Source organism: Marinobacterium sp. xm-g-48 (assembly GCF_013282925.1).
Taxonomy (GTDB): Bacteria; Pseudomonadota; Gammaproteobacteria; order Pseudomonadales; family Balneatricaceae; genus Marinobacterium_E.
The window spans coordinates 57,672-115,342 of the sequence record NZ_WBYQ01000004.1 but is presented as its reverse complement, the minus strand read 5'-3'; the positions used below and the strand labels follow the sequence as shown (position 1 = coordinate 115,342).

General features: G+C 48.7%; 51 protein-coding genes (2 of these 51 cut by a window edge). 27 read left to right on the top strand and 24 right to left on the bottom strand.

Annotation, left to right across the window (positions count from 1 at the left end; genetic code table 11):
- Positions 1 to 1,694, top strand: partial view of a propionyl-CoA synthetase gene (locus XMG48_RS08215; protein WP_173481581.1) — the 3' portion only. Its footprint begins 199 nt before the window's first position; 1,694 of the gene's 1,893 nt are visible here — the last part of the coding sequence; the start codon falls outside the window, past its left edge; the stop codon is at positions 1,692 to 1,694.
- A gap of 249 nt (positions 1,695 to 1,943) precedes the next feature.
- Positions 1,944 to 2,177, top strand: a complete 234-nt coding sequence (locus tag XMG48_RS08210) for a hypothetical protein (RefSeq protein ID WP_173481580.1) — start codon at positions 1,944 to 1,946, stop codon at positions 2,175 to 2,177.
- Positions 2,178 to 2,246: 69 nt separating this feature from the next.
- Here the strand turns inward: XMG48_RS08210 and gltA are convergent, their stop codons facing one another.
- Positions 2,247 to 3,527, bottom strand: a complete 1,281-nt coding sequence (gene gltA / locus XMG48_RS08205) for a citrate synthase (protein ID WP_173481579.1) — start codon at positions 3,525 to 3,527, stop codon at positions 2,247 to 2,249.
- A 455-nt stretch (positions 3,528 to 3,982) separates the two neighbouring features.
- On the opposite strand from gltA, the gene sdhC reads away from it, so the two are divergent.
- From sdhC to XMG48_RS08155, 10 genes are all read left to right on the top strand, one after another.
- The gene (gene sdhC, locus XMG48_RS08200) at positions 3,983 to 4,360 is read left to right on the top strand and encodes a succinate dehydrogenase, cytochrome b556 subunit (protein ID WP_173481578.1); all 378 of its coding nucleotides are present in this window, start codon (positions 3,983 to 3,985) and stop codon (positions 4,358 to 4,360) included.
- Complete coding sequence (gene sdhD, locus XMG48_RS08195) at positions 4,354 to 4,701, top strand: succinate dehydrogenase, hydrophobic membrane anchor protein (RefSeq protein ID WP_173481577.1); 348 nt, start codon at positions 4,354 to 4,356, stop codon at positions 4,699 to 4,701. Before sdhC ends, sdhD begins: the two co-directional genes overlap by 7 nt.
- Before the next feature lie 3 nt (positions 4,702 to 4,704).
- A complete protein-coding gene (gene sdhA / locus XMG48_RS08190; protein WP_173481576.1) occupies positions 4,705 to 6,480 on the top strand; it encodes a succinate dehydrogenase flavoprotein subunit in 1,776 nt (591 codons plus the stop codon).
- Positions 6,481 to 6,492: 12 nt separating this feature from the next.
- A complete protein-coding gene (locus tag XMG48_RS08185) occupies positions 6,493 to 7,197 on the top strand; it encodes a succinate dehydrogenase iron-sulfur subunit (protein WP_173481575.1) in 705 nt (234 codons plus the stop codon).
- A 516-nt stretch (positions 7,198 to 7,713) separates the two neighbouring features.
- Positions 7,714 to 10,545, top strand: a complete 2,832-nt coding sequence (locus tag XMG48_RS08180; RefSeq protein WP_173481574.1) for a 2-oxoglutarate dehydrogenase E1 component — start codon at positions 7,714 to 7,716, stop codon at positions 10,543 to 10,545.
- A 47-nt stretch (positions 10,546 to 10,592) separates the two neighbouring features.
- Positions 10,593 to 11,807 (top strand): 2-oxoglutarate dehydrogenase complex dihydrolipoyllysine-residue succinyltransferase, encoded by a 1,215-nt coding sequence (gene odhB, locus XMG48_RS08175; protein WP_173481573.1) that lies wholly within the window; start codon positions 10,593 to 10,595, stop codon positions 11,805 to 11,807.
- A gap of 52 nt (positions 11,808 to 11,859) precedes the next feature.
- Positions 11,860 to 13,299, top strand: coding sequence for a dihydrolipoyl dehydrogenase (gene lpdA, locus XMG48_RS08170; RefSeq protein WP_173481572.1), 1,440 nt, complete (start codon positions 11,860 to 11,862; stop codon positions 13,297 to 13,299).
- 108 nt (positions 13,300 to 13,407) lie between these two features.
- The gene (gene sucC / locus XMG48_RS08165; RefSeq protein ID WP_173481571.1) at positions 13,408 to 14,574 is read left to right on the top strand and encodes an ADP-forming succinate--CoA ligase subunit beta; all 1,167 of its coding nucleotides are present in this window, start codon (positions 13,408 to 13,410) and stop codon (positions 14,572 to 14,574) included.
- A 2-nt stretch (positions 14,575 to 14,576) separates the two neighbouring features.
- Complete coding sequence (sucD, locus tag XMG48_RS08160; protein ID WP_173481570.1) at positions 14,577 to 15,458, top strand: succinate--CoA ligase subunit alpha; 882 nt, start codon at positions 14,577 to 14,579, stop codon at positions 15,456 to 15,458.
- 205 nt (positions 15,459 to 15,663) lie between these two features.
- A complete protein-coding gene (locus XMG48_RS08155) occupies positions 15,664 to 16,107 on the top strand; it encodes a transposase (protein ID WP_173481569.1) in 444 nt (147 codons plus the stop codon).
- A gap of 295 nt (positions 16,108 to 16,402) precedes the next feature.
- On the opposite strand, the gene XMG48_RS08150 is transcribed toward XMG48_RS08155, so the two are convergent.
- Positions 16,403 to 17,203: an alpha/beta hydrolase gene (locus tag XMG48_RS08150; RefSeq protein ID WP_173481568.1), complete on the bottom strand. Its 801-nt coding sequence runs from the start codon at positions 17,201 to 17,203 to the stop codon at positions 16,403 to 16,405.
- A gap of 370 nt (positions 17,204 to 17,573) precedes the next feature.
- Here XMG48_RS08150 and XMG48_RS08145 point away from each other — a divergent pair, with 370 nt between their 5' ends.
- Positions 17,574 to 19,289: a long-chain fatty acid--CoA ligase gene (locus XMG48_RS08145; RefSeq protein ID WP_173481567.1), complete on the top strand. Its 1,716-nt coding sequence runs from the start codon at positions 17,574 to 17,576 to the stop codon at positions 19,287 to 19,289.
- Positions 19,290 to 19,425: 136 nt separating this feature from the next.
- On the opposite strand, the gene pgi is transcribed toward XMG48_RS08145, so the two are convergent.
- On the bottom strand, positions 19,426 to 21,012 hold the full coding sequence (pgi, locus tag XMG48_RS08140; RefSeq protein WP_173481566.1) for a glucose-6-phosphate isomerase: 1,587 nt from the start codon (positions 21,010 to 21,012) through the stop codon (positions 19,426 to 19,428).
- Positions 21,013 to 21,816: 804 nt separating this feature from the next.
- Here pgi and XMG48_RS08135 point away from each other — a divergent pair.
- Positions 21,817 to 22,707, top strand: a complete 891-nt coding sequence (locus XMG48_RS08135) for a porin (RefSeq protein WP_173481565.1) — start codon at positions 21,817 to 21,819, stop codon at positions 22,705 to 22,707.
- Positions 22,708 to 23,033: 326 nt separating this feature from the next.
- Here XMG48_RS08135 and XMG48_RS08130 read toward each other — a convergent pair whose 3' ends face one another.
- The 9 genes from XMG48_RS08130 to gap form a co-directional block, all read right to left on the bottom strand.
- Positions 23,034 to 24,074 (bottom strand): LacI family DNA-binding transcriptional regulator, encoded by a 1,041-nt coding sequence (locus XMG48_RS08130; RefSeq protein WP_254443610.1) that lies wholly within the window; start codon positions 24,072 to 24,074, stop codon positions 23,034 to 23,036.
- A gap of 139 nt (positions 24,075 to 24,213) precedes the next feature.
- Positions 24,214 to 25,830: an alpha-glucosidase gene (locus tag XMG48_RS08125; protein ID WP_173481563.1), complete on the bottom strand. Its 1,617-nt coding sequence runs from the start codon at positions 25,828 to 25,830 to the stop codon at positions 24,214 to 24,216.
- A gap of 191 nt (positions 25,831 to 26,021) precedes the next feature.
- Complete coding sequence (locus XMG48_RS08120; RefSeq protein WP_173481562.1) at positions 26,022 to 27,350, bottom strand: glycoside hydrolase family 32 protein; 1,329 nt, start codon at positions 27,348 to 27,350, stop codon at positions 26,022 to 26,024.
- 235 nt (positions 27,351 to 27,585) lie between these two features.
- Positions 27,586 to 28,737 (bottom strand): carbohydrate ABC transporter permease, encoded by a 1,152-nt coding sequence (locus XMG48_RS08115; protein WP_173481561.1) that lies wholly within the window; start codon positions 28,735 to 28,737, stop codon positions 27,586 to 27,588.
- Complete coding sequence (locus tag XMG48_RS08110; protein ID WP_173481560.1) at positions 28,737 to 29,735, bottom strand: carbohydrate ABC transporter permease; 999 nt, start codon at positions 29,733 to 29,735, stop codon at positions 28,737 to 28,739. The genes XMG48_RS08115 and XMG48_RS08110 overlap by 1 nt, the downstream gene beginning before the upstream one ends.
- A gap of 136 nt (positions 29,736 to 29,871) precedes the next feature.
- Positions 29,872 to 31,230 carry an ABC transporter substrate-binding protein gene (locus XMG48_RS08105; protein WP_173481559.1) on the bottom strand — a complete coding sequence of 453 codons (1,359 nt, stop codon included), beginning with the start codon at positions 31,228 to 31,230 and terminating at the stop codon, positions 29,872 to 29,874.
- Between the two features lie 99 nt (positions 31,231 to 31,329).
- Entirely contained in the window at positions 31,330 to 32,433 is a 1,104-nt protein-coding gene (locus XMG48_RS08100) for a sn-glycerol-3-phosphate ABC transporter ATP-binding protein UgpC (RefSeq protein WP_173481558.1), read from the bottom strand.
- Between the two features lie 391 nt (positions 32,434 to 32,824).
- Positions 32,825 to 34,273: a pyruvate kinase gene (gene pyk, locus XMG48_RS08095; RefSeq protein ID WP_173481557.1), complete on the bottom strand. Its 1,449-nt coding sequence runs from the start codon at positions 34,271 to 34,273 to the stop codon at positions 32,825 to 32,827.
- A gap of 127 nt (positions 34,274 to 34,400) precedes the next feature.
- Positions 34,401 to 35,405, bottom strand: a complete 1,005-nt coding sequence (gene gap / locus XMG48_RS08090) for a type I glyceraldehyde-3-phosphate dehydrogenase (protein ID WP_173481556.1) — start codon at positions 35,403 to 35,405, stop codon at positions 34,401 to 34,403.
- Between the two features lie 294 nt (positions 35,406 to 35,699).
- On the opposite strand from gap, the gene XMG48_RS08085 reads away from it, so the two are divergent.
- Positions 35,700 to 36,551 (top strand): MurR/RpiR family transcriptional regulator, encoded by an 852-nt coding sequence (locus tag XMG48_RS08085; RefSeq protein WP_173481555.1) that lies wholly within the window; start codon positions 35,700 to 35,702, stop codon positions 36,549 to 36,551.
- Positions 36,552 to 36,553: 2 nt separating this feature from the next.
- Positions 36,554 to 37,507: a glucokinase gene (gene glk / locus XMG48_RS08080; RefSeq protein WP_173481554.1), complete on the top strand. Its 954-nt coding sequence runs from the start codon at positions 36,554 to 36,556 to the stop codon at positions 37,505 to 37,507.
- Between the two features lie 98 nt (positions 37,508 to 37,605).
- On the opposite strand, the gene XMG48_RS08075 is transcribed toward glk, so the two are convergent.
- Complete coding sequence (locus XMG48_RS08075; RefSeq protein WP_173481553.1) at positions 37,606 to 38,478, bottom strand: helix-turn-helix domain-containing protein; 873 nt, start codon at positions 38,476 to 38,478, stop codon at positions 37,606 to 37,608.
- A 143-nt stretch (positions 38,479 to 38,621) separates the two neighbouring features.
- Here XMG48_RS08075 and XMG48_RS08070 point away from each other — a divergent pair, with 143 nt between their 5' ends.
- Genes XMG48_RS08070 through XMG48_RS08060 form a run of 3 tightly spaced genes read left to right on the top strand, consistent with a single transcriptional unit; the run spans position 38,622 to position 41,360 of the window.
- Positions 38,622 to 39,662: an aromatic ring-hydroxylating dioxygenase subunit alpha gene (locus tag XMG48_RS08070; protein WP_173481552.1), complete on the top strand. Its 1,041-nt coding sequence runs from the start codon at positions 38,622 to 38,624 to the stop codon at positions 39,660 to 39,662.
- Positions 39,655 to 40,596 carry a PDR/VanB family oxidoreductase gene (locus XMG48_RS08065; RefSeq protein WP_173481551.1) on the top strand — a complete coding sequence of 314 codons (942 nt, stop codon included), beginning with the start codon at positions 39,655 to 39,657 and terminating at the stop codon, positions 40,594 to 40,596. Before XMG48_RS08070 ends, XMG48_RS08065 begins: the two co-directional genes overlap by 8 nt.
- Positions 40,597 to 40,601: 5 nt before the next feature.
- A complete protein-coding gene (locus XMG48_RS08060) occupies positions 40,602 to 41,360 on the top strand; it encodes a CLCA_X family protein (RefSeq protein WP_173481550.1) in 759 nt (252 codons plus the stop codon).
- Positions 41,361 to 41,501: 141 nt separating this feature from the next.
- Here XMG48_RS08060 and XMG48_RS08055 read toward each other — a convergent pair whose 3' ends face one another.
- The 8 genes from XMG48_RS08055 to purM all read right to left on the bottom strand — a co-directional run bounded on the left by XMG48_RS08055 (position 41,502) and on the right by purM (position 48,930).
- Positions 41,502 to 42,959, bottom strand: coding sequence for a deoxyribodipyrimidine photo-lyase (locus XMG48_RS08055; RefSeq protein WP_173481549.1), 1,458 nt, complete (start codon positions 42,957 to 42,959; stop codon positions 41,502 to 41,504).
- A 96-nt stretch (positions 42,960 to 43,055) separates the two neighbouring features.
- On the bottom strand, positions 43,056 to 44,813 hold the full coding sequence (locus XMG48_RS08050; protein WP_173481655.1) for a sulfate permease: 1,758 nt from the start codon (positions 44,811 to 44,813) through the stop codon (positions 43,056 to 43,058).
- A 23-nt stretch (positions 44,814 to 44,836) separates the two neighbouring features.
- Complete coding sequence (locus XMG48_RS08045) at positions 44,837 to 45,259, bottom strand: TIGR01244 family sulfur transferase (RefSeq protein ID WP_173481548.1); 423 nt, start codon at positions 45,257 to 45,259, stop codon at positions 44,837 to 44,839.
- 15 nt (positions 45,260 to 45,274) lie between these two features.
- A complete protein-coding gene (locus XMG48_RS08040; protein ID WP_173481547.1) occupies positions 45,275 to 46,138 on the bottom strand; it encodes an MBL fold metallo-hydrolase in 864 nt (287 codons plus the stop codon).
- Between the two features lie 158 nt (positions 46,139 to 46,296).
- A complete protein-coding gene (locus XMG48_RS08035; protein WP_173481546.1) occupies positions 46,297 to 46,533 on the bottom strand; it encodes a YfcL family protein in 237 nt (78 codons plus the stop codon).
- On the bottom strand, positions 46,526 to 47,212 hold the full coding sequence (locus XMG48_RS08030) for a DUF3108 domain-containing protein (RefSeq protein WP_173481545.1): 687 nt from the start codon (positions 47,210 to 47,212) through the stop codon (positions 46,526 to 46,528). The genes XMG48_RS08035 and XMG48_RS08030 overlap by 8 nt, the downstream gene beginning before the upstream one ends.
- 18 nt (positions 47,213 to 47,230) lie before the next feature.
- Complete coding sequence (gene purN, locus XMG48_RS08025; protein ID WP_173481544.1) at positions 47,231 to 47,869, bottom strand: phosphoribosylglycinamide formyltransferase; 639 nt, start codon at positions 47,867 to 47,869, stop codon at positions 47,231 to 47,233.
- Between the two features lie 2 nt (positions 47,870 to 47,871).
- Entirely contained in the window at positions 47,872 to 48,930 is a 1,059-nt protein-coding gene (gene purM / locus XMG48_RS08020) for a phosphoribosylformylglycinamidine cyclo-ligase (protein WP_173481543.1), read from the bottom strand.
- 127 nt (positions 48,931 to 49,057) lie between these two features.
- Between purM and XMG48_RS08015 the strand changes: the two genes are divergently transcribed.
- From XMG48_RS08015 to tcdA, 6 genes are read left to right on the top strand one after another with little or no spacing between them, the layout of a single operon-like run.
- Positions 49,058 to 50,071, top strand: a complete 1,014-nt coding sequence (locus XMG48_RS08015) for a hypothetical protein (protein WP_173481542.1) — start codon at positions 49,058 to 49,060, stop codon at positions 50,069 to 50,071.
- Positions 50,071 to 51,144 carry an AI-2E family transporter gene (locus XMG48_RS08010; RefSeq protein ID WP_173481541.1) on the top strand — a complete coding sequence of 358 codons (1,074 nt, stop codon included), beginning with the start codon at positions 50,071 to 50,073 and terminating at the stop codon, positions 51,142 to 51,144. Before XMG48_RS08015 ends, XMG48_RS08010 begins: the two co-directional genes overlap by 1 nt.
- A complete protein-coding gene (hda, locus tag XMG48_RS08005; protein WP_173481540.1) occupies positions 51,144 to 51,872 on the top strand; it encodes a DnaA regulatory inactivator Hda in 729 nt (242 codons plus the stop codon). The genes XMG48_RS08010 and hda overlap by 1 nt, the downstream gene beginning before the upstream one ends.
- A complete protein-coding gene (locus XMG48_RS08000) occupies positions 51,869 to 52,552 on the top strand; it encodes a TIGR01621 family pseudouridine synthase (RefSeq protein ID WP_173481539.1) in 684 nt (227 codons plus the stop codon). Before hda ends, XMG48_RS08000 begins: the two co-directional genes overlap by 4 nt.
- Before the next feature lie 13 nt (positions 52,553 to 52,565).
- Entirely contained in the window at positions 52,566 to 52,781 is a 216-nt protein-coding gene (locus XMG48_RS07995; RefSeq protein ID WP_173481538.1) for a hypothetical protein, read from the top strand.
- Complete coding sequence (gene tcdA / locus XMG48_RS07990; RefSeq protein WP_173481537.1) at positions 52,771 to 53,580, top strand: tRNA cyclic N6-threonylcarbamoyladenosine(37) synthase TcdA; 810 nt, start codon at positions 52,771 to 52,773, stop codon at positions 53,578 to 53,580. The genes XMG48_RS07995 and tcdA overlap by 11 nt, the downstream gene beginning before the upstream one ends.
- A gap of 35 nt (positions 53,581 to 53,615) precedes the next feature.
- Here tcdA and XMG48_RS07985 read toward each other — a convergent pair whose 3' ends face one another.
- Positions 53,616 to 53,795: an RSP_7527 family protein gene (locus XMG48_RS07985; protein ID WP_173481536.1), complete on the bottom strand. Its 180-nt coding sequence runs from the start codon at positions 53,793 to 53,795 to the stop codon at positions 53,616 to 53,618.
- Positions 53,796 to 53,917: 122 nt separating this feature from the next.
- Between XMG48_RS07985 and gcvA the strand changes: the two genes are divergently transcribed.
- Positions 53,918 to 54,829, top strand: a complete 912-nt coding sequence (gene gcvA, locus XMG48_RS07980) for a transcriptional regulator GcvA (RefSeq protein WP_173481535.1) — start codon at positions 53,918 to 53,920, stop codon at positions 54,827 to 54,829.
- A gap of 5 nt (positions 54,830 to 54,834) precedes the next feature.
- On the top strand, positions 54,835 to 55,302 hold the full coding sequence (locus XMG48_RS07975; protein WP_173481534.1) for a hypothetical protein: 468 nt from the start codon (positions 54,835 to 54,837) through the stop codon (positions 55,300 to 55,302).
- 420 nt (positions 55,303 to 55,722) lie between these two features.
- Here the strand turns inward: XMG48_RS07975 and XMG48_RS07970 are convergent, their stop codons facing one another.
- Positions 55,723 to 56,589: a prephenate dehydratase gene (locus tag XMG48_RS07970; RefSeq protein WP_173481533.1), complete on the bottom strand. Its 867-nt coding sequence runs from the start codon at positions 56,587 to 56,589 to the stop codon at positions 55,723 to 55,725.
- 141 nt (positions 56,590 to 56,730) lie between these two features.
- Positions 56,731 to 57,671 carry the 3' portion of a sodium/proton antiporter NhaB gene (nhaB, locus tag XMG48_RS07965; protein ID WP_173481532.1) on the bottom strand. It continues 562 nt past the right edge of the window, so the window shows 941 of its 1,503 coding nt (coding positions 563–1,503); its start codon lies off the right edge, out of view; it ends in the stop codon at positions 56,731 to 56,733.

The following is a 57,671-nucleotide window of genomic DNA, read 5'->3' as shown; positions in this document are numbered from 1 at the left end:
GTGATCAAGCGGCTCTACTCTATGATTCACCAGTAACCAACACTAAACGCACTGTGACTTACTCTGAACTGAAAGATCAGGTGTCACGCTTTGCAGGCGTTTTGAAATCTAAAGGGGTCGAGAAGGGCGATCGTGTCGTTATCTACATGCCAATGATCCCTGAAGCAGTGGTTGCCATGCTGGCGGTAGCACGCTTGGGTGCTATCCATTCAGTTGTGTTTGGTGGCTTTGCACCTAACGAGCTAGCTGTACGTATCGATGATGCACAACCTAAGGCGATTGTGACAGCCTCTTGCGGTGTAGAAGTCGCTAAAGTGCTTCCTTACAAGCCGATGGTAGATGAAGGGATTAACCTGTCTGAGCATAAGCCTGAGTCTGTTATTGTCTTCCAGCGTGAAGAGGTGACGGCCGAGCTAACGGCTCCACGTGATTGCGACTGGGCTGAAGAGATGGCTAACGCGACACCAGCAGAGCCAGTGGCGGTCAAAGGTACTGATCCTCTATATATTCTGTACACATCAGGTACTACGGGTAAGCCTAAGGGTGTTGTTCGTGATAATGGTGGTCATGCGACCGCACTGAACTACTCAATGAAAGCGATCTACAACGTGAAAGCGGGTGATGTTTACTGGGCCGCTTCGGATGTAGGTTGGGTTGTTGGTCACTCTTATATTGTTTACGGACCACTTCTGGCTGGCTGTAGTACGATTGTTTATGAAGGTAAGCCGGTTCGTACACCGGACGCTGGCGCTTTCTGGCGTGTCTGTGAAGAGTACAAAGCTAAGATTCTATTTGCTGCACCGACCGCTTTTCGTGCGATTAAGAAGGAAGACCCCGAAGCTCAGGAAGTGGGTAAATACGACCTGTCTGAACTGCAAACTATCTTCATGGCGGGTGAGCGTCTCGATCCACCAACCTATGATTGGACCGTTGAGAAAACCGGTAAACCCGTTATTGATCACTGGTGGCAGACGGAGACCGGTTGGGCGATCTGTGGCAACTTGATGGGTGTCGAGCCGATGCCACCAAAAGCCGGATCAGCAACGCTGCCAAGCCCAGGCTTTAATGTGCAGATTGTTGACGAAGCGGGTAATGAATTACCAGCAGGTCAGCAGGGATCTATCGCTATCAAACTGCCACTACCACCAAGCTGTTTGCCAACCGTTTGGGGTGATTTCGATCGCTTCAAGTCGGGTTACCTGTCAGATGTCGAAGGTTTCTACACCTCGGGCGACGGTGGCTATAAAGATGAAGATGGCTATGTCTTCATCATGGGTCGTACCGATGATGTGATTAACGTTGCCGGTCACCGTCTATCGACGGGTGAGATGGAAGAGATCGTAGCTGCGCACCCAGCCGTTGCAGAGTGTGCCGTAATCGGTATTTCTGAGCAGCTAAAAGGTCAGGAGCCTGTTGGTCTTGTCATTCTGAAAGACGGAGCTGATATCTCAGATGAGCAACTTTCAGCGGAATTGGTTGCTAACATTCGTAAAGAGATTGGCCCAATCGCCTGTTACAAGCGCACGGCAGTGGTTAAACGTCTGCCTAAAACTCGTTCAGGCAAAATCCTACGTAAGCTACTGCGTCAGATCGCTGATGGCCAAGAGTACACAGTACCATCAACCATCGATGATCCAGCCAGCTTGCCAGAGATCGAAGGCATCATGCGTGAGAATGGAATGATTGCTGGGTAATTGAATTTACCTTGTGAATGAAAAGCGAGCCTCAGGCTCGCTTTTTTGTTTATTGAGCGCAGGTGAATAGTTGGAGCGATCTTGAAAAGGTCGCGATGATGGATCGCCTCATCTTCGATAAGGCTCCTACAGTTCTTCTACCTTTTGTTGAACTAAACTCACCTATTCTGTGAAAAAGCCTCTCTTGCTGACCAATACCTTGGTCGAATATATTAGCGCCAACTTAATTAAACAGTGGAGGATGACCTCATGTCACAGATCCTTGATCAAAAAACACTTCTAGAACTTCTAGACAGCAACGACCTAAGCGAGTCAGAAAAGATCGCTCTGGTTGAGTGGAATGCAAAACAGATTCGTCGCTCTGAATTGGCAGCGCTTGTTGTTCAGGCTCAGAAAAAAGCGTCTAAAGTAGCTGCGCAGGTTGTTAATCATCGTGCTATCCAGCAGGTGTTCAGCTCACCGTTGATGCGTACACAGCACTAATAACTGTCTTGTGCTAGACAATAAAAAACCCCGCTACAGCGGGGTTTTTTTATGGGGCGCTATTAGCGATTAAGCGCGTGGGTGCTTGCGCTTAGGCGCACCAGTATAAAGCTGGCGTGGACGACCGATCTTGTTCGGGCTTGAGTGGAACTCGTTCCAGTGTGAGATCCAGCCGATCGTTCGTGACAGAGCGAAAATAACGGTAAACATAGAGGTAGGGATACCGATAGCTTTCAGGATGATGCCTGAGTAGAAGTCAACGTTAGGGTAGAGTTTACGGCTAACGAAGTATTCATCTTCTAGCGCGATGCGCTCAAGCTCTTTAGCGATGTCTAGCATTGGATCATCCGTGATGCCCAGTTCAGCCAATACTTCATCACAGGTCTGTTTCATAACGCGTGAGCGTGGGTCAAAGTTGCGGTATACGCGGTGACCGAAGCCCATTAGACGGAATGGATCGTTTGGATCTTTTGCTTTCTCGATGAACGCAGGGATGTTCTCAACAGAACCGATCTCAGCAAGCATCTTCAATACAGCTTCATTTGCTCCACCGTGAGCCGGACCCCAAAGTGCTGCGATACCCGCTGCAATACAGGCAAATGGGTTAGCACCTGATGAACCAGCAAGGCGAACAGTTGAGGTAGACGCGTTCTGTTCGTGGTCTGCGTGAAGTGTGAAGATCTTATCCATCGCGCGTGAAAGCACTGGATTGATTTTGTAATCTTCACAAGGTGTCGCAAACATCATGCGTAGGAAGTTATCAGCGTAGCCAAGATCATTACGTGGGTAGATGAATGGCTGACCGATTGAGAATTTGTAACACATCGCCGCTAGCGTAGGCATTTTAGCGATGAGACGGTATGCACAGACTTCGCGGTGGTGAGGATCATTAATGTCCAGTGAGTCGTGGTAGAAAGCGGATAGCGCACCTACGACACCACACATGATCGCCATAGGGTGAGCGTCACGGCGGAAACCGTTGTAGAAAGAGCGAAGCTGCTCATGAACCATAGTGTGTTGGTTCACAGTGTAGTCAAATTTAGCTTTCTGCTCTGGAGTAGGGAGTTCACCATTTAGAAGGAGGTAACACACTTCTAGGTAGTCTGAGTGCTCGGCCAGTTCTTCGATTGGGTAACCGCGGTGAAGAAGAACACCATTAGCGCCGTCAATGTATGTGATTTTTGATTCACAAGAGGCTGTTGATACAAAACCTGGGTCGTAAGTAAACAGGCCTTCACCTGTTAGTGGGCGAACGTCAACAACATCTGGACCTTCTGTGCCGTGATAAACCGGCAGTTCGATCTCTTTATCTACACCGTCTACTACGAGACGAGCTTTCTTATCAGCCATGGTTGGCTCCTATCTATTTCCGTTACTGCTTAATATGGGTATTTAAGCATCTTAGAGCTCTTCTGAGGTTGGCTCAGAACTCTTTAAGGCCTGATCACTATAGTGAGCCCAAAGTGATTGTCAATCGTCAATTGTTGCAGTGCAAAAGCTATAAAGTAAGGACAAAAAGCTATAAGTCGAATTTATGCGCTCTGGCGTATGAATCGCGTCGGAACTGTACATGGCCCTATTAAACCATTGGCTAATAGGGCCTTAGATTGATTGTCAAAAGCCTATCAATTGTTATAATCAGCCTCCGAAAATTGCGCGCTGCAATATGTGAATATTCATATGAATATTTGTCATAAACGTGCAGTTTTAATCGTCGTCCTGAGTAGTTGACTCTGTCACTACCGAATCAGGTACTTACTAGTAAACGAGGCCCCGGAGAGGGCACATAAGTGTGAACTAGAGCCGTGAACAAAAAACGACCTGTAAATCTCGATTTGAGAACCATTAAGCAGCCTCTACCGGCTGTGACTTCAATTCTGCACCGTGTCACTGGTCTGATTCTATTTGTCGGTACCATTTTCATGATGTACGCACTGAGCCTTTCTCTTGAGTCTCAAGAGGGTTTTGATGCAGCAGCTGCACTTCTAACAGAATCATTCATTGCCAAGTTCATCGCTTGGGGTCTGTTGTCTGCACTTCTGTACCACTTCTTCGCAGGTATCAAGCACCTTGTTATGGATGCGGGTTACTGTGAAGAGATTGAATCTGGCAATGCGGCTGCGAAAGCAACGCTTGCGATTTCAGCTATCTCCATTGTGCTAGCAGGAGTTTGGGTATGGTAACTTCGGTAACAAGCTTTGGCCGTAGCGGCCTTTACGATTGGATGATGCAGCGCGTAACTGCGGTTGTCCTTGCAGCTTACACGATCTTCATGATCGGCTACATGCTGCTTAACCCTGAACTAGATTACAACCAGTGGTCAGCACTGTTTGAAGGTACTGCAATGCGTATCTTCACACTGTTAACGCTGCTTTCATTGGTTGCGCATGCTTGGATCGGTATGTGGTCAATTTCTACCGACTACATTAAACCAACTGGCATTCGTTTCGTATTCCAATCTGCCTGTGGCCTGCTCGCGTTCGTTTACGTGGTGTGGGGTATTCAGATTCTTTGGGGGGTTTAATAGATGTCTAAGCTACGTACGCTTACATTTGATGCAATTGTTGTCGGCGGTGGCGGTGCAGGTATGCGCGCAGCCCTTCAACTTGCACAGTCAGGTCTAAACACTGCGTGTGTTACGAAAGTATTCCCAACACGTTCACACACAGTATCTGCACAGGGTGGTATTACTTGTGCGATCGCGAGTGCGGATCCAAACGATGATTGGCGCTGGCACATGTACGATACCGTTAAGGGTTCTGACTACATCGGTGACCAAGACGCGATCGAATACATGTGTTCTGTAGGTCCACGTGCGGTATTCGAACTTGACCACATGGGTCTTCCTTTCTCTCGTACAGAGACAGGTCGTATCTATCAGCGCCCATTCGGTGGTCAATCTAAGAACTTCGGTGAAGGTGGTCAGGCTGCTCGTACTTGTGCTGCGGCAGACCGTACTGGTCACGCGCTGCTTCACACGCTTTACCAAGCGAACATGAAGTCAGGTACTACTTTCCTAAATGAGTGGTTTGCAGTCGATCTCGTTAAAAATGCAGACGGCGCCGTTGTCGGTTGTATTGCGATCTGTATCGAAACAGGTGAAACCGTTTACATTAAAGCGAAAGCGACTGTATTGGCTACTGGCGGTGCAGGTCGTATCTACGCATCAACTACAAACGCATTGATCAACACTGGCGACGGCATGGGTATGGCACTTCGTGCTGGCATTGCTGCGCAAGACATGGAAATGTGGCAGTTCCACCCAACCGGTATCGCTGGTGCGGGTACGCTTGTAACTGAAGGTTGTCGTGGTGAAGGTGGCTATCTTGTAAACAAAGATGGCGAGCGCTTCATGGAGCGTTACGCTCCTAACGCGAAGGACCTTGCCGGTCGTGACGTTGTTGCGCGTTCAATGATCCTAGAGATCCTTGAAGGTCGTGGCTGTGGTCCAGACGGCGATCACGTCTACTTGAAGCTTGATCACCTAGGTGAAGAGGTTCTTCACTCACGTCTGCCTGGTATCTGTGAGCTTTCAATGACATTCGCAGCGGCTGATCCTGTGAAAGAGCCAATTCCAGTAGTGCCAACCTGTCACTACATGATGGGTGGTGTGACCACTAACATCGGTGGTCAGGTGATTAACCCGGATCCTGAGTCAGGTGAAGATAAGATCGTTGAAGGTCTATTCGCTTGTGGTGAGGTTGCTTGTGTATCAGTACACGGTGCTAACCGTCTAGGTGGCAACTCACTGCTTGACTTGGTTGTCTTCGGTCGTGCTGCAGGTCTTCAGATCGAACAGCAGATGCGCGAAGGTTACGAAGTTAAAGATGCTACTGAAGAAGAGATCGAGGCAGCAATGGCTCGTCTTAACCGTCTAAATAACTCGACTGGCGGTGAGAAAGTAGCGGATATCCGTAAAGATCTTCAGCAGTGCATGCAGCTTTACTTCGGTGTATTCCGTGACGGCGATGCGATGCAGGAAGGTTTGACTAAGCTTAAGGCAATCCGTGAGCGTGTAGCGAACGTATACCTCGAAGATAAGACTGGGTCATTCAACACTGCACGTCTTGAAGCGCTTGAGCTTGAGAACCTAATGGAAGTAGCTGAGGCAACTGCCATTGCTGCATACGAGCGTAAAGAGTCTCGTGGTGCACATGCTCGTAACGACTTTACTGAGCGTGATGATGAAAACTGGTTGTGTCACTCAGTTTACTACCCACAAACGAAAACGCTGGGCAAACGTGCCGTGAACTTCGCTCCGAAGACCATGGAAGCGTTCCCACCTAAAGTTCGTACATATTAAGGAGTCGTTACGATGCTAGTAAGTGTTTATCGTTACAACCCTGAGATTGATGATGCTCCCTACATGCAGGATATCCAGATCGATATCCCTGGTGGCAAGGACATCATGGTGTTGGATCTTCTACACCTTCTCAAAGAGAAAGATACATCAATGACATTCCGTCGTTCTTGTCGTGAGGGCGTTTGTGGCTCTGACGGTTTGAACATGAACGGTAAGAACGGTCTTGCGTGTATTACCCCTCTTTCTGAAGTGGTTAAGAACGACAAGCTGGTTCTTCGTCCACTTCCAGGTCTTCCGGTTATCCGTGACTTGGTTGTAGATATGGGTCAGTTCTACAAGCAGTATGAGAAGATCAAACCATTCTTGATCAACGATACTCCAGCTCCAGCGATCGAGCGCCTGCAGACTCCTGAAGAGCGTGCAGAGCTAGATGGTCTTTACGAGTGTATCCTCTGTGCTTGTTGTTCAACCTCTTGTCCGTCGTTCTGGTGGAACCCAGATAAGTTTGTCGGCCCATCAGGTCTTCTACAGGCTTACCGTTTCCTAGCGGACAGCCGTGATACAGCAACGAACGAGCGTCTTGCAGAGCTTGATGATCCATTCAGCGTATTCCGCTGCCACGGCATCATGAACTGTGTGAACGTATGTCCTAAAGGTCTTAACCCAACCAAAGCGATTGGTAAGATCCGTAACATGCTGATATCACGCGCAACCTAAGATTAGGTTGAAGCTCAAAAAAAACCCGCCTTGGCGGGTTTTTTGTTTTCTGGAAATCGCTGTAAGGGTGGATGACAGGCTGAAGCCAGTCACCGTCACTCCGTAGCGAAAATAATACATTGGTGACTGGCTTCAGCCTGTCACCCGCTCTCCAATTACACTCCAATCTACTGGCGCAACACTCTAAAGCAAGAGATGTTGTCCCATTACGACTAAAGTGCAAAAAAACGTTTAAAAAGCTCTTACTTAATAGCCTAAAAGAACTAAAAACGGCTGTTAAAAGCCCGTAGAATTAACTTATTCCAAAACGCGATAAAACATTGATTACTTTAGTATTAAATCGCTAAAACTGCGGTGTTCAGGGTTGAATAAAAGGCGTAAACTACGCGAGTTTTATTTGGTTGCAACACCGAATATTGCGCTGAAAAATGGAAATTAGAAGCAGAAGGGCGATGGATGAAGAGGCTTCACAAGAGCTTCGGAGGTCCCGTACCCCACAACGAGGGTAAACATATAATGCAAGACGGTCTGATGGAGCAGCTGTGGAAGAATGCTCATCTATACGGCGGCAACCTCTCTTACGTAGAACAGCTATACGAAACGTACCTTTTAGATCCAAACTCAGTTCCCCCAGAGTGGCGTGAAGAGTTTGATAAACTCCCTAAAGTCGGTGAAAACATTACTCCTGATGTTCCTCTTGCACCGATTCGTGAACATTTCCAATACATTGCTAAGAATCAAAAACGTGCACAGCCTGCAGCGGTATCGTCTGTTAGCTCTGAACACGAGCGTAAGCAAGTTCGCGCGCTGGCCCTTTTTGATGCTTACCGCATGCGTGGACACCAGATCGCTAAGATCGACCCACTGAATCTGCTAGAGCGTGCAGAAGTGGCCGACCTTAATCTGCGCTACCACGAACTTTCAGAAGCTGATTTTGATACGACTTTCCAGCTCGGTAGTCTGCAGTTTGGACGCGAAGAAGCGACCCTGCGTGAGATTCTTCAGGATCTACAAGAGACTTACTGCAGCTCAGTCGGCTCTGAGTACATGCACATCGTTAACACTGAAGAGCGTCTATGGCTTCAGTCACGCATAGAACCCACTCGTGCACACCCAACGGTTGAGCCAGAGAAGAAACTCATGGTCCTAGAGCGCCTAACGGCAGCGGAAGGCCTTGAGAAGTATCTTGGCTCCCGCTTTGCTGGTGCTAAGCGCTTCGGCCTTGAAGGTGGTGAGTCTCTAATCGTCTCTTTGAACACTCTTATTCAGCGTGCTGGTAAGCAGGGTGCTAAAGAGGTCGTGATTGGCATGGCACACCGTGGCCGTCTTAACACGCTGGTAAACATCTTTGGTAAAAAACCTGCTGACCTGTTTGGTGAGTTTGAAGGTAAGAAACTGGTTGATTCATCAGGTGACGTTAAGTATCACCAAGGCTTCTCATCTAACGTCAATACTGACGGTGGTGAAGTGCACATTGCGATGGCCTTCAACCCCTCTCACCTTGAGATCGTAGCACCGGTTGTCGAAGGTTCAGTTCGTGCACGCCAGGATCGTCGTGAAGATCCAGTTGGTAACACGGTTGTCCCTGTCAACATCCACGGTGATGCGGCCTTTGCCGGTCAAGGCGTTGTTATGGAGACATTCCAGATGTCTCAGACACGTGCTTACAAGACGGGTGGTACCATTCACATCGTGATCAACAACCAAGTTGGCTTTACGACCTCTAAGCAAGAAGACGCTCGCTCTACAGATTACTGTACCGACGTCGCTAAGATGATCGAAGCGCCAATCTTCCACGTTAATGGAGACGATCCAGAAGCGGTTCGTTTCGTGACGCAGTTGGCGGTTGATTACCGTAACGAGTTTAAGAAAGACGTTGTTATCGATCTGGTTTGTTACCGCCGTCGCGGTCACAACGAGGCCGATGAGCCAAGCGGCACTCAGCCATTGATGTACGACGTCATCAAAAAGCAGAAGACTACGCGCGATCTCTATGCGACTAAGCTGATCGAAGAGGGTGTGATCACTGCTGAACAGAGCAAAGAGATGGAAAAAGCTTACCGTGCGGCGCTAGAAAATGGCGAACACGTTGCTCACTCTCTTGTGCTTGAACCAAACACTAAGATGTTTGTCGATTGGGCGCCTTACCTTGGTCACCAATGGTCGTTTGAGTGTGATACTCGTGTCGACATCAAAGTGCTTCAAGAGCTTGCGGCGAACATTGCTGAAACCCCTGAGCACTTCAGCGTGCAGCGTCAGGTTTCTAAGATCTATGACGACCGTAAGCGTATGGCAGCCGGTGCAATGGCCGCTAACTGGGGCTTTGCAGAGACATTGGCCTACGCGTCAATTCTTGCAGAGGGTCACCCAGTCCGTTTGACGGGTCAGGATGTCGGTCGTGGTACCTTCTCACACCGTCACGCGGTTCTGCATGATCAGAAAGATGCGACGACTTACGTACCCCTTCAGAACATGGATAAGGATCAACCAAAATTCACGATCCACGATTCATACCTGTCTGAAGAGGCGGTATTGGCATTCGAATACGGTTACGCAACCACAACGCCAAACTCGTTGGTGATCTGGGAAGCGCAGTTCGGTGATTTCGCCAACGGTGCTCAGGTTGTGATCGATCAATTCATCACATCAGGCGAAGCGAAATGGCAGCGTCTATGTGGTCTGACTATGCTGTTGCCACACGGCTTCGAAGGTCAAGGTCCAGAGCACTCATCTGCTCGTTTGGAACGCTACCTACAGCTCTGTGCTGAGCACAACATTCAGGTTGTCGTCCCTACAACTCCATCGCAGATCTTCCACCTATTGCGTCGTCAGGTAGTTCGCCCACTTCGCAAACCTTTGGTGGTCATGACGCCGAAATCTCTGCTTCGTCACAAGCAGGCGATCTCTACTCTAGAAGAGCTAGCGGATGGCACCTTCCAACCGGTTATTGGTGAAGTGGATCAGCTTGATAAGTCGAAAGTGAATCGTGTTGTGATGTGTAGCGGTAAGGTTTACTACGACCTATACAACCGTCGCGAAGAGCTAGAGAAGCAGAATGTTGCGATCGTTCGTATTGAGCAACTCTACCCATTCCCAGAGGCGGATCTGGTAGATGAGTTGAGCCAATACCCTAATCTTGAATCGGTTGTTTGGTGTCAGGAAGAGCCAATGAACCAGGGCGCTTGGTACTGCAGTCAGCACCACATGCGCAACGCTCTACGTAAAGTGAAGCCAGAGATTCACCTAGACGGTGTGGGTCGTCCACACGCTGCAGCGCCTGCAGTAGGTTACATCTCTGTTCACGTTGAGCAGCAAGAGAAATTGGTTAACGACGCCCTAAACGGTTAATAAAGAATTCGTTCGTACGACGAGCAGAAGGCAAGAAAGGAAAAATCATGTCAATCGAAATTAAAGCACCTACGTTTCCAGAATCAGTAGCAGACGGAACTGTTGCAACTTGGCACAAGCAGCCAGGTGAAGCGGTTTCTGCCGATGAACTTATTGTCGACATCGAAACCGATAAAGTGGTTCTTGAAGTTGTCGCTCCAGCCGACGGTGTGATCACTGAAGTCCTAAAAGGCGAAGGTGAAACGGTTCTTAGCGAAGAGATTCTTGCTAAGTTTGAAGCGGGTGCAGCCGGTGCAGCAGCTCCAGCAGCAGAAGCAGCGACTGAAGCGGCTCCAGCAGGTGACGCTGAGAAGGTAGGCCCAGCCGCTCGTAAACTGATTGATGAGAACGGTCTTGATGCTAGCCAGATCCCTGGCACGGGTAAAAACGGTGGCATCACTAAAGAAGACGTAATGAACTTCATGGCGAACAAGCCGGCTTCTGCTCCTGCTGCAGCAGCACCTGCAGCCGCTCCTGCTGCAGCCCAGCCAGCTGTATCGGTAAATGTTCCAGCAGGTGAGCGTGTTGAGAAACGCGTCCCAATGACTCGTCTACGTGCAACCATCGCTAAGCGTCTAGTTGAAGCGCAACAGAATGCTGCGATGCTAACAACGTACAACGAAGTGAACATGAAGCCTGTCATGGAGCTTCGTAAACAGTACAAAGATCTGTTTGAGAAGACTCACAACGGTACACGTCTAGGCTTTATGTCCTTCTTTGTTAAAGCGGCGACTGAAGCACTAAAACGCTTCCCAGCGGTTAACGCATCGATCGACGGTAACGACATGGTCTACCACGGTTACCAAGATATTGGTGTCGCTGTATCGACTGACCGAGGCCTAATGGTGCCAGTATTGCGCGATACGGATGCGATGAGCCTTGCAGAAGTAGAGGGCACTATTGCAGACTTCGGTAAGCGTGGTCGTGAAGGTAAGCTTGGCATGGAAGATATGCAGGGCGGTACATTCACAATCACTAACGGCGGTGTGTTCGGCTCATTGATGTCGACACCAATCCTTAACCCACCACAGACAGCTATCTTGGGTATGCACAAGATCCAAGAGCGTCCAATGGCGGTGAATGGTCAGGTTGAAATCCTACCAATGATGTACCTAGCACTCTCTTACGACCACCGTATGATCGATGGTAAAGAGGCGGTACAGTTCCTTGTAACAATTAAGGACCTGCTGGAAGATCCAGCGCGCATGCTCCTAGACGTTTAATGCGAATCGCATTCTAGGAATCTTTAAAAAGTTACTGAGATAGGAAAGAGTAATGTCTGATAAGTTTGACGTAATTGTAATCGGTGCTGGCCCTGGCGGTTACGTAGCAGCGATTCGTGCAGCACAGCTTGGTTTGAAAACAGCTTGTGTTGAGAAGTGGATTGATGAGAAGGGCGGTACTGTACTAGGTGGTACCTGTCTTAACGTAGGTTGTATCCCATCGAAAGCGATGCTTGAGACAACCCACAAACTTCACGAAGCACAACACGGCTTCGCGGCTCAGGGTATCGTTGCTGAAAACGTATCGATCGACCCTAAAGCGATGGTTGCTCGTAAGAATGGCATCGTTAAAAACCTTACTGGCGGTATCGCTGGGCTGTTCAAAGCCAACGGTGTCACTACCCTTGCGGGTACCGGTAAACTGCTAGCGGGTAAGCAGGTTGAAGTGACTGCGGCTGATGGCTCAGTATCAACATACCAAGCTGACAACGTGATCCTTGCATCAGGTTCAGTACCCGTAGAGATCCCACCAGCACCTCTTACAGAGGGTCTAATTCTAGACAACGCAGGTGCACTTGATATCGATGAGACACCAGAGCACCTAGGTATCATCGGTGCTGGTGTTATCGGTCTAGAGATGGGTTCTATCTGGGCTCGTTGTGGCTCTAAAGTGACCGTGCTAGAAGCGATGGATGACTTCCTAGCCCTAGCGGACCAAGACTTAGCGAAAGAGGCTAAAAAGCTTCTGACTAAACAGGGTCTAGACATCAAACTGGGTGCGCGTTGTACTGGCACTGAGATCGTTGATGGTAAAGCGGTAAAAGTTATATACACTGATTCTGAAGGCGATAAAGAGCTTGTTGTTGATAAGCTAATTGTTGCTGTCGGTCGTCGTCCACAAACCAACGGTCTTCTAGCTGAAGATTCAGGTGTCTCTCTGGATGAGCGCGGCTTCATTTTCGTTGACGAGAACTGTCGTACCGGTGCACCAGGCGTTTACGCCATTGGTGACTCAGTACGTGGCCCGATGCTTGCACACAAAGCATCCGAAGAGGGCATCATGGTTGCAGACATCATTGCGGGTCACAAAGCTGCAATGAACTACGACTGCATCCCTAACATCATCTACACTTTCCCTGAGTTGGCTTGGGTCGGTAAGACCGAACAGCAGCTTAAGGCGGAAGGTATCAAATACAAGAGTGGCAAATTCCCATTCGCAGCGTCTGGCCGTGCCATGGCAGCGAATGCGACAGAGGGCTTCGTTAAGATGCTCGCTGATGAAGCTACCGACCGTATTCTTGGTGTACACATCGTTGGTGGTATCGCCTCTGAGCTGATCGCTCAGGGTGTTATCGCAATGGAATTTGCATCAAGCGCGGAAGATCTGCAGTTGACCGTATTTGCTCACCCAACCGTGAGTGAAGCGATCCACGAAGCAGCTCTAGCTGTGGATAATCACGCTATCCACATTGCGAATCGCAAAAAGCGTTAATCGCAGAACAGGGAGCGCTTCAGGCCAAAAGCTTGAAGCGCTTTTGTTCAGATCGATGGCACGGGTAACCCCGTGTTCGTTTAACCGACCTAAATAACGGACTATAGAATGAATCTTCACGAGTATCAGGGCAAGCAGCTGTTTGCACAGTACGGTCTGCCAGTGTCACAAGGCATTGCAGTCGATACACCGGAAGCAGCCGCAGAAGCAGCCAAACAAATTGGCGGTGATAAGTGGGTTGTTAAAGCACAGGTACACGCAGGTGGCCGCGGTAAAGCGGGCGGCGTTAAACTAGTAGACTCTCCAGAAGAAGCAGCAGCTTTCGCAAAAGATAAGCTAGGTACTAATCTGGTAACTTACCAAACTGACGCGAACGGTCAGCCAGTCTCTAAAATTCTTGTTGAGACCTGCACAGACATCGCAAACGAACTATACCTAGGTGCGGTTGTTGACCGTTCATCACGTCGCATTGTCTTCATGGCATCGACTGAAGGTGGTGTAGAGATCGAGAAAGTCGCTCACGAAACACCTGAGAAGATTCTTAAAGCAACCATCGATCCTTTGACTGGCGCACAGCCATACCAGGGTCGTGAGCTAGCATTCAAGTTGGGTCTTGAAGGCGTACAGATCAAACAGTTCGTCGCGATCTTCATGGGTCTTGCGAAGATGTTTGAAGAGAAAGATCTAGCCCTTCTAGAGATCAACCCACTGGTGATCACTGACGAAGGCAACCTACACTGTCTAGATGCGAAAGTCGTTATCGATGGCAACTCGGTTTACCGTCACAAAGATATCCAAGCAATGGAAGATCCATCACAGGAAGACGAGCGTGAAGCTCGCGCGGCTGAGTGGGATCTTAACTACGTAGCACTAACTGGCAACATCGGTTGTATGGTTAACGGTGCAGGCCTTGCAATGGGTACTATGGACATCGTCTCTCTACACGGCGGTTTCCCAGCTAACTTCCTTGACGTAGGTGGCGGCGCGACGAAAGAGCGTGTTACTGAAGCGTTCAAGATCATCCTAGAAGACAGCAAAGTTAAAGCGGTATTGGTTAACATCTTCGGTGGTATCGTACGTTGTGACCTAATCGCAGAAGGCATCATCGGTGCTGTTAAAGAAGTGGGCGTAGAAGTTCCAGTGGTTGTTCGCCTTGAAGGTAACAACGCAGACCTCGGCTCTAAACTGCTATCTGAATCTGGTTTAGATATCATCGCGGCTACCAGCTTGACTGACGCTGCACAGCAAGCAGTTAAAGCAGCAGGAGGCAACTAATCATGTCAGTACTAATTAACAAAGACACCAAAGTAATCTGTCAGGGTTTCACGGGTGGTCAGGGTACTTTCCACTCTGAGCAAGCGATCGCCTACGGCACTAAAATGGTTGGCGGTGTGACTCCAGGTAAGGGTGGCACAACTCACCTAGGTCTTCCGGTATTCAACACCGTTGCTGAAGCAGTAGAGCAGACTGGCGCAGAAGCATCAGTAATCTACGTACCAGCGGCGTTCTGTAAAGATTCGATCCTTGAAGCGGCTAACGCAGGCATCAAGCTAATCGTATGCATCACAGAGCACATCCCAGTCATGGACATGCTTCAATGTAAAGTGAAATGTGATGAGCTAGGTGTACGTCTAATCGGTCCTAACTGTCCAGGTGTTATCACACCGGGCGAATGTAAGATCGGTATCATGCCAGGTCACATCCACCTACCAGGTAAAGTTGGTATCGTTTCACGCTCTGGTACGCTAACGTACGAAGCGGTTAAACAGACAACTGACGCAGGCTTCGGTCAGTCTACTTGTGTTGGTATCGGTGGTGACCCAATCCCTGGTTCTAACTTCATCGATATCCTAGAGATGTTTCAGAACGATCCACAGACTGAAGCGATTGTTATGATCGGTGAGATCGGTGGTTCAGCAGAAGAAGAAGCGGCTGCTTACATCAAAGCAAACGTAACTAAACCTGTTGTATCGTACATCGCGGGTGTAACAGCGCCTCCAGGCAAACGCATGGGCCACGCTGGTGCCATCATCTCTGGCGGTAAAGGCACTGCAGACGAGAAGTTCGCAGCACTAGAAGACGCAGGCGTTAAGACTGTACGTTCACTAGCAGATATCGGCGTAGCCCTATCTGAAGTGACTGGCTGGGCAATGAAGTAATTCGTTTCTCGCGTTAAAGAAAAGCGACCCTTGGGTCGCTTTTGTGTTTTCTGGAAGACGGGGATAGGGCGGATGACAGGCTGAAGGCCAGTCACCGCGACTCTGTAGTTAATTAAGTATTCCGGTGACTGGCTTCAGCCTGTCATCCGCTGTCAATGTAAACTCCCAACCATGATCTATACTCCAAAGAAAAAGGAGTTTAACCATGGCAAGGAAGCCAAGATTATGTCCAGCAGGTGTGCCCCAGCACATTATTCACCGCGGCCACAACCGACAATACATCTTTAAAGCCAGTGCCGACTTTGAAATGTACCTCAGTAAACTTGAGTATTGGTCAGAGGTATACGAAGTTCAACTGCATGCTTGGGTACTGATGAGCAACCACATTCACTTTTTATTAACGCCTAGTTCTGATGATGGCATTTCAGAGATGATGAAACGTATCGCAGGAAGTTACGGTCGTTACTTCAATAAGCGTTATGGATTGACTGGAACGATCTGGGAAGGGCGATTTAGGAATATTCCTGTTACAAACCAGAGCCACCTAGAGCAGATCAAAGCATATATCGAACAAAATCCAGTGCGGGCTGGGATTTGTGGAATGCCTTCGGAGTATCGGTGGTCTAGCGGGAACTCTGGAAAACGCTGATGGGGCTGATGACAGGCTGAAGGACAGTCACCGCGACTCCGTAGCCTGTGCAGCGCACCGGTGACAGGCCTTCAGCCTGTCATCCGCTTTGCTGTTACGGGAAAGTTTCTGGAAAGCGCTGCCTAGCAGTTTAGCTCCATTCACTGGAAGTCGACTGATAAAGCCGATGACAGTCTAAAGACAGTCACGGCGGCTGCGTAGTTGGTTCAGCGCTCCGGTGGCAGTAATTTGCTCCTGCAATGACTCCATACAGGCCATCCATGGCCTTAACTGGCTTCAGCCTGTCATCCACTCTTTACTCCCGCTCCAATACCCAGCGAATTGCCCGATCAACATCCTCCGATCGAAACCGCGTATGTTCTCGATCCTCAAACCCCATAAACAGCTTCGGCTCTTCAGCAGCTTCAAAAAGCGTTACACCTTGCTCGTAGGGAATGGTGTCATCATCGGCGGAGTGCATAATTACTACTGGCTCATCGACATTTTGAATCTTATCAATCGAATCAAATCGGTGTTTAAGCAGTAAGTTAACCGGTAACCAGGGGTAGTCATCAGCCGCCATCTGCGCAATAGAGGTATAGGGCGCGGCCAGAATCACCCCTTTAAAATCGCGTTCAGTGGCTAATTGAACCGCCACGCCAGTTCCCAATGACTCGCCGTAGATGATCAGGTCTGATGAATTTAGATTGTGCTCTTTGGCTAACCAATCAAACACCGCACGTGCGTCGTCATAAAAGCTAACCTCGCTTGGTGTACCTCTGCTTTGCCCAAACCCGCTCCAGCTGAAGATTAATAGTCCCCGTTCATTCTCTGACAAGATATTGATCAGTCGCCCACGCGTGCTCAGGTTGCGAGCATTGCCGTGCAGATAGACAAGCGTATCTTGCCCAGGTTTAGCTGGTTTATACCAAGTCTGAAGGCGGTTGCCATGCGGGGTATTAATAAAGAGCTCGCTAGCACCTGGGAATATCGTCTCAACCGACTCTGTTTCGTAGGTCGGTTTAAAAATCAAAGAGTCTTGCGCAAAGTACATGTACCCGCAAGCGGATAGGTAGGTGAGAGTTAGCAGGACTGCAGTGCGTTTAAATAATTTCATTATTTAGTCTATCCATAGATGACAGGCTGAAGCCAGTCACCGCGACTAGGCCACTCTCTGGAAGTCGACTAGTAGAGCCGATGACAGTCTAAAGACAGTCACGGTAGCTCCGTAGTTGGTTCCGTACACTTGATTATGATAGAGCGGATGACAGGCTGAAGCCGGTCACTGCCGCTCCGATGATGGTCGAGTACTCTGGTGACAGTAATTTGCTCCTGCAATTACTGCATACAGGCCATCCATGGCCCTAACTAGCTTCAGCCTGTCATCCGCTCTAAAATATCTATCACGTTATCAATTTAATAAAACCAAAGCACCAAGTTAACACTAAACGCGTATTTCCATTAAATTTATAAGAAAAAAGACAAACATGAACCTAGTATCCCGCTTTTACAAACAGGTTGATCGCTTCCAAGATCGCACATTCCTTGGCTACAAAACTGAAGGCGAGTGGAAGACGCTCTCTTGGAAACAGACGGCCGATCAAATTTCAACATTGAGTCACTATCTAACACAGTATGGTGTCGGTAAAGACGATCGCGTTTTGATCCTCTCTGAAAACCGTCCAGAGTGGGCCGTCAGTGATTTAGCGATCATGTCCGTGGGTGCTTATGTGGTTCCAGCTTATACAGCACACACTGTTGACGATCTTCGCCATATTCTCTCTTTGACCAGCCCTAAATTCGCCATCGTCTCGTCTCAGGAGTTGGCCGATAGAGTCTTAGAGGCCAACGTCAGCCATGAATGTGTCACTCATATGATTGTTATCGACCAGGGTGAGCATGATAAACCGGATTGGCACACAGAAATCCTGTCTTGGCCAGAGGTTCAACAAGGAGTCGAACGTCCAGATCTATCATCCATAGAAACCGACGATGTCTGTACCCTGATCTTTACCTCGGGCACGGGCGGTCATCCTAAAGCGGCGATGCTGACCCACAAGAACATCATTCATAACGTCGAAGCTGCTGCGCGAGTGTTGGATACCATTCCGGTTAATGAGGAGGATCGATTCCTCTCATTCTTGCCACTTGCTCACGCGTACGAGCATACAGCTGGCCTGCACATGCCGATTACACAAGGGGCTGAGATCTTCTACTGCGAATCAACCGATAGGCTCGCGCAGTATCTAACCGAGGTCTCTCCATCTATAGCAACAGCGGTTCCTCGCCTCTACGACATGCTCTATGCGCGTATCAAGTCGGGTGTGGATCGCGCCAGTGGTTTTAGAAAGGGCCTCTTTTTTAAGGCTTTGTCGATCGGTACGAAAAAGCTTAATGATGAAAAACTCTCGCTAATAGAAGCCATTCTTGATCCTCTATTAGAGAAATTGGTTCGTAAAAAACTGCGTGATCGTTTTGGCGGCAAGATTAAATACTTTGTTTCAGGTGGTGCACCGCTGAACCCAGAGATCGGTAACTTTTTTGCTGCCTTAGGCATCGGCATTATCCAAGGTTATGGTCAGACAGAGGCATCGCCACTGATTACCGTGAACCGTCCAGGAAACATTCGTATGTCGACCGTCGGTTTGCCGCTCGATTGTGAATTGAAGCTAGCGGACGATGGTGAACTGTTAGTTCGTGGCGACAACGTCATGAAAGGGTATTGGCAGAATGAGTCAGCTACGGCAGTCACCATCATCGATGGTTGGTTGCATACGGGTGACCTCGCCGAGATCGATGAAGAGGGCTTTGTCTCTATTGTAGGGCGTTCGAAAGACCTTATCGTCACTTCAGGTGGTGATAACGTTGCGCCTGCCAAGCTAGAAGCGAAGCTGACGCTGGAAGAGGAGGTGGATCAAGCCGTGGTACTTGGTGATGCCAAACCTTGGTTGTCTGCCATTATTGTGCCATCTGAAGATCTGCAAAAAGCGACAGACTCGGATGAAGAGCTAGAAAAAATCATCTCGAAAGCGGTGAAGCGAGTGAACCAAGAACTTAATGGTACCGAGCGCATCCGTAAGTTCATCGTACAACGGGAGCTGTTTTCGATTGAGAATGGTTATGTGACCCCGACCCAGAAGATCAAACGCTCTAAGGTGATTGAAGATAACCAAGCGGCGATAGATCGATTGTATGGGAAGTAGTAACCCCTCTGGTTGGAGCGGTCTTAAAAAGGCCGCGATAAACTCTCTGTAAAGCAACAATTGTTGGAGCTAGCCAAAGGCGAAGCGATTTTAATCGCCTCATCTTCGATAAGGCTCCAACAACTTCAGTTGGACTTTAACCCATATGCTTCCGAACTAACGCCATCAACCCCTGAGTCGACTGATCATACCCCTGCGTCGACTCACCAATCTGCTGGCTGATCTCATTGGCTAAACGCTTACCTAGCTGAACACCCCACTGGTCAAATGAGTTGATGTTCCAGATCGCGCCTTGGACAAAGACCTTATGTTCGTAAAGGGCAATCAGCGCGCCTAGGTTACGTGGGCTGATGCGATCCATCAGTAATACGTTACTCGGGCGGTTACCTTGGCAGCTTTGATATTCCAACAGGCCGTCTGAATCGTCACCGTTCATAAAGGCATTAGCTTGTGCCAGCATATTGGTTAGCAGTGCGAAGTGGTGCTCTTCCGTCTGCTCGTCAGCCTCAAGCGAGGCGATAAAGTCGATCGGTACGAATCGTGTGCCCTGGTGCAGTAGCTGGAAGAAGGCGTGTTGGCCATTCGAGCCTGTCTGCCCCCAGACGATAGGTCCCGTTGCATAATCGACAGGGTCGCCATTGATATCCACCGACTTACCGTTTGACTCCATATCTAACTGCTGTAAGAAGGCCGGCAGTTGGTGAAGAGCCTGGTCATAAGGAATCACTGCCTGAGTCTCAGCACCCAAGAAGTTGATGTACCAGATACCGATCAGCGCCATGATCACCGGCATGTTCTGATCCATTGGTGCTTCCACAAAGTGGCGATCCATCTCGTAGGCGCCTTCCAGCATATCAATGAAATTGTCATAGCCAATCGATAGGGCAATCGGCAGACCAATCGCCGACCAAAGTGAGTAACGTCCACCTACCCAGGCCCAGAATTCAAAGATGTTCTCTTTTGCAATACCAAACTCCATTGCAGCCGTTTGATTGGTCGATACCGCAACAAAATGCTGGCTGATATCTTCGTGGCCGCCGGTCTGTTCGCGGAACCAGCGACGAGCCGTTTTAGCATTCAGTAGTGTCTCTTGAGTAGAGAAGGTCTTAGTCGAGACAACAAACAGTGTCGATTTGGCATCCAAGTTTTTCAGCGTCTTCTTAATATGCTGGCCGTCGACATTAGAGATGAAGTGAAACTTAATATCTGGGTGGCGGAATTGCAGTAGGGCGCGAACCACCATGTTAGGTCCAAGATCCGAACCCCCAATGCCAATATTAACCACATCCGTGATGCGGTTGCCTTTATAACCTTTCCAATCGCCGTTTCGAACCTGTTCGCTGAATAGCTTTAATTTATTCAAGCTGGAACGAATCTCTGGCATCACGTCTACACCATCGACAATCACCGGCTCATCGCCGCGGTTACGCAGTGCGGTATGGAGCACAGGTCTTTTCTCAGTAACGTTAATGATGTCACCCGAAAACATCTGAGCGCGACGCTGGCGTAGAGAAGAGTGCTCAACCAGATCGATCAACGCTTTGAAGACATCGTCGTTAATCTTATTCTTAGAGAAGTCCAAAAATAGCTCGCCCAGACGTACACTCATCTTGTCGAATCGTTTAGCGTCCTCTTTAAAGTAGTCGCTTATACGGTCCTCTTGGGTCTCTTGCGCGAGCTGCTGCAGCTTTTTCCAAGTCACAGATGAGGTAAGAAGATTCATTTTTGGCCTCTAAATAAGGTTTTTTGTTTAAGTTACGTCAATTCTACTGGAATAAAGAGATTAAATGAATATATTTACGTAAGTTTACTACATACTTTGTTGCTTACTTAAAGATGGTGACAGGATTCATCCTGTCATCCGCTGTTGCAAGTGGCAGAGATTCTGGAAAACGCTGCTGAGCAGTTTTACCCAAATCTCTGGAAGTCGCTTGGTAGAGCCGGTGACAGGCTGAAGGCCAGTCACGGTAGCTCCGTAGTTGAGTTCAGCGTGCCGGTGACCGGCTTTAGCCTGTCATCCGCTTCTGTAGTTGGCAGGGACTCTGGAAAACGCTGTTGGACAGTTTTGCCCAAATCTCTGGAAGTCGCTTGGTAGAGCCGGTGACAGGCTGAAGGCCAGTCACGGGAGCTCCGTAGTTGAGTTCAGCATGCTGATGACCCACTCCGTTGGTGACAGGATTTATCCTGTCATCCGCTTTAAAATTACGGGTAAACTCAAGAAATATAGGCATATTCCAATATAAAAGGTTACATATAACAAAATCATCTCAAAATTAACGAAACCTGAACGCTCACTTTAAGTTATTGAAATTAAATGATTTTATATATCATTGAGTTTTCTGAACAAAAGATTAACGAAAAAAAAGTTAAAAACAGGGAACTTTTTAAAAAATTAGTGTTGACCCCTGTTGTAGTGGGGGATAGAGTGCAACCTGTCCAAAGCCAAACGGGTTTGGTGTATTCGTACAACAAATGATGAGTTGGCCGGATATTTGAGGCTTAAATTAAAAATTCTGGAGATTTCCAAATGAAAAAAATTCTTGCTATCGCAGTTGCATCTGCAATCGCAGCGCCAGCAATGGCTGACATGACTATTTCTGGTGAAGTTGCTGCTGGTTACACTAACACTTCAAAAGATGCAGATACTGACCAAGGTGGCTTCGGTATTGATACTGCTGCTATCACTATCTCTGGTTCAGAGACTCTTGAAAACGGTCTAACAGTTGCTGGTTCTATGTCTGCTGGCGGTTTCACTCGTGGCGGTTCAGTAGGCGGTGAAAATGCTTCACTATCTATCTCTTCTGCTGACATGGGTACATTCAAAATTGCTACTGCTAACGGTGGTTCTGGTATCTCTGATGTTACTGCTGACGCTGAAGACCTTTCTGGTGAAGTTAACTACTGGGGCGCTGAAGACGCCGATTATGAGACCGTTTCTTACACACTTCCAGCTATGGGCCCTGCAACTCTTGGTCTAGTAGCATATGAAACTTTAGGTCTAGGTGACGGCGATGAAGGTCGTACTTTCATGGGTACACTTGCACTAGATTTCGGTGCTCTAACAGCTTACGCAAACTACCGCGATTACGATAACGATGCTGGTGACAAGCGTGTTCGTGTTGGTGGTGCATACGATGCTGGTTCTGTTGTTATCAAAGCTGGTTACGAAGATAACGACATATCTGGTAAAGAAACTGCATTGGGTGTAACTGTTCCTATGGGTGCACTATCTCTATCAGCTGCTTACAGTACGTCTGAAGACACTACTGGCGCTAACGATGTAGATGGCTACTCTGTTGGTGCTACTTATGCACTAAGCTCTAACGTATCTGTTAACGCTAAAACAGCTTCATGGGATGATGCTGCATCTGGCGAATCAGAAGACAAGACTTCTGTCCTAATGTCTATCAGCTTCTAATTAATTGCTGACTTAAGTCAGCAGTTTATTAAAGCAGAGAGGAGCCTTCGGGCTCCTCTTTTTTTGCTTAAAATTTGTTGGAGCGTCCTTGAAAAGGTCGCGATGGAGCCAACGGTGACAGCAATTTGCTCCTGCAATTACTGCATACAGACCATCCATGGCCTTATCTGGCTTCAGCCTGACGTCCACTCTCTAAGCTTTCTCTAGATATTTTGAAAAGTATACCAGCAGATGATAGGCTGAAAGTCTGGTAATGGCTGTTAGGGCAGATGACAGGCTGAAAGCCAGTCACTGACTGCTTCATCTACGATAAAGCTCCAACAGTCTTACGGACAAGACTCGCCGATCATCAACTCCGTCGGCATCACTACATCCTCACTCATACGATTCTCTATAAACAGTTTTGCAGCCATTCTGCCTTTCTCGGACGAGTGTTGTTGTATGGTGGTGATCGCTTTGGGCATAGCTTGTGCTTCTGGGATACCGTCGAAGCCGGTGATTCTTAGTTCTTCTGGAAACTGTATACCCATCTGCAGGGCGGCACGCATGGCGGCGATGGCCATGACGTCGGATTGGCATAGCAGTAGGTCAGGTCGGTTGGGTTGGTTTAGTACTTGGTAAGCGAGTTTGAACGCTTCGTCGTAATCGTTGACGTGAAGGTTCCAGATTTGATCCATGGGGCGTTCGATTCCCACTTCATCAAACGCATCAAAGTAGCCGTTTAGACGATCCAAAGAGAGGCGCAAGCCAACGGTTTTTAGGGTCTCTTCATTGGCTTGGCTAATACCATCATCGGAGGTGATGCGCAGCGCAAGAATCGCTGGGTTCTTCGGTGTCTGCTGAAGTGCGTGTTTAGCGATCTGGTAGCTCGCTTCGCGGTTGTCGATGTTAACCGACCCATAGCCCTCTATCTTATGATCCACAACAATCAGGCGCTTCTGCTGACGTTTTAGGTGTTCTAGCGTTGGGCCAGGTGGGATAAAGCCGTAGACAATAAAACCATCAACCATCGATTCATGCAAACGTTGACGGTTGGCGTGATCCAAGTCCCTTGCCGAGAGCAGCAGCATATTGAGATGAGCCTTGTCGAACTCATCGGCAAGGCCAGAGAGAAAGTGGCTAGCGACGTAGTCGTTCATGGAGTAGGCGAGACGATCGGTTAGCACAATCCCAACTACACCAGAGCGACCGGTGCGTAGATAGCGCCCAGCCGCGCTAGGACCGACGTAACCCAACTCTTGGCACTGCGCCAAGATTTTGGTGCGAAGCGCTTCAGAGAGCTGATCAGGGCGGTTAAAGGCGTTTGAGATGGTGGCCGTAGAGACACCGATCGCTTTTGCCACCTCTTTTATTGTCATTTTTTTCATAATCATCTCTACCCGTTGGAGCCTTATCGCCTCTACCCGTTGGAGCCTTATCGAAGATGAGGCGATCCCATTTAAGTTAAAAGCATCGCGACCTTTTTAAGGACGCTCCAACAGTCTGCTAAGGGCACATCTACGTTATTCAAACCTCCGCAAACAACGCCTGATAGGGCGGCAGTACCATCGCACCATTCTCGTATCGTCCGCTAAAACCGTGCCCAGTTAACACTGATTTGAGCGTTCCGCTGTAAGGTACTGTTAACTCTGTACCGGTCATATTGATCGCAACCAACAGTGACTGCTCATCAGATTGACGCGTGAATACAAAGGCTTCGCCTGTCTCTTCAACCAACTCCATATCACCTTGAATCAGTGCCGGCTGTTGCTGGCGCCATTGAATGAACTGACGCATTTTCTGAAGCAATGAGTCGTTCTGCTGTTCCTGCGTCTCAACAGACAGTGGTAGATGTCTTGGATCGACTGGTAGCCATGGCTTAGTGTTCGAGAAGCCCGCTTGCTCGCTGTTATCCCAAGCCATTGGGGTACGACAGCCATCACGGCCTTTGTATTCGGGCCAGAATTCTATGCCATAGGGATCTTGTAGAGCTTCAAAGGGGACATCCGCTTCTGGTAGCCCAAGCTCTTCGCCTTGATAGAGACAGACGCTACCGCGCAGGCTCATTAGCATGGCCATGGAAACGAGTGGGAATTGGTTTGGATCCTCTTGCTCACCCCAGCGTGTCGCGCTGCGCTTCACGTCATGGTTGGATGCCGCCCAACAGGGCCAAGCATCACCCGCGTTCGCTTTAAAGGTAGTTATCACTTGACGGAAGTAGTCAGCACTGTGTTCTGATGACAACAGGTCAAAGGTGTAGGCCATGTGCAGCTTATCACCACCGGCCGTATACTCAGCCATACGTTGCAGTGGATCAGTATGGTCGACGCCGATCTCACCGACCATTCCACGATCGTCATACTCATTGAGCAGGTCTCGCATCGCTTTCAGGAAGTTCAGGTTTTCCGGCTGACTTAAATCGTACTGGTGAGTTTGGCGAACATATGGGTTCGAAGCGTCAACACTGTTAATGTACGGCATGCCCTCTGGATGAGGAGGGTTATTCTCTAGCCCAGCGCTATGGTAGTAGAGGTTCACGGTGTCCAAACGGAAGCCATCAACACCCAAATCTAACCAGAAGCGCATGTTATCCAAGTTTTCTTGGAACACCTCTGGGTTGTGGAAATTAAGATCCGGCTGGCTCGTTAGGAAGTTGTGCAGGTAGTACTGCTGGCGCTGGGTATCCCACTGCCATGAAGAACCGCCAAAAATCGATAGCCAGTTATTGGGAGCCGTGCCATCCGGTTTTGGGTCGGCCCAGACATACCAGTCGGCTTTCGGGTTGGTTCTATTAGATCGGCTTTCGGTAAACCAGGGGTGTTGATCCGAGGTGTGTGACAGCACCTGATCGATCATCACTTTTAAACCGAGTTCATGTGCACGAGCAACCAACGCTTTGAAGTCATCGAGCGTGCCAAACATAGGATCGACATCGCAGTAGTCAGAGACGTCGTAGCCAAAGTCTTTCATCGGTGACTTGAAGAAAGGGGAGAGCCAGATGGCATCGACACCTAAGGAGGCGATGTAATCCAGCTTAGATGTGATACCGGGGAGATCACCAATCCCGTCGCCGTTGGAGTCCATGTAGCTGCGAGGGTAGATTTGGTAGATGATACCGCCTTTCCACCAGGGGTTGTTGCTCATAGTCTTGTCTCTACTGTTTTCTATTATTGCGGATGACAGGCTGAAGCCAGTCACCGGTGTTCCTTTTGGGGTGACTGGCCTTCAGCCTGTCACCCAGCTTTTGTTGGAGCCTTATCGAAGATGAGGCGATCCCAGATCTATTTAAAGCTTCGCGACCTTTTTAAGGACGCTCCAACACTCTTTTAAGGGCGCTATGGAAACGACCTTTGCGTAATACTCATCAATCCATCGGCCAGCAGCATCTCCAGCCCCGCTTCACTGAAGATCCACTCAGCGTATAGTGGCCCGTTCACGTTTAACTCTCGGCTGTATTGATGCGAAAAGTGTCGGTTTAACTCGTCATCATCGGTATCAACAGAGCGACCAATACTTATCTGGTAACGCTCTTCTATTCGCTTAATCTCAATTCGATGTGCATCATCGTCTGAAGCAAAATAAGCGGATTCACCTTCATTCAAATTGAGTTGCGTGGATTGGTGTGTGCCCTCGATCAACCTAATAGAGTCTGTAAGCTGAATGATATCGGCTTCTAAACGACTCACAAATTGTTGGGCAACCCTTAATCCATCAGCGCTCTCTATCAGTCTCAACTGACGAGGCAGTGTCATCTGACCATTGGTGACCGAGCAGGGGAGTTCGTTAGCGTATCTCCAGTTGCTAAACCATGAGATGGCTAGTCGTTGATTATTGGGTGCGTCTGACCAGCTCTGTGTCGCATAGTAGTCGCGCCCCTCATCTAACAGCAAAACCGTGCCGGCCGGGTTTCGGTTAGTAAACTGTATTCCGTCAAAGTCACCGATAAAGTATTGGGTGTACGAACCGTAGTGGATGTCGGGTGTCATACCAATTCCCACTACCAATACCCAAGCGGTTAGACCATTCTCGGTGGTCAGTTCGAATAGATCAGGGCACTCCCAAGGGTGCCACTCGTGTGCCCCTTGGCCTTCACCAAACTCTGAGCAGAAGCTCCAATCGAGTAGGTTTTTGGAGCGGTAGAAAGAGATGGTTTGACGCGTTGCCAGACACAGAATCCAGTGCTGACTCTCTTCGTGCCAAAAGACTTTAGGATCGCGGAAGTCAGAAAAACCAGGATTGCTCAAAACAGGGTTGTTTGAATATTTTGTCCAAGTCTCACCACTGTCGCTAGAGTAAGCGATGCATTGATCTTGCTCGTAGCCGCGATCAAAACCCTCTTTGTCACGGTGAGCGGTATAGAAAGCGATTAGGCCCGCTTGGCCATCAAATAGACCCGAATCATCCTTCCAATCGACAATGGCACTGCCAGAGAAACACATACCCTGTTCATCAGGCTCTAAGGCAATGGGTTTGTGCTGCCACTGATTCAAATCAGAGCTTACAGCATGGCCCCAGTGCATAGGGCCCCAAGTCAGACCGTCTGGGTAGTGCTGGTAGAAGAGGTGGTAACGACCGTCAAAATAGACCAAGCCGTTTGGATCGTTGATCCAACCGCGCTGAGCTTTAAAGTGCTCGGGTAGTGTTTGGTCTGGTTTGTTGGTCATGTTTTATTCGCTGTTTTGGTGACAGGCTGAAGCCAGTCACCTTTGTTTTTTTAATTCACCAGTGACAGGCTAAAGCCAGTCACCTAATTCAGTTCATATCAACAGTGACAGGCTGAAGCCAGTCACCTTCGTTTGTTTAATTCACCAGTGACTGGCTTTAGCCTGTCATCTGCTTTCTCAGTAATTTCCTTACAGTGGGTGACAGGCTGAAAGCCAGTCACCGCCAAAGGCTCGCTTAGCCTTTCACTGAACCTGCTACCAAGCCGCGGACAAAGAATCGTTGCAGGGCAAAGAAGACGAGCAGCGGCAAGATAATGCTGATGAAGGCGCCTGAGGTTAGGACTTCCCAGTTTGAACCGCGGGTACCCAGTAGGGCACGCAGTTGAGCCGTCAGTACTATCTGATCTTCGCCCTGTCCTAGGAACACCAACGCAACCAGAAGATCGTTCCATACCCATAGGAATTGGAAAATCGTGAAGCTGGCCAGAGCCGGTAGAGAGAGCGGCAGAATGATTCTGGTAAAGACCTGGAAGTGACTTGCGCCATCGACACGTGCACTCTCAATCAGATCGCCTGGTAGGCTCTTCATGTAGTTGCGCATTAGGTAGATCGCAAGTGGCAAACCGAAGCCGGTATGTGCCATCCAGACACCCGGGTAGCCTTTGCTCTCAAAGCCGAACATCTGGCCTAGATCTGAATAGAGGCGCAGTAGTGGTACCAGAGAAGTTTGTAGTGGCACGACCAATAGGCCAATGACCACGGCAAACAGCCACTCACGACCTGCAAACTGCATCCAGCTGAACGCGTAGGCTGCGAAAGCTGCAATCAGAACCGGAATGACCGTCGCTGGGATAGTCACGGCTAGGGTATTGAGAAACGCCTGACCGATTTTGCCTTTATCCAACACGTTGTCGTAGTTCTCTAGCGTAAATCGTGGCGGTTGGCCGTAGGCGAAGAAGATACGCTTGCCACGACTACCAGTAATCTCTTTATCCTGTACATAGGTGTAACTACCGTCACTGTTCACTGTTAGCTGTGCGCCATTTTTTAGCGTCGCCGTTTCACCGGCTGGAACCTCTTCTGGATTCCGTGAACTGCTGCCGAACGCTAAGATGTTTGTGAATGCAGTGCCATCGTCAGCCGTCAGTTGACCGCTTAAGACAAACTGACCATCAATCTGCTGTTGTGTCTCAGGTAGATCGGTCCGGGCAAAGGTGACCTGTTTTGACTCATTAAACGAGGTCCACCAGCCCGATGCCGCCAACTGATCTTTGTCACGGATAGAGCTGACAAACAGACCCAGTGTTGGGACTAGCCAAAGAATAACCAGGGCGGTTAGTGCGGTGCCGTTAAAGAACCTTGGCAAGAAAGAAGATTGTGTACTCATTAGCGTCCTGCCTCATCTTTACGGAAACGGTAGATGTTCCAAGCCATGATTGGTGTCACTGACAACATGATAATGATGGCAATGGCACTGCCTCGGCCAAAGTCACCGGCACCGCGGAACATCCAGTCATACATTAGGTTGGCCAATACTTGGGTTTCCCACTGGCCATTGGTCATCGCTAAGACGATGTCGAATACTTTCAAAACCAGAATGGCGATGGTGGTCCAAACCACGATGACGGTTGGCATGATCTGGGGTAGTGTGATTCGGAAGAATAGCTGACGACGGTTAGCGCCATCGATGATCGCTGCTTCTAGTGTCTCTTCAGGAACACTGCGAAGTGCAGCACCTAAAATCACCATCGCAAAACCGGTCTGAATCCAAATGAGGATGACCATCAGCAGTACAGAGTTCCAGATCTCCATCGATAACCAGAACTGCGGTTCGCCACCGAACGCCACCACTATGGCGTTAAGAATGCCGATTTGAGTATCGCCTTCACCGTTGTAGTGGTAGACAAACTTCCAGATAACCGAGGCACCAACAAATGAGATCGCCATCGGCATGAAAATAATTGATTTGGCGACGGTGCCGAACTTGGCACGATCGGCTAACACAGCTACTGCCAGACCAAAAACAGTAGAGAGTGTAGGCACAATGATCAGCCAAAGTAGGTTGTTGCGCAGCGTAATATGGAACTGTCCATCATTAAACAGCCATGCGTAGTTGGACCAGCCAACAAACTCTGTGGAGTCGGAGTTTTGGAACGACAGCCACAGGGTTTCGAAAACAGGGTAGACAAGGTAGAGCGTCAAGAAGAAGAGTGCCGGCCCCGCAAATAGCCATGGGCGGATTTTCTCGCGAAGTACCTCTTTGTTAGCGCGTGATGATTTTGAAATCAGCGCATCTAGAATCCAGTTGCTGCCCCAGAAGTAGATAATAACCGCGGATACACCAATAAGGATCGCGATTAGGGCAGAGTAGATCTGTTCAGTCATAGTGGTCTCAATATGAGTCGATCAGAGAGTGGGATCAGACCTTGAGTCTGATCCCTCTTTTGAATCGCGACCTCTGCGAGATCGCTCCTACAAGAGTGTAGGAGCTTTATCGCAGATGAAGCGAAGGTGGGCGCTATTACTTGATAGCATCCCAAGCTTTTTGGATGTCGGTAGTCACTTCTTCAGCCGATTTGCCTGAAGTGAAGTCAACCATACCTGTCCAGAATGCACCGGCACCAATAGCACCTGGCATTAGGTCAGACGCATCGAAGCGGAAGGTTGTTGCATTCAAGAAGATCTCACCCTGCTTACGTAGCGTGTCGCTTGAGTAAGCTTCTAGCTTCGCGCCTTTGTGTGGTGTTAGGAAGCCTTGGCCAGCCATCCACAACTCGTGCGCGATTGGTGAAGTTAGGTAGTCCATGAAGACTTGTGATTCTGGTGAGTCCTTCATCATAGTGATCAACGTACCACCGCCAAGAACAGGGTTACCTAGATCTTTGCTTTCGTACGATGGGAAGTAGAAGAAGTCAGAATCTGTTCCGATCGTCTCTTTGTACTGATCAGGGAAGAACGCAGGAATGAACGACGCCTGACGGTGCATGTAACACTTAGGTGGCGTATCGAACAAACCTTTTGGTGAGTCACCGAAGAAGATCGAAGCAACAGCTGAAGATGAACCATCAACGTAGTCGTCGTTCAGCACGAACTGACCGAAGGTGTTCATGACTTCAATGACTTTAGGATCGTTGAATGGCATCTCGTTTGAAACCCACTGGTCGTAGACAGAAGGTGGCTGAGTGCGAAGCATTAGATCTTCCATCCAGTCAGTACCAACCCAACCGGTTGCACCGCCAGACTCCATGCCGATACACCAAGGTGTGCCGCCATCTTTTACGATCTGATCAGATAGGGCAATTAGCTCTTCCATCGATTGTGGGATTTCGTAACCCATCTCTTCAAAGTTCTCTGGCACGTACCAAACGAGGGACTTCAAGTTAACGTTGTATGGAAGACCAAACATCGCCTCTTTGCCGTCAGCGCCTTTGTAGGTACCTAGATCAACCCAGCTTTGGCCCGCTGCGTAGTTAGTCGCTACTGCTTGCTCAACACTGTCAGATAGAGCCACTAGGTTACCCTGTGATGCTAGTTCAGACACAGTACCAGGTTGTGGCCATGCTGCTAGGTTGGGTGGGTTGCCCGCTTTCATATCAACTAGAACAAGCTGTTCGAAGTCGTTAGAACCGTTGTATTCAACAGTAGCGCCAGTCGCTTCTTCGAAGTAGGCAATCACTGTGCGAAGGTTAGCTTCGTCACCGTCGATCCATGGGCCGTCAAAGCGAATTGTTTTGCCACTTAGATCCATGCTTTCGAATTTAGACAGTGAGTCCCAAGAGAAACGGTTGTCTGCTTTGTCGAATTTTAGACCTTCAGCTGCCGCTGTGCCTGAAAGAGTAGCAAGTGCGATTGCTACCGAAAGAGTCTTACGTAGAGTCATCAGGGTAAACCTCTGTTTTGATTTTATTGTGTGAGCGGCTTGCACTATGCCGGGTGCTCAACCCGTGAAAATCATGCCGAATGCACGAAACTCAAATTCTTATTCAACCGGAAGCACACGCTGATCGTTCTGATCAAACAGGTGACAACGTTCAACCGGAATGCCGAGCGTTAATGTTTGGCCGCTCTTTGCAGTGACATCGCCATCAGCGACAACAACAACGGGTGATTCCAAACCTTCCAAATCCATATAGATCATGCACTGGTCACCAAGATGCTCGACATGGCTGACGGTGCTCTCAATAAAGAGATCGCCGCTACCATCTACTGTTAGGTGTTCTGGGCGAATGCCAAGTGCGGCTTTATCGCAGGCAAAAGCATCAGTTTGGCGCTCTAGCGTCAGAGAGTGACCATCAAGAGAGATCGTGATCTGATTTTTCTCGACTGCATCGACACTCACTTCTAGGAAGTTCATCTTCGGTGAGCCAATGAAACCAGCGACAAAACGGTTAGCAGGGCGGTGGTACAGTTCCAGTGGCGCACCCACCTGCTCAATGCGGCCTGCGCTTAGAACGACGATTTTGTCTGCAAGCGTCATCGCTTCGATCTGATCGTGAGTCACGTAGATCATAGTGTTCTTTAGCGTACCGTGAAGACGAGCAATTTCGATACGCATCTGAACACGTAGTGCCGCATCTAAATTAGAAAGAGGCTCGTCGAAAAGGAAGACTTTAGGCTCACGAACTATGGCGCGACCTATAGCAACACGTTGGCGCTGGCCACCTGATAGAGCTTTAGGCTTACGATCCAGTAGATGATCCAGTTGCAGAGTCTTAGCCACTTCAGTCACGCGGCTGCGGATCTCATCCTTAGGCATGCCAGAGAGTTCAAGACCAAACGCCATGTTGTGGTAGACGGACATGTGCGGGTAGAGCGCATATGACTGAAAGACCATGCCGATGCCACGCTCTTTAGGCGTGTGATCGTTGACGCGCTCACCAGCGATATTCAGGTCGCCTGAAGAGATCTCTTCAAGTCCTGCAATACAACGAAGTAGGGTTGATTTACCACAGCCTGAAGGCCCAACGAATACCACAAACTCACCGTCGGTGATGTCGAGATTAACATCATGAAGAATGTGGACCGGCGTTTTACTCTTTTCGCCGTAAATTTTGTTTAGGTTGCTCAGATTGACCGATGCCACCAAAAACCTCCAGTTGCTTATTATTAACACTGCTTCCTGCAGTTATAGGATTATGCAAAACAGACGTTTTACTTAATCGATTTAGTAACTACGTAATTTAGTCAGGGAACGATTAAGAAACAAGTCAAAAATACCTCTTAACGGCTTCTTAAATTTTTTGCGGTGCGTTAAGAGGGTGGCGTAGAAAAGCGTTGGAGCGGTCTTGAAAAGGCCGCGATGAATTTAGTGTCTGGAAGACGCTGAGAAGGCAGATGACAGGCTGAAGCCAGTCACTGTCACTTCGTAAGGTAGATAAACAGGTGACGGGTTGAAGCCAGTCACTGCTAGTTCATAAGAGGGGATATACCGGTGACAGGCATTCAGCCTGTCATCCGCAGTGAGTTTGTAAGATTTACTTAATATTCGGTCCGACGCGAACGATCTTCATGGTGTTGGTACCACCCTGAGCGTTGACGTAGTCGCCCTTAGTAATCAAGACGATATCACCCTCTTTTACTACCTTACGACGCTGTAGCTCTTCGACAGCACGTTGGTTGATCTCTTCGTTGGGAACCGCTTCTGAATCAAACGGAACGGTTTTAACGCCACGGTAGAGTGCCACGCGGGTCTGTGTCTTTGGATTCTTCGAGAAGGCGAAGATCGGTAGGCCAGAGCGAATGCGCGACATCAGAAGGGGTGTAGCCCCTGATTCAGTCATAGAAATAATCGCAGTGACACCCTCTAAGTGGTTAGCCGTATACATAGCCGCCAAGGCGATCGATTCATCGATTTTGTGGAACCGCTCGTTCATACGGTGCTTAGAGACTTGAGATTGACGGTTCTTCTCGGCGCCTATAATGACGCGAGACATCGCCTCAACGGTCTCAATTGGGAACTCACCAGCAGCCGTTTCAGCTGAGAGCATGACGGCATCGGTTCCATCTAGAACAGCGTTGGCTACGTCAAAAACCTCTGCACGAGTCGGCATGGGGCTGGAGATCATTGACTCCATCATCTGCGTTGCTGTGATTACGGTGCGATCCAGTGTGCGTGCACGATCGATGATCAATTTCTGAATGCCGATCAGTTCTGCATCGCCGATCTCTACGCCTAAGTCGCCACGAGCAACCATAACGCTGTCGGATGCCAGAATGATCTCATCGATATTTTCGACACAGCTAACCGTCTCTGCACGTTCGATCTTAGCAACAATCCCTGCGTCACCACCGGCCGCATTCATCAGTTCGCGTGCTTCTGTGATGTCAGCACCCGAGCGAGGGAAGGAGACCGCTAGGTAGTCCACATTGATCTCTGCCGCGGTAATGATGTCCGCTTTATCTTTTTCAGTCAGAGCAGCAGCTGAAAGGCCACCGCCCTGTAGGTTGATGCCCTTATTGTTTGAAAGTGGGCCGCCAACGGTCACTTCACACTCCAAGCGGTTTGGCTTCTTCTCAACAACGCGCATCTGTACACGACCGTCATCAAGCAGTAGCACATCACCTGGTTTACAATCTTCTACCAGTTGCTCGTAGTCGATACCCACAGCCTCTTGTGTGCCGGCTGTTTTGTCCATGCTCGAGTCCAGAGCAAAACGATCACCCACTTTGAGATGGATCTTAGTGTCTGTGAATCGCGCAATACGAATTTTAGGGCCTTGTAAGTCCCCTAAGATCGCAACGAATCGACCCGCTTTTGCGGCAGCTTCACGAACCATGGCTGCGCGCTTCTTGTGATCATCCGCCTCGCCGTGCGAGAAGTTTAGTCGGACAACGTTCACACCCGCTTGAACGAGGCGTTCAAGTACCTCTGGTGAATCGGTTGCTGGGCCAAGGGTAGCGACAATTTTGGTTCTGCGTTGCATCTTAAATCCTTAAGCGGTTTGCTTTCGGTGGGTAAGCAGGGCTAACTAGTGTTAGCCCTCAGTTGTAGAGAGTTGTAGAAAGTTATACCACGATTAGATGGCGTTTGTGTGAAATGGTTGTTCAGTTTTATTGAGCAACGACTTTAGCAAAACGAAGCATGTTACAGGTGTAGCCATACTCGTTGTCATACCAAGCGACCACTTTCACAAAGGTGTCATCCAATTGGATGCCAGCCTTGCAGTCGAAGATCGATGACTTGTTACAACCACGGAAATCCGTTGCAACAACGGCATCATCAGTAAAGCCTAGCGTTTCACCCAGAGCGCCTGTCTCTGAAGCTTCACGCATTGCACAGCAGATATCTTCGTAGCTCGCTTCACTATTTAGCTCAACGGTTAGGTCAACGACCGATACGTCTGTAGTTGGTACACGGAAAGCCATACCGGTAAGTTTGCCGTTGAGTTCAGGAAGTACTACTCCCACCGCTTTAGCGGCACCAGTAGAGGAGGGGATGATGTTCTCTAGAATACCACGACCGCCGCGCCAATCTTTTGCCGATGGGCCGTCAACGGTTTTTTGAGTCGCTGTAGCGGCGTGAACCGTTGTCATTAGACCGCGTTTCACACCCCATTTGTCGTTTAGGACTTTAGCCACGGGTGCAAGACAGTTGGTTGTACAAGAGGCTGCAGAGACGATCGCTTGGCCTGCGTAGGTTTCATGGTTTACGCCATAAACGAACATCGGAGTGCCGTCTTTTGATGGAGCCGACATGACGACTTTCTTAGCGCCTGCTTCAATATGTTTTTGACAACCCTCTTCGGTTAGGAAGAAGCCAGTACACTCAAGGACGAGATCGACATCGATATCACCCCAAGCAAGATCAGCAGGATCGCGCTCAGCGGTTAGGCGGATGGTTTTGCCGTTCACAATTAGGTTGCCGTTGTCGGTTTGGATATCGCCTTTAAATTGACCGTGCACTGAGTCGTATTTCAGCATGTAAGCCAGGTATTCAGACCCAAGCAGGTCGTTAATACCAACCACCTCAATATCACCATTGAACTCTTGGTAGATTGCACGGAACGCCATGCGGCCGATACGGCCAAAACCGTTAATGCCAACGCGAATTGTCATTTCAAAACCCTCGTAACTAATTTTATTATCAGTTTATGTTGTAAATTTACGTACAGTTTTGCCGACTTTCGTCTAAAGTTCAATCGTATGGGTTATAAAATCCCTATTCTTTTTTGCAATAATGACCCTATTTATAGCGTATATAGCCAATTTTCATAGGGTTTACGCTATTTAAGGCTACTCTCATAAAAGTTATTAACTTACGTAATTTCTTTTAATTCGTAAGTTTTTTACTAACCTTTGGTGTGTTAAAGTAACTTAATTAGATTTCGATGAAATTTGTTGAGGTAGCTAATGCCATCTAACATCATGCAGCAGATCAGTGCAGAGCTTGAGTCGCTGAACCGATCCGAGCGTAAAGTCGCTGAAGTCATTCTTGCAGACCCGCAGGCGGCGACAAGATCCTCTATTGCCGTATTAGCTCGCGCTGCTCAGGTGAGTGAGCCGACGGTTAATCGTTTTTGTAAACGTTTCAATACAGCCGGTTTCCCAGATTTTAAACTGCATCTAGCTCAGGCGTTAGCCCACGGTGTTCCCTATGTTAGTCGCAGTGTCGAACCTGATGACGACTCAGAGAGCTACACCAACAAGATCATCGACGCGACCATCGCTGCGTTGGTCACTGCTAAGAAGACCGTTGATCCACAGATGATCAATCTAGCGGTGGATCAGTTGATTCAGGCTAAGCAGATCATGTTTTTTGGCTTGGGTGCCTCTTGGCCTGTTGCGCAAGATGCTCAGCACAAGTTCTTCCGCTTTAACATCCCAGTCGTCGCTTACGACGACGTACTGATGCAGCGTATGACTGCGGCTGCTTCTTCTACAGGCGATGTTATTGTCATTATCAGTTACACCGGTCGTACTCGTGAGTTAGTTGATATTGCTGAGCTAGCCCGTGCGAGTGGTGCCACCGTGGTTGGCATTACCGCACCGAATTCACCACTGGCACAGCACTGTTCTATTGTTGTTGAGGTTGATGCACCAGAAGATACCGATGTCTACATGCCAATGACCTCTCGTATTATGCACCTGACCGTAATCGATATACTGGCGACGGGTGTCACGTTACGTCGCGGACCGGACTTCCTTAAGCACCTCAAAAACATCAAAGACTCATTAAAAGAGACACGTTACCCAGCAAAATAGGTATGAGTGTGAACAACTTCTCTCTGATTGCCGATATCGGTGGCACCAACGCGCGTTTTGCCATGGTTGAAACGGGTTCTATTAATCCGACTAATATTCGTAATTTAGCAGTCGATGACTTTGCTTCGATTGATCTGGCGATTAAACAGTACCTTAGTGATCTTGGAAGTGATGTTCCCGATCGTTGCTGTATTGCCATTGCTTGTCCTACCCACAACGATAGGATTTCGATGACCAACAACGGTTGGGTATTTTCAAAGCGAGATCTGCAGAACCATTTTGGTATTGAACAGCTATCTGTCATTAATGATTACGCTGCGATGGCTTATGCCGCGGCTAATCTGACGGGTAATCAACTGATTCAGGTGGGTCGTGGAGAGCCTCTGGACGATTTTCCGATTGCTGTGTTGGGCGCAGGCACGGGTTTAGGTGTGTCAGGGTTAGTTCGCTCAGGAGGAGCGTCTATTCCTCTGGTGACCGAGGGCGGGCATGTCGATTTTGCACCGACCACAGAGCAAGAGGTTGCGATTCTGCGTTGGTTGTTAAAACGTTATGAACGTGTCTCAGCAGAACGTCTTGTGTCGGGTATGGGGATTCAAAACATCTACCAAGCCCTAGCGGAATTGCGCGGCTCTCCGGTTGAGCGAATCTCACCTGCGGAGATAAGTCGCTTAGCATTTGAGGAGCGAGATCAGTTCGCGTTAGAGACGCTGGAGCAGTTCTGCAAAATCTATGGCAGTGTTGCAGGTAACTTGGCTCTCTCTTATGGAGCGCAGGGTGGTGTATTCGTCACCGGTGGTATCGTTCCTAAGATGCTCGACTTCTTTATCGAGAGCGGATTTAGACAGCGTTTTGAAGCCAAAGGGCGTTTCGATCAGTACATGTCGACCATTCCGACCTATGTTATGACGGCTGAAGAGCCGGGTTTGATTGGGGCTGCAGCGGCGTTGGTATAGGGCTCTGGAAGTCTGCTGGTAGTGCCGATGACAGGCTGAAGGCCAGTCACGGCGGCTCCGTAGCGTAATTTGTACACTGGTGACTGGCATTCAGCCTGTCACCCGCTCTCTACGTCAAACTGATGTCTTTTTCGAAACGCCATGGGTGTTTCACCAAGCTCTCGTTTAACGAATCGCGTGAAATACCCCGGATCACTGAACCCTAACTCATCCGATATCAGTGCTATTGATCGCTGAGTGAAGGCTAACCGTCGTTTGATCTCAATGGCTAAACGCTGATTGATTGTCTGTAGAGCACTTTTTCCAAAGTGTTTTTTACACAGACGGTTGAGGGTACTTGTTGAAACTCCGCACTGCGATGCGTAATCATCAATATCCCATCGGTTCTCTAAACTGCTTTCGATCAGTTGAGAAAACTGTTTCAACGCATCGGGTAGCTTCTCACTCAATGTTAACGCGGTATCCACTCTTTTGATCATTGCGAACAGTGTGTGGATCAGTTGCAGTGAAACGCTCTGTTGATCGGTAGGTTGTTGCTGCTCTTCTATTAAAAGTTCTGCGATGGTCAGTATCTGTTTCGTCGCTTCCTCTTTATCCCCCAGAAGAAGAATAGAGGCGCTGCTGGTCACAATATCGATGTCTTGCTGAATAATCGGCAGAGCGATGCTTAAAATGACTCCTCTTATACCGTTGTGAAAGTGAAAACCGTGCCTATTATCTGGCGGCAGCGTAACGATAACGGGTTCGTTAATTGAAACTTGATCATCCTCCAGTTGAATCTCAGCTTCACCTTGTTCAATGATTAAGACCTGAAATAGATCGCTATGCTTATGCGGTTTGATAATGCCGCGGTAGGGTCTGCTACTCTCTTGAACTGTCTCAATATGAACAAACCCTGCTTGAGCGTCACTCTGGCTGTCACCGTAGAGTGCATAGTTGGGTGTCATAGATGACTTTGTAGATCTCTGCATGACGAAAAAAGTAAATCCATAGATAGTATTTGCCTATAATCTCTATTATTTGATCGAAAAGTGCAATTAATTGGCGTTTTTTTGAGTTGGGAGTTCTTAAGCCAATTGCGATACTGAGTTCATAAAATTAAAAGGAGTTCGTCATGCATATTCAAAACGCCTGGTACGTCGCAGCTATGTCGTCTGAAGTGACCGATAAACCACTCGGTCGCACCATCTGTAACCACAACTTGGTTATGTACCGTGGTAAAGGTGATGCCATCGCATGTATTGAAGACTTTTGTCCTCACCGCGGCGCGGCCATGTCGTTGGGGTATGTAGAAGAGGGTGAGTTGGTCTGTGGCTATCATGGCCTGCGTATGGGTCCAGATGGTCAGACGATCTCGATGCCAAAACAGCGTACCGATCGATTCCCTTGCACGCGCTCGTTCCCAGTGATGGAGAAGTACGGGTTCATCTGGGTGTGGCCCGGCGATAGAGCACTAGCGGATGAGTCTAAATTGCCTAAGTTCCATTGGGCTGAGAATGCTGGTTGGGCTTATGGTGGAGGCCTGTTCCACATCAAGTGTGACTACCGTTTGATGATTGATAACCTGATGGACCTGACTCACGAAACCTACGTTCACTCGACCAGTATTGGTCAAAAAGAGATCGATGAAGCGCCGGTGAAAACGCGTATGGAGGGTGATCAGGTCATTTCTGAGCGCTTTATGCCAGAGGTTAAAGCCCCTCCGTTTTGGCAAATGGCGATGGAGTTTCAGGGGTTAGACCCTAATGCGACCGTCGACCGCTGGCAGATCTGCCGATTTAATGCACCGAGTCACATCATGATTGACGTGGGTGTGGCGCTTGCGGGTAACGGCGGTATTGATGCGCCGCTTGAGAAGCGTGCTAGCAGTGTGGTGGTCGATTTTATTACCCCTGAGACGGATTCAACAATGCACTACTTCTGGGGTATGGCGCGAAACTTCCAGCCTGAGGATACCGCGCTAACCGATAAGATTCGTGAAGGGCAGGGTGGTATCTTTACTGAAGATCTTGAAGTACTGGAAGCGCAGCAGAAGAACTTGGATCGCTACCCAGATCGTGACCTGCTTAAATTGGATATTGATGCCGGCGGTGTTCAGGCGCGGCGTATGATTGAGCGTGCGATTAAGTTAGAACGGGAGGCGGGTAATGCTTAAGCTGCGGGTTGCGAGTAAAGCCCTTCTCACCGATCAGATTGTGAGCCTGACGTTGGAATCTGCATCAGGCGAGCCATTGCCAAAAGTCAGTGCAGGAGCGCATATCAATTTGCACCTGGGTACCGGTTTGAGTCGTCAGTACTCTATCTGTAATCCCGGTACCTCAACTACATATTATGAACTAGCTGTGTTGATTGAAGCTGAATCACGCGGAGGTTCTAAAGCCGTCGCAGCGCTAGAAGTCGGCGATATCATTGAGGCGGATGAGTCGCAAAATCACTTTGGCTTGAAAACAGCGTCCAATCACCGTCTTTTTGCAGCAGGCATTGGTATAACACCGATGCTTGCGATGGCGCGTGAACTGAATGCACGTGGCAGTCAATTTGATCTTCTCTACCGAGCAAAGTCACCTGAGAGAGCAGCCTATTACTCTCAACTGCAGCAGTGTGATTTTTCAGCGGCTTGCCGTTTCTCTTTCTCTAGTGATGGCGGACTTGACCTGGCAGTTGAGTTGGCAAATCCTCAGGCCGATGAGCAGCTCTATGTGTGTGGCCCACAGCGTTTTATTGATGCGTTATTGGATGCTGCTAAAGAGACTGGCTGGCGCACGGATCAGATCAATCGAGAGTATTTCAATCCGGCCGTTCCCGAAGTGGAAGAGGGGGATCAGCCATTTACTGTGAAGTTGAAATCGACCGGTGATGAGTATCTGGTACCGGTTGATCAAACCATTGCTGAAGTTCTAGAGGATGCAGGCGTCTTTGTTCCTCTCTCTTGTGAATCGGGTGTTTGTGGTACCTGTCTGGTTGATGTTGTTTCCGGTGAGCCGGATCACCGAGATCTGTATCAAAGCGAAGAGGAGCAGGCCTCAAATCGACAAATGACGGTCTGCTGTTCACGCAGTAAAACGCCTGTGATCGAGATTGATTTGTAGAACGAATGCAGCGCGTTTGGCGACGAGGCCCTCCCCGAAATCTGGGTCACAACCCTGGGTTTAATGAGATTCGCAATTTCTTCGATTTTCGTTCGGTGCGCATTGGTGGGTGGGTCACCGCTAAAGAGCAGGCGATGCGGGCTGAAGAGTTCTTTATTGCCCTGTTAGATCTTCAGGAGATACTCGGTCTTCCTAATTTTGCGCTGTCACTTCGTGGCGAACTATCACTCCATTATGGCACCGGTGGACGTCCCGGTGTCTGTGCGCACTATCAACCCTCAGCTCGAACCCTTGCCCTGGCTAAAAAAGCCGGAATTGGCAGTTTGGCTCATGAGTGGGCGCACGCTTTAGACCACTATCTGGCTAAAACCTCTTTCGAAGAGGATGTTGGCGCACGTTTCGCAACGACAGCATGGTTGGCTGACTTTACCCACAAAGTGCATCCACTTAATGATGCCTTAGACCGGCTTTACACGGCGCTCTACCTTTCCAACGATAAACAGAGTCCAAGTGACTATGTCACTCGATCCGTTGTCTTAGATAAGCAAGCAGGATCGCTCTATTGGAGCCTGCCCGAAGAGTTGTTTGCTCGTGCATTTGAGGCTTGGATATCGAGAGCGGAGATAAAGAATAGCTTACTGATAAACCCTAAAGATATCGTTCGGGATACAAAAGGGCTCTATCCGTTGGAGGGGGAGGCGGTTGTTATAGATAAGGCGTTTGAGGATTACTTTGGGTTGTTGGGGTATGCGCTTTCTAGGTAGTTTCTGAAACGCTGTTGGTGCCGATGACAGGCTAAAGCCAGTCACGGGAGCTCCGTTAGGTGACAAGCTAAAGCCAGTCACGTCAGTATTACCAAGGTGACTGGCTTTCAGCCTGTCATCCGCTGTTGAGTGAACGGCAAGCTACTCAATCACATGCCTCCTAAGAATGGCTCGATTATGCATCTGAACCTCTGGCCGTTCACGCCAACTCCAAAACAGCTCTCTGGCTTCAGCAGCTGAATGTTTTAGATCGACAATTGGATCTGGATAGCTCTGCTCACTCTCCAGCATCTGTTTCTCAAGTCCACCCATCGCCCAAGGGGAGTGTCTGAGCTCTTTGGGTAGTTCCGCTAGTTCAGGTACCCATTTCGCGATGAAGTGACCCTCTGGATCATGCTCCTCGGCCTGTAGGGTGGGGTTGTAGATTCTTAACGTATTAATACCCGTTGTACCTGCTTGCATCTGTAACTGTGGGAAGTGAATGCCCGGTTCAAAATCGAGAAACTGTCGAGCTAAGTGAGGTGAGCCGAGGCGCCAATCAATCTTTAGGTAGTGGCATAGAAAGCTTACAAGCATCGCTCGCATTCTAAAGTTGATGTAACCGGTACGATTGAGTGCTCGCATGCAGGCATCAACCAGAGGCACGCCTGTCATACCACTCTCCCACGCCTTTAGATCTTCTTCGACTTTTTTATCTGTTCGCCACGGAAATTGGTTGTAGCCGGCATTGATCGGTTGGGTTTCTATCTCGATCTGAGATTCAAATTTTTGAATGAAGTGGCAGTGCCAGTGCAGACGAGATCGAAACGTTCTAAGAGATTTCTCCCACTGACTTCTGACGCAAGAGGGTTTGGATTGTTGGTAAACCTCAGCCAGGCTGATATTTCCCCACGCAAGGTAGGGGGACAGTCGACTGCAGTGCTTGCGAGAGGCGGAGGGTTTCGAGATCGCTTTGGAATAGAGCTGACCACGCTCCGTGAAAAAGCTCTCTATCACAGATGCTGCTGCGCTAGGGCCACCGTATTGCATCAGCGAGTCAGTCTCTAACCAATCCGGTTGAGGTTTAAAATAGGGTAGTGGGTTTGAGTGATCTAGCCTAGCAGGGATGAGTTGGGTTAGGTCCGGTTGATGTAGTGGGCCTTTGATCCGTGCATCCCAATTATCCAACCAGTTATCACGACTGCGAGCCCCTCTAATAACGGCTCCGTAGGGTGACTCATTCCACTGAATGCCCTGCTTCATGCATAACCTCTTTACCCGTTTATCACGGGCAAAGGTTTTGGCCATGCCGATCTCTTCGTGGCTATAGATTGAGTGAACATTCGTGATCGAGAGTATTTTAGAGAGTACCTCGGTTGGCTCACCGTTGAGCATGACTATTTCAGAATTAAATGCCGCAAGCTGATGATTGATATCGTTGATGCTCTGATAGACAAACCGCCAGTGACGTTCACTGTAGTGGCTATCTTCCATGAGCTCAGGTTCGAAAATGTAGATAAGCAGTAGAGGTAAGCCTGATTCAATCGCCTCTTTTAGAGGTCGGTGATCGGTCAGGCGAAGATCGCGTTTGAACCAGACAATGTTGATGGGGGTTGGCATGGGTACCTCTGTTGATGCAGAGGTATAGGTTGAGGGGGGTGAATCGGATCACTGCCGCATGATAAAGCCGATGACAGGCTGAAGGCCTGTCACCATTTAGTTAGTCAAAGCCGCTTTGGCGCATTTGCTCATGCGCGTATCGGACTCGTTATGAAGAGTGCACCAGGCTTGGTATTGGCTGAGGAATACTTGGCCAGTCAGTTCGTTTAGGAAATGACTCTTCTTAAGCTGATCCATTACCGGGCCTTTTACCTCTGACAGGTGGAAGCAGACGCCAAAGTCTTTGAGTCGCTGGTTAATCGCCTCAAGGGACTCTAGGGCTGACGCATCAATCAGGTTGACGGCTGGGCACATCAGAACAAAGTGCTGGACCCCTTTTTGTTGGGCAATCAGGTCATAAACACGGTCTTCTAAATAACGCGCGTTAACGAAGTAGAGGCTCATGTCGATACGCAGTGTGATGATCTTCTCATCGTACTCCACCTCAAAACGATCGACGTTACGGAAGTGCTCTGTACCGGGAATTCGGCCGACAATCGCATCGTGTGGCTTACTCGTGCGCTGCAGAAACAGTGCGATCGATAAGGTCACACCGGCGATGATGCCTGCTTCTACACCGACTAACAGCGTCAGCAGTATGGTTGCCAGCATTGCCATGAAGTCAGGCTTCGAGTAGCTCCAAGTGCGTTTTAGGGCGCCGAGGTCGACCAATGACAGAACGGCAACAATAATGGTTGCGGCCAGTGTCGCTTTGGGTAAGAAGAATAGAAGCGGTGTTAGGAAGAGGGTAGCGACTGCAATACCCACTGCTGTGAATGCGCCCGCTGCCGGTGTCTCTGCGCCGGCATCAAAGTTGACAACGGAGCGAGAGAATCCACCTGTCACTGGGAAGCCGCCAGATACCGCTGAACCTACGTTGGATGCGCCTAGGCCAATCAACTCTTGGCTGGGATCAATTCTTTGACGACGCTTTGCTGCCAGTGTTTGTGCAACAGAGACTGACTCAACAAAACCGACAATACTGATCAGCATGGCTGAAATGAGCAGTTGTTGCCAAAGTTCTGCATCAAAATGTGGCAGTGCAAACTCGGGTAGTCCTGTTGGAACGATACCAACGACTTTGACCCCCTCAAGCTCTAGGCGGTAGTAGTAGGTCGCAAAGGCTGTGGCGGCTACAGCCAAAACAGGTCCCGCTTTGGCAATGACATCAGCCAGTTTTGAGTTCATCCCGGTTTTAAGCAGAAGTGGCTTTAAGCTCTTACGGGTCCAGAACAAGAAGGCTGTCGCAGAGACGCCGATAATCAGAGTCGGGATGTTGGTGTCTTCTAGGTGAATGATGATTGAAGAGAGAATGTCATATAGGTTGTGGCCAGACGCGTTGATGCCAAGAATGTGTTTTAGCTGACTGGCGGCGATGATCAGTCCAGAGGCGGTAATAAAGCCGGATATCACCGGGTGGCTGAGCAGATTGGCCATCGCGCCCAATTTGAAAAAGCCCATCAGTATTAGCAGGGTGCCCGAAATGAGCGCCAAAGCACCGGCAGCAGCAATATAATCGGTGGTGTTGGCAAGTCCGAGGCTGCCTAAAGCGGTCGCGGTCATCAGGGAGACAACCGCAACTGGACCAACGGCTAAGGTACGGCTGGTTCCGAAAATAGCGTAAGCGATCAGTGGCAATATACTTGCATATAGCCCCACCTCTGGCGGTAATCCAGCAAGCAGAGCATAGGCCAGTGATTGCGGAATCAACATGATCGTTACAATCACTGCCGCGATAAGATCATTGGTCAGCGACAGTTTATTGTACGATTTTGCCCAGTCTAAAATCGGGAAATAGTTCTTCAAAGTATTAATCCTGAAAAGCAGAAAACGCTGCTTTACTTCTGACGTGCCTCGATTCGCGCTTTAATTCCGTTAAGGTCATACCCAGCATTAGCGGCGGTATCGATAATCGCTTGTGCCTCCTGTCTTGACCCTTCTGCCATGCCCCATAGCATGGTGCAGCGAGTACCGGTGCGACAAAAAGCGAAGATCGGGGTTTGCGCGGAGGCTAAGAACTGATCAAATGCCTCAACATCTTGGTCGCTGATGTTGCCAGAGATAACGGGCTGAGAGACGTAGGTTAACCCCAGCTTCTGACACTCCATTTCAATCAGTGCTAGATCGGGTTGATCCTCGCTCTCGCCGTTTGGTCGGTTGCAAATAACGGTTTTAAAGCCTGCTTCAGCAATGGCTTTAATATCTTCAATCGCTACTTGAGGTGACACGCTGATTGAATCTGTGAGTTTTCTTACATCCATGAAATGTTTCCTTAATTAGAAAAGGTCTACCGGAATTTTTAGGTAGCGCTGACCGTTCTCTTCAGCGGGTGGCAGATGACCAGCACGCATATTGACTTGAACCGATGGCAGAATCAGGCGAGGCATATCAAGTGTTGCATCACGTGATTCACGCATTTGTATAAAGTCAGCCTGATCATGCTCTACGCTAACGTGAATATTGTGCTGACGCTCTTCACCGATGGTGGTTTCAAATTGGTACTCATCACGACCAGGTGCCTTGTAGTCATGACACATAAAGACACGGGTCTCATCCGGTAGGGTGAATAGCTTCTGAATCGACTGGTAGAGGGTTGTTGCATCGCCCCCAGGAAAATCGCAACGCGCGGTTCCGTAGTCAGGCATGAATAAGGTGTCACCCACAAACAGAGCGTCACCGATTAAATAGCTCATACAAGCAGGGGTGTGTCCGGGTGTGTGGATCGCTTTTGCAGCGATTGAGCCGATATTAAATGACTCATCATCTTTGAATAGATGATCAAACTGGCTGCCATCACGTTCGAATTCTGTACCGGCATTAAACGCTTTGCCGAAAACATCTTGTACTACAGTGATGTGATCACCAATGGCTAAGGTGCCGCCCAGTTGATCCTTTAAATAGGGTGCTGCAGATAGGTGATCGGCATGAACGTGAGTTTCAAGAATCCATTTGGTCTGCAGTCCCTCTTCTTTTATGTAGGTGATGATTTGATCGGCTGATACTCGATCAGTTTTACCTGACGCGTAATCGAAATCGAGAACGGAATCGATAATTGCACACTCTTTCGTTTCAGAGTCTGAAACAACGTGGCTGAAGGTAAAGGTGGGTTCATCAAAGAAGGTTTTAACGATAGGCTGCATTGGATGCTCCATCTAGCTTTTAAGGTGCAATTAACGGTCTGTCTAGACTTTAGTTATATGCTTATAGCTTAAGGTAAGTATCCTACTCTTAATTTGCGAATTGTCAATTACGACGGGGGATGTAAAGGGGATTTATTCGAAGGTGTAGAGTCTAAGAATTAAAATGAATTCAACAGCTCTAAAACAAGTGATTGATCGGTTGCTGACATCTTGTCGACCTTGAATGATTCGGTAATCTCAGTGATCAATTGAGCTAGATTCAGTTTTGCATCTTGGCTATGAAGTAGATCGATATGCCCCCTGATATAGGAGATCGCAAACAGCTGATCAGGGTTGTCCAGTGAGACGGTTTCAAGCTCTAACAGTTGATCGGATAGGGTCTTTAAATCAATCATAAAATTCCACGGATTTTAAGTTAAGAAGGTGCTCTTTGCCGTCTGCATCGATTCGGATTAAACGTATGGTGAGGTAGTCGAGCTCTTTTGCCATCCAGATAAGAGTCGTATGCTGTTGGCCGGCCCTAACCAGTTGCAATTTTTCACATAGAAAAGTTCCTGCAGGGGTTTTCAGTAACTCCTCGCCAAGCCGATTAAACTGATAGCTCTTGATCTGCCCACCATCAGCGATTCTATAGTCAAGTTGTTGCCGCCCTGACTTTAAATCTTCTCTGAGTTGAAGCTGGTAACTGAGCCTATCTTGAACTGCACTCTCCCAAGGTTGATTCCAGGGGTCCCCATTGACCAGTGTCGTAATTCGGCCTCCAGCCTCATCAAAGTCAACTGAGATAGAGCGTGAGCGACCAAACAGACTGCGCTCGTAGTTGTATAAGAGCGGTGACCACTCACCATGACTGAATTTGAGCTCGCTGGTTTCGCTCTGCTTGGCCATAAACGCTGAGGCTCTGTTGGTAAATCGCCAGGTTCCTGTGGAGGTTTTAACGAGCTCTCGTGTCGCAGTCACCGGAACATCAATTAAAAGATCGATGTTGGCACTGTAAGAGGCTTTAAAAGGGGTAGGTTGAGCAAAGGATGGGCCGATAAGAAGTATCGATAACAGTGCTACCCAACTTCTCATCTTCCCATTAATCCTCATTTACACTCGGTAAAGGTAGCCTGTTTCACCCAAAGGTGATCCGTCTAGAAAGACTCGGTTGTTCTCTAGAGTGATGCGTTCAGAGGCAAACCAAGAGACTGCAAGTGGGTAGATTTTATGCTCTAGCTGATGCACTTTTTGGATCAATGAATCAACAGTGTCGCCTTGCTCGATGTAGGTAGCAGCCTGAATGATGGCAGCTCCGCCGTCCAGCTCTTCTGAGACAAAGTGCACAGTACAGCCATGCTCTGTATCGCCAGCCTCCAATGCTCTCTGATGGGTGTTGGTGCCTTTATATTTAGGCAGAAGAGAGGGGTGGATGTTAAGAAGTCGACCGCTGAAGTGCTGAACAAATTCGTCGGTCAAGATCCGCATGAAGCCAGCTAATACCACGAGGTCCGCTTGCCATGCATCGATCTGCTCCATCAGTGCACTATCAAACGCAAGGCGTGAATCGAAATGGGTATGATCAACCACAGCTGTCTCTATACCGGCTTTTTTAGCGCGCTCTAAACCATAGGCACTCTCTCTGTTTGAGAGAACGCCAACAACTCGGCAATGCTGGTCGTTGGCAGTAGCATCTATGATGGCTTGTAGATTCGATCCCGACCCTGAGATTAGAACTACAATGTTCTTCATCGTTAGTGGCTCATACCTGCCAGCTCAACTTGCTCGTCGCCCGCGGCAGCGTTTGCGATAGAGCCGATCAACCAAGCCTCTTCGCCAGCGGCTGATAGGATCTCAATGGCCTTATCAGCTTCGCTGCCAGGAACACAGATCACCATGCCAACGCCACAGTTTAGGGTGCGGTACATCTCTGTTTGATCAACGTTGCCGCCGGCTTGAATCCAACGGAATACTTCTGGAATCTCCCAGCTATTGGTATCGATCACCGCTTTTGCGCTCTCAGGAAGTACGCGTGGGATGTTCTCTAGAAGGCCACCGCCGGTGATGTGAGACAGAGCGTTAACCTGTACCTTCGAGATCAGCTCAAGAACCGATTTAACGTAGATGCGAGTAGGTTCCATCAGTGCATCTGCGAGCGTACCCTTACCCATTGGTTGGTTTAGGTCAGCGTTAGACACTTCAAGAATTTTACGAATCAGTGAGTAACCGTTTGAGTGAGGACCCGATGAACCCAGTGCGATTAGAGCGTCACCAGCTTGTACTTTAGTACCATCAATGATCTCTGATTTCTCGACAACGCCAGTACAGAAGCCGGCTAGATCGTAATCGTCGCCTTCGTACATGCCTGGCATTTCGGCTGTTTCACCACCAACCAGTGCGGCACCGGCCAGTTCACACCCTTTACCAATACCGGATACAACGTCTGCTGCCATATCGACATTCAGTTTGCCTGTTGCGTAGTAGTCAAGGAAGAATAGAGGCTCTGCACCAGCAACGACTAGGTCATTAACACACATAGCCACCAAGTCGATACCGATGGTGTCATGACGGCCAAGATCCATGGCCAACTTCAGTTTAGTACCGACACCGTCGGTGCCGGAGACCAGTACTGGCTGGCGGTAACCCTCCGGGATTTCACACAGAGCACCAAAGCCACCCAAACCACCCATCACTTCTGGACGGGCTGTGCGTTTAGCAACACCTTTTATTTTCTCGACAAGGGCGTTACCTGCATCGATATCGACTCCAGCATCTTTGTAGCTGATTGAAGGGGTATTGGTATTGCTAGACATCTGTGTTTAACCTCAGGGGTGAAAGCGAATTTAATAGGTTGTGAATTCTATCAGTTTGCGCACCGCTGAGCTATTGTGTGTTACAGTTCTTAGCAAATTTAGCGATGATTTTTTCTTAGGTTTTTTGATGTCTCGCCATTTAATGAAAATCAAGGTTCTAGCTCTAGCTTCAGCTCTACTGACTTGCTCAGTGAGTGCGGTGGCTAAAGATCTACTATTGTGGCCAGTTGATGGGCGCGAATCGCCGGTTAAAGCTGAGCAGGAGAGTGCTCGTTGGGTGCAATTCTTGGTCGAAAAAGGTCGATCTGAATCTATCTCAGTCGCACTGCCCAGTGAATTTGGCGTCGGGCCACTCTTCTACCCTCAACTGGTTCAGGGCAAAGCCATTGATGAAACACTTCAACGCAGTGCGGCCGGCACCGGAAATGGTGCTGCAGTGCTCGTGCAATTGAACGAGGGTGGTATCAATTGGCGATTTATTAAAGAGGGTGTAGGTCAAAATCTTCGTACTTCCGTGACCAGCGATGGGCTTGCCTTGGGTGTGAGTTGGCTAAAAATGCAACTGGATTTAGAGGCGGGTCCGGCCATTGATGAGCGCTCCACCGCTGATGAAATAGTCGAGCAGCCCAATGCTAACACCGCAGACGTAGAATCGATTAAACCGGAAAGGGTTGAGGCTCCAACGGCTCAGGTAGATCAGGTTGCGCCTCCGGTTATCTCGGCTGTTGAAACCGCTGCGCCCGTTTTACCCACACAGAGCTCTGCGATTGTTTCCAGTAACTATCAACACACTGGTCATGAGATCAGCGTGACAGGTCTGGATGATCTCTCTTCACTGTTACGAGTGACAGGTAAACTACGTGAGACAGAGGGTGTTAAATTTTTGTATGTGTCACAGATGAACGACGTTGAAATCCGTTTAGTGGTGGGTTCTGATCTCGGGCTTGCCGAACTGAGTGCTCTATTGGTTGAGCAATCTTGGTTAGAGGAGACGGGTATTGATGCTTACCAGTACAAACCCTTTCAGCTGGAAGAGCCAGCAACCCTTGAAGCCTTATTAGAGCCTTTGTCTACTGATAGTGATGCTACTCTTGTGCCTGAGGCAGAAATCACTCCATCAATTGAAGAAGTGATCGAATAATGCAGCAGCGTTGGTTTATTCTCTCAGTTCTAATTGTTATCACAATCCTTCTATATCTATTGGCACCGGTATTAAGTCCCTTTGTTGCGGGTGCTCTATTGGCATACATATCAGACCCTATTGCTGATCGATTAGAGGCAAAAGGCATGGGTCGAACCCCGGCCGTCATTGTTGTATTTACCTCCTTAGCCTTGGTTCTGGTGGGTGCATTACTGCTGCTGATACCACAGTTGTCACATCAAATTCAGATTGTCGCTCAGCGAATTCCAGTAGTTATCGAACTGGTTAACAACGAGTTGATCCCTCTGATTGAAGCTAACTTAGGTCTGTCCATTGCTAAACCGGATCTGGCTCAAATTACAGCCGTGTTGGCTCAACACTGGCAGAGTACCGGTTCAATCGCGACCGCTCTTATATCCTCTATTACACAGTCTGGATTGGCTATCGCTGCTTGGTTAGCCAATCTGGTATTGATTCCAGTCGTCACTTTCTATCTGTTGAGAGATTGGGACACGATGGTCGCAAACATCGCTGAGTTGTTGCCAAGAAATCTAGAACCTAAGGTCTCTATCTGGGCAAAAGAGTGTGATTTTGTCCTCGGTGCTTTCATGAAAGGGCAGTTAGTGGTCATGCTGGTGTTGGGTGTTATCTATGCGATAGGCCTGGCACTTCTCGGGGTAGATCTTGCTCTGCTGTTAGGATTGATTGCAGGGTTGGCGAGTATCGTTCCTTACCTTGGCGTGATCATTGGCATTCTCTCCTCTTCGGTTGCGGCCTATGTTCAGTTCCAAGATCCGACCATTCTTCTGGGTGTAGCAGCGGTCTTTATGGTCGGCCAACTGCTGGAAGGTATGGTCCTGACCCCGAAACTCGTCGGTGATCAGATCGGTCTTCATCCGGTTACGGTCATTTTTGCGATTATGGCGGGTGGTCAGCTGTTTGGCTTCATTGGTGTGTTGTTGGCGCTGCCGGTGGCGGCTATTATTCGCGTGTTATTGTCACATCTTCACAGTGGCTATAAACAGAGTTCGCTTTACCATCACGCAGTTGATCAGGATGAACCCTCAGTCTGATGTCCCTCTCATCACAGAATACTCCTCAGCAACTCCCTTTAGGTGTTCAGCTTCGCAGTGACGCTAAGCTATCTCGTTTTGTACAGTCCCAACAGAGTGCATTAATACCAGCGTTAAAGGGTTTGATTAATATACAAGAGAATCAGTCTCAAGAGTCCTTTGTCTATCTATACGGTCGCGAGAATACCGGTAAGAGTTATCTTCTTCAGGCAGTCTGTAACGAGGCAGAGCTTCTCGGTATTTCGGCGATCTATCTACCACTGAGTCAAACCGATGAACTGTCGATAGAGATGCTAGAAGGGTTAGAATCTTTTCAGTTGGTCTGTTTGGATGATGTTGACTCTGTGATTGGTGATTCAGCTTGGCAAGAGGCGCTTTTTCATCTATTCAATCGCATTCGAGACATTGGCCACTCATTGTTGATCAGTGGTATGGATTCGCCCGCAAATAGTCAAATAGAGCTTCCAGACCTTCGTTCACGCTTGGCTTGGGGGCTGACTTTTAAGCTGGAGGCTCTCTCGGATGAGCAGAAGCGAGAAGCGATTCAGCAGGAGGCCGCAGCAAGAGGTTTGGTGTTGGCTGATGAGGTTGCACAGTATCTACTGAATCATGGTGAGCGAGATCTTTCGAAACAGTATGAATACCTTGATCAGTTGGATCGAGCCTCATTGCAGGCGCAACGAAAACTGACCATCCCCTTTGCTAAACAGGTGTTGGGTTGGCTGTGACGCTGCAACGCCTTTTTGATCACCCCGATTTTATGGCCATCTACAAGCCGATAGGCGTTGGGATGCACTCTGAGTCAGGAGAGTTGGGTCTTCAATTGCTTGCTGAACAACAGTTTGGGTTAAAGCTTTGGATGGTGCACCGGTTAGATAAGGTGACATCGGGCGTGCTTCTGTTCGCTAAACATGCCGAAGCAGCCGCGCAGCTATCAAACCTGTTCAGTGAACAGTCGATTCAAAAAACTTATCTCGCCCTAAGCCAATCGAAGCCGAAACGAAAGCAGGGTCGCATCAAAGGTGATATGGCAGCAGCTCGCAATGGAAGTTATAAGCTGCTCAAAACTCAGTCTAACCCTGCTATTACTGACTTCTTTTCACTCTCTATTGAGCCGGGTTTACGTCTCTTCGTCTGTCGACCTAAAACCGGTAAGACGCACCAGATTCGAGTCGCCCTGAAAAGTGAAGGTGCGGCAATACTCGGTGACCAGCGATATGGCCAGCCCTCTGATCGTACCTACCTGCATGCTTGGCGTATCGCATTTCAGTACCAAAAAGAGGCTTTTCAGATAGAGTCAGCCCCTCTAGAAGGTGAGTGGTTCAACAAAAACACTTTTATCGACAAGCTGAAGCAACTTGAAAATGGCAACTATTGGCCAGAACATTGGCTTAAGAACCAGAATTAATGAGACAAAAGTTATGAGTGATGATCGAGTCATTAGAGATTTTACACTGCGCAGCAAAGAGGATCGTGAAGAGCTGCTACTGCATACCTGGTGCGACCATTGTCAGAAAGTGGATCTGGGTATGAGTGATCCTGTTGAGTACGAACTGCACGGTATTATCTTTCTGGAAGGGAAATGCCAGATGTGTGGAGAGGTTGTTCTGACTGAGATTACAGACGATGAATTCTGATTACCTTGATCGATTCGCAGGTATTGGGCGCCTCTATGGCACTGATTCACTCGAAAAGTTTCACAAGGCTCATGTTGCCGTTGTCGGTTTAGGTGGCGTTGGCTCCTGGGTGGTAGAGGCGCTTGCCCGGAGTGGTATCGGTGAGCTTAGCCTCATTGATCTAGATGAAATTTGTGTCTCAAACACGAATCGCCAGATGCATGCGGTTAGCTCAAATTTAGGTGCCTCAAAAGTTCAGGTGATGGCGGATCGTGCGCGCGAGATTAATCCCGATTTAATTATTCACGAGCATGAGTGTTTTGCGACGCAAGATAATCTTGCCGACCTGTTGGTTGAGCCGATTGATTATGTCGTCGATGCCATTGATAGTGCCGGTGTTAAAGCAGCAATGATTGCGTACTGCCGTCGCCGCAAGATTCCGATCGTTACTACCGGCGGGGCTGGTGGGCTCATTGATCCGCTTAAAATCGAAGTAGCTGATCTAAGTAAAACTCAGCACGATGCGCTGGCCGCTAAGGTTCGTTCAATATTGAAACGCCATTTCGGGTTCAGTCGAAGCGGTAAACGATTTGGTGTCGAGTGTGTCTTCTCGCAGGAGCAGGCTAGGTATCCACAGTTGGATGGATCTGTCTGTGCAACAAAAAACTTTGGTGAGAGTGATGTGCGTTTAGACTGTTCTGGAGGCTTAGGAGCAGTTACTTCAGTCACGGCTGCGTTCGCAAATGTTGCAGTAAGCCGAGTGTTGATCAAGATGAGTGAGCGAGTCGCCCGAGAGAGAAAACAGGCCGATCAGAGCTGAGTCTGACCGGCCAAAGAGCAATATGCTTTGGAGGCTTAAGCAGCCTGAGTTAGACGTGCTAGCGCTGATTCACGAGTTGTGCGAAGTTCGCTAACAAAAACACGGCTTAGACGTTTGCTTGTAGTGTCAACCAACTCAGCCAGTGCTTGGCTGCGAAGTGCTTGAGCTTCTTTGATTGCTGCTTCTAGATCTACAGTTGCGTATGTGTAAGGCATGTTCATTTCCTCTAATTCGTTTCGCTGTTCAATTTGTGATCATACTAAAGGTGTATAAGCCTCTCGACAAACGATCCTTTTTTGATTTATTGTTGAGTTAAATTCACTTACAGGAATCTTCTATGCGACGCTTACCACCACTTAATGCTCTTCGTGTGTTCGATGCTGCTGCCCGCCATGGTAGCTTTAACCGCGCCAGTGAAGAGCTTTGTGTCACGCCATCGGCGGTTAGCCATCAGTTGAAGTCACTTGAAGAGTTTTTAGGTGTTGAGCTTTTTAAACGTGAGAAGCGAACCATTTCGTTGACGGCTGCAGGGGAGCGTTATTTACCCTCGGTGCAGATAGCCTTAGACGAACTGGAGCAGGCGACACGCAGATTGGTTGCAGCGCCTAATACCAACGTGGTGAAGGTGAGCATCGCGCCAGCCTTCTTAACACGTTGGTTGGTACCACGCATCACGCGTTTTCAAGAGCGCTTTCCTGAAGTTGAGCTTCGAGTTGAATCTTCTATTGAGTACATCGACTTTGATAACTCCGAGACTGATATGGCTGTCTATTATGGTACTGGCCATTGGAAAGGCATCGAGTCGCATATGATGCGTAATATCTTTCTGACACCCGTCATGAGTCCCAAACTCCTTGAGGGTAAAGATCCACTCAACACACCCAAAGACATGCTAAACCACACTTTGATTAATGTCTCAGGTCGTAGTCATGAGTGGACAAAGCTGCTCCAAGAACAGGGGATCTCCATCACTGAGATAAACAAAACCATCTCCTTCTCCAGCACCTCGTTGGCGGTATCGGCGGCATCAGAAGGGATCGGTATAGCACTGGCAGATACTGCTCTGTTGGGCAGAGAGCTAGAGAGTGGTCGCTTAATCGCGCCCTTTGATATCAGTTTGGATAGCCATAACGCTTTCTATCTGGTCTACCGCAAGAATCATGGACTAACGCCTGCAATGATGGCCTTCCGTGACTGGATTCTAGAAGAGATGCAAGCGGATATCGATGCCGCTAACGTTGGAAACTAGTTTCAATGCAGCGTATTAAGCCACTCCTGACGGCGTTGTTAATCATTCTGCCGCTGGGCGTCAGTGTCTATCTTTTGCAATCGGTGTTGAGTGGCTTTTTAGAGCGATATCCCATAACAACGGATTGCGATGTTAATTTGGAGACCTGCCTAATTGAGCTCCCTTCAGGTAACGAGAAGAGCAGGGTGCTAAGCCTCAGCATGAATCCAAAGCCAGCAAAATCTCTAGTGCCTCTGACATTCAGCTTTACAGTCGATGGGCAGCAGCCTGCGAGTGCCTGGCTCGATCTGCAAGGGACCACTGAGTATATGGGTATCAACCAGACACCGATTAAATTCAATGGTGAGAGTTGGTCGGGAGTCACCGAGCTTTCAGTCTGCACGACGGGGTTAATGGTCTGGAAGGCTCGCTTGATCATTACCGAACAGGATGGCGAGAGTTACCCTGTCGATTTCTTTTTTGAGGCAGAGTGATTTTTCTGTTGGAGCCATATCGAAGATGTGGCGATCTTTTCGGTGACAGGCCTTCAGCCTGTCATCCGCTGTTGAAATCGATCGGGGTTTCAGCTGAGCTGAATTCCCTCCTACAATAGGACTTCGCGATAAGCCCGCAACGGAGTCCTACTGTAGGAGTGAATTGCCCGTAGGGCAAACCACAAAAATATTCCGAAGCCAGTCACTGGGAATAAAAAAGCCCCGCACTGCGGGGCTAAAAAGGAATCTTCAATCGATGAAAAATGAAGAAAACGAACACAAGGGATTTGTTCGTTACCTAATCCATTAGGCATGTATTAAATATAAGTCTTATTTGTGCGGTGCACAATATGTAAAAGCTGATTTTTAAGTCAACTTATTTATAAGACTCAATCCTGTATGCTGCGGTGCGGAATAAGGCTACTCTTCGATAATTAGATTGCTCTTTCTGAATGGGTGTGCGGCATAGGTGCCCATGACGCGAACCTCTTTAGCAAAGAAATGAAGCTCTTGTAGGGCTAGCTGCATGGCTGGCTCTTGAGGGTGCGAGGCTACATCTAGGTGGAAGCTGGTGACCTGCATCGTATCCGAAGCCATGTAACTTTCTAGCTTAAGAATGTTCAGGCCATTAGTGGCAAAACCACCCAGTGCTTTATACAGCGACGCTGGGATATTTCGAGCGGTGAACAGGATCGAGGTCATGAACTCTTTGTCAGCATCGTATTCCGGCACCTTACTGTCACGTGCCAATATTAGGAAGCGAGTGGTATTACCTTCGACGTCTCTAAAACCCTCTTTGACGATATCTAAGCCATAGAGTTCTGCAGCAAGAGATGAGGCGATAGCACCCAGCTCTGGATCTGGATTCTCTGAAAGATCCGACGCAGAGCCTGCCGTATCAAGTGCCGCGATAGGTTCAAGTCCGAGTGCTCGAATGTTGCCATCACACTGTGCCAGCGCCTGGGGGTGTGACCAAACACGTTTTAGCTGCTCAACTTTAGTGCCTGGAATAGCGAGTAGGCAGTGATTAACCGGTTCAAAGTGCTCGGCAATGATGTGCAGTTGAGTCTTAGGCATTAAGCGGTAGATCTCTTCGACACGACCGGCAGTGCTGTTCTCAAGTGGGATCATCGCTAAACGCGCCTCACCACGTTCAACCATAAACATGGCATCAGCAAAGCTCTCACAAGCGTGGGCCTCTAATTCTGGGTGGACACGGGTACAAGAGAGGTGAGAGTAGGCTCCAGGAACACCCTGATAAGCGATTTTTGCGGGTAGGTCTGTCATATCAACTGCTTAATGAGAGAATTAAAACGATATTATTGCACATCTCATTACTCGGCCAATAGTCTTCAGAAGACTGAGGGAAGTTTTAAAGAAAAAAACCTGCCGAGCGTGAGCAGGGCAGGCTTTTCTTCAAGTCAGATCTTAGAGTGCATAAATGACTGCAAGTAGACCTGTTACCGACATCGTAATCGTGTAAGGCAGTGCCATCCACACCATCGTACCGTACGAGAGGCGAATCAGCGGTGCAATCGCTGAAGTTAGCAGGAATAGGAACGCTGCCTGACCGTTCGGAGTCGCTACTGATGGGATGTTGGTACCGGTATTCACAGCAACGGCTAGGTGGTCAAACTGTTCACGAGTGATATCACCTGCGTTCAATGCCGCTAGAATCTCATTAATGTAGACCGTCGCAACAAATACGTTATCCGAGATTGCCGATAGCACACCGTTTGCAATGAAGAAGACAGACGGCTGTTGACTTGGCTCTAGTGAAAGTGCCATGTGAATGATCGGCTGGAACAGGTGCTGATCGTGAATCACTGATACCACTGTAAAGAAGACAACCAGCAGCGCGGTGAAAGGGAGTGCCTCTTCAAAGGCTTTACCGATCTGATGCTCTTCTGTGATGCCGTTAAAGGCGGTCAATAGAATGATTACGGTCAAACCGATCATGCCCACTGGGGCCAAGTGGAAGGCTAGACCAATGACTAGGAATACTGCCACTGCAGCCTGAACGATTAGGCTAACGCGTTGTTTCTTGGTCATCTTAGCCGATTGATCTTTATCGTAATCAACCAGAATTTGGCGAACGTTCTCAGGCAATTTAGCGCCGTAACCGAAGGTGCCGGTCTTCTCTAGTACTACAACGGTTAGAAGGCCAACCGCCAGTACAGGCATAGTGATCGGTGCCATGCGTACGAAGAACTCAATAAAGGTCCACTCAGCTTTCTGGGCAATCAACAGGTTTTGTGGCTCACCGACTAGCGTACAGACGCCGCCTAGTGCTGTACCCACAGCACCGTGCATCAAGAGACTTCTTAAGAAACCACGGAAGTTTTCTAGGTCTTGGCGACGCTCTTCAT

Bases quoted from the DNA above. Each gene is read 5' to 3' on its own strand.
- XMG48_RS08115 (WP_173481561.1), bottom strand. From the start codon at position 28,737: ATGAGTACACAATCTTCTTTCTTGCCAAGGTTCTTTAACGGCACCGCA.
- XMG48_RS08210 (WP_173481580.1), top strand. From the start codon at position 1,944: ATGTCACAGATCCTTGATCAAAAAACACTTCTAGAACTTCTAGACAGC.
- XMG48_RS08015 (WP_173481542.1), top strand. From the start codon at position 49,058: ATGTCTCGCCATTTAATGAAAATCAAGGTTCTAGCTCTAGCTTCAGCT.
- XMG48_RS08185 (WP_173481575.1), top strand. From the start codon at position 6,493: ATGCTAGTAAGTGTTTATCGTTACAACCCTGAGATTGATGATGCTCCC.
- hda (WP_173481540.1), top strand. From the start codon at position 51,144: ATGTCCCTCTCATCACAGAATACTCCTCAGCAACTCCCTTTAGGTGTT.
- XMG48_RS07985 (WP_173481536.1), bottom strand. From the start codon at position 53,795: ATGCCTTACACATACGCAACTGTAGATCTAGAAGCAGCAATCAAAGAA.
- purN (WP_173481544.1), bottom strand. From the start codon at position 47,869: ATGAAGAACATTGTAGTTCTAATCTCAGGGTCGGGATCGAATCTACAA.
- XMG48_RS08065 (WP_173481551.1), top strand. From the start codon at position 39,655: ATGCTTAAGCTGCGGGTTGCGAGTAAAGCCCTTCTCACCGATCAGATT.
- gltA (WP_173481579.1), bottom strand. From the start codon at position 3,527: ATGGCTGATAAGAAAGCTCGTCTCGTAGTAGACGGTGTAGATAAAGAG.
- lpdA (WP_173481572.1), top strand. From the start codon at position 11,860: ATGTCTGATAAGTTTGACGTAATTGTAATCGGTGCTGGCCCTGGCGGT.
- sucC (WP_173481571.1), top strand. From the start codon at position 13,408: ATGAATCTTCACGAGTATCAGGGCAAGCAGCTGTTTGCACAGTACGGT.
- XMG48_RS07970 (WP_173481533.1), bottom strand. From the start codon at position 56,589: ATGACAGACCTACCCGCAAAAATCGCTTATCAGGGTGTTCCTGGAGCC.
- XMG48_RS08035 (WP_173481546.1), bottom strand. From the start codon at position 46,533: ATGATTGATTTAAAGACCCTATCCGATCAACTGTTAGAGCTTGAAACC.
- gcvA (WP_173481535.1), top strand. From the start codon at position 53,918: ATGCGACGCTTACCACCACTTAATGCTCTTCGTGTGTTCGATGCTGCT.
- sdhD (WP_173481577.1), top strand. From the start codon at position 4,354: ATGGTAACTTCGGTAACAAGCTTTGGCCGTAGCGGCCTTTACGATTGG.
- odhB (WP_173481573.1), top strand. From the start codon at position 10,593: ATGTCAATCGAAATTAAAGCACCTACGTTTCCAGAATCAGTAGCAGAC.
- XMG48_RS08030 (WP_173481545.1), bottom strand. From the start codon at position 47,212: ATGAGAAGTTGGGTAGCACTGTTATCGATACTTCTTATCGGCCCATCC.
- XMG48_RS08120 (WP_173481562.1), bottom strand. From the start codon at position 27,350: ATGACCAACAAACCAGACCAAACACTACCCGAGCACTTTAAAGCTCAG.
- XMG48_RS08105 (WP_173481559.1), bottom strand. From the start codon at position 31,230: ATGACTCTACGTAAGACTCTTTCGGTAGCAATCGCACTTGCTACTCTT.
- pyk (WP_173481557.1), bottom strand. From the start codon at position 34,273: ATGCAACGCAGAACCAAAATTGTCGCTACCCTTGGCCCAGCAACCGAT.
- glk (WP_173481554.1), top strand. From the start codon at position 36,554: ATGAGTGTGAACAACTTCTCTCTGATTGCCGATATCGGTGGCACCAAC.
- XMG48_RS08125 (WP_173481563.1), bottom strand. From the start codon at position 25,830: ATGAGCAACAACCCCTGGTGGAAAGGCGGTATCATCTACCAAATCTAC.
- XMG48_RS07995 (WP_173481538.1), top strand. From the start codon at position 52,566: ATGAGTGATGATCGAGTCATTAGAGATTTTACACTGCGCAGCAAAGAG.
- XMG48_RS08010 (WP_173481541.1), top strand. From the start codon at position 50,071: ATGCAGCAGCGTTGGTTTATTCTCTCAGTTCTAATTGTTATCACAATC.
- tcdA (WP_173481537.1), top strand. From the start codon at position 52,771: ATGAATTCTGATTACCTTGATCGATTCGCAGGTATTGGGCGCCTCTAT.
- sucD (WP_173481570.1), top strand. From the start codon at position 14,577: ATGTCAGTACTAATTAACAAAGACACCAAAGTAATCTGTCAGGGTTTC.
- XMG48_RS08180 (WP_173481574.1), top strand. From the start codon at position 7,714: ATGCAAGACGGTCTGATGGAGCAGCTGTGGAAGAATGCTCATCTATAC.
- XMG48_RS08145 (WP_173481567.1), top strand. From the start codon at position 17,574: ATGAACCTAGTATCCCGCTTTTACAAACAGGTTGATCGCTTCCAAGAT.
- XMG48_RS08075 (WP_173481553.1), bottom strand. From the start codon at position 38,478: ATGCAGAGATCTACAAAGTCATCTATGACACCCAACTATGCACTCTAC.
- XMG48_RS08110 (WP_173481560.1), bottom strand. From the start codon at position 29,735: ATGACTGAACAGATCTACTCTGCCCTAATCGCGATCCTTATTGGTGTA.
- XMG48_RS08055 (WP_173481549.1), bottom strand. From the start codon at position 42,959: ATGCCAACCCCCATCAACATTGTCTGGTTCAAACGCGATCTTCGCCTG.
- XMG48_RS07975 (WP_173481534.1), top strand. From the start codon at position 54,835: ATGCAGCGTATTAAGCCACTCCTGACGGCGTTGTTAATCATTCTGCCG.
- XMG48_RS08040 (WP_173481547.1), bottom strand. From the start codon at position 46,138: ATGCAGCCTATCGTTAAAACCTTCTTTGATGAACCCACCTTTACCTTC.
- gap (WP_173481556.1), bottom strand. From the start codon at position 35,405: ATGACAATTCGCGTTGGCATTAACGGTTTTGGCCGTATCGGCCGCATG.
- pgi (WP_173481566.1), bottom strand. From the start codon at position 21,012: ATGAATCTTCTTACCTCATCTGTGACTTGGAAAAAGCTGCAGCAGCTC.
- sdhA (WP_173481576.1), top strand. From the start codon at position 4,705: ATGTCTAAGCTACGTACGCTTACATTTGATGCAATTGTTGTCGGCGGT.
- XMG48_RS08135 (WP_173481565.1), top strand. From the start codon at position 21,817: ATGAAAAAAATTCTTGCTATCGCAGTTGCATCTGCAATCGCAGCGCCA.
- XMG48_RS08085 (WP_173481555.1), top strand. From the start codon at position 35,700: ATGCCATCTAACATCATGCAGCAGATCAGTGCAGAGCTTGAGTCGCTG.
- XMG48_RS08130 (WP_254443610.1), bottom strand. From the start codon at position 24,074: ATGAAAAAAATGACAATAAAAGAGGTGGCAAAAGCGATCGGTGTCTCT.
- XMG48_RS08155 (WP_173481569.1), top strand. From the start codon at position 15,664: ATGGCAAGGAAGCCAAGATTATGTCCAGCAGGTGTGCCCCAGCACATT.
- XMG48_RS08150 (WP_173481568.1), bottom strand. From the start codon at position 17,203: ATGAAATTATTTAAACGCACTGCAGTCCTGCTAACTCTCACCTACCTA.
- XMG48_RS08060 (WP_173481550.1), top strand. From the start codon at position 40,602: ATGCAGCGCGTTTGGCGACGAGGCCCTCCCCGAAATCTGGGTCACAAC.
- XMG48_RS08045 (WP_173481548.1), bottom strand. From the start codon at position 45,259: ATGGATGTAAGAAAACTCACAGATTCAATCAGCGTGTCACCTCAAGTA.
- purM (WP_173481543.1), bottom strand. From the start codon at position 48,930: ATGTCTAGCAATACCAATACCCCTTCAATCAGCTACAAAGATGCTGGA.
- XMG48_RS08070 (WP_173481552.1), top strand. From the start codon at position 38,622: ATGCATATTCAAAACGCCTGGTACGTCGCAGCTATGTCGTCTGAAGTG.